Source organism: Shewanella sp. SM69 (assembly GCF_025653985.1).
GTDB classification, from domain to species: Bacteria; Pseudomonadota; Gammaproteobacteria; order Enterobacterales; family Shewanellaceae; genus Shewanella; species Shewanella oncorhynchi.
Map to the genome: position 1 here is coordinate 1 of NZ_JAKKRV010000022.1, position 57,671 is coordinate 57,671.

52 protein-coding genes (1 of these 52 running past the window's edge) are annotated in these 57,671 nt (G+C 45.7%); 12 read left to right on the top strand and 40 right to left on the bottom strand.

Translation table 11 applies throughout. The features are described 5' to 3' along the window. Positions 1 to 885 precede the first annotated feature (885 nt). Positions 886 to 5,439, bottom strand: coding sequence for a biotin carboxylase N-terminal domain-containing protein (locus L5M37_RS21290; RefSeq protein ID WP_105251502.1), 4,554 nt, complete (start codon positions 5,437 to 5,439; stop codon positions 886 to 888). A gap of 121 nt (positions 5,440 to 5,560) precedes the next feature. Here L5M37_RS21290 and L5M37_RS21295 point away from each other — a divergent pair, with 121 nt between their 5' ends. After that, on the top strand, positions 5,561 to 6,472 hold the full coding sequence (locus L5M37_RS21295; protein ID WP_105251501.1) for a LysR family transcriptional regulator: 912 nt from the start codon (positions 5,561 to 5,563) through the stop codon (positions 6,470 to 6,472). Positions 6,473 to 6,636: 164 nt separating this feature from the next. On the opposite strand, the gene blaOXA is transcribed toward L5M37_RS21295, so the two are convergent. Then, entirely contained in the window at positions 6,637 to 7,461 is an 825-nt protein-coding gene (blaOXA, locus tag L5M37_RS21300; protein WP_263174437.1) for a class D beta-lactamase, read from the bottom strand. A gap of 330 nt (positions 7,462 to 7,791) precedes the next feature. Here blaOXA and L5M37_RS21305 point away from each other — a divergent pair, with 330 nt between their 5' ends. The 10 genes from L5M37_RS21305 to L5M37_RS21350 all read left to right on the top strand — a co-directional run bounded on the left by L5M37_RS21305 (position 7,792) and on the right by L5M37_RS21350 (position 19,246). Then, positions 7,792 to 8,946, top strand: a complete 1,155-nt coding sequence (locus tag L5M37_RS21305; RefSeq protein ID WP_263174438.1) for a hypothetical protein — start codon at positions 7,792 to 7,794, stop codon at positions 8,944 to 8,946. Positions 8,947 to 9,114: 168 nt separating this feature from the next. Beyond that, complete coding sequence (locus L5M37_RS21310) at positions 9,115 to 9,774, top strand: SprT family zinc-dependent metalloprotease (protein WP_263174439.1); 660 nt, start codon at positions 9,115 to 9,117, stop codon at positions 9,772 to 9,774. Positions 9,775 to 9,903: 129 nt separating this feature from the next. Beyond that, positions 9,904 to 10,680 carry an endonuclease EndA gene (gene endA, locus L5M37_RS21315; RefSeq protein ID WP_411569075.1) on the top strand — a complete coding sequence of 259 codons (777 nt, stop codon included), beginning with the start codon at positions 9,904 to 9,906 and terminating at the stop codon, positions 10,678 to 10,680. An 8-nt stretch (positions 10,681 to 10,688) separates the two neighbouring features. Further along, positions 10,689 to 11,420 (top strand): 16S rRNA (uracil(1498)-N(3))-methyltransferase, encoded by a 732-nt coding sequence (gene rsmE, locus L5M37_RS21320; RefSeq protein ID WP_263174440.1) that lies wholly within the window; start codon positions 10,689 to 10,691, stop codon positions 11,418 to 11,420. A gap of 93 nt (positions 11,421 to 11,513) precedes the next feature. Continuing rightward, positions 11,514 to 12,467 carry a glutathione synthase gene (gene gshB / locus L5M37_RS21325; RefSeq protein ID WP_168826802.1) on the top strand — a complete coding sequence of 318 codons (954 nt, stop codon included), beginning with the start codon at positions 11,514 to 11,516 and terminating at the stop codon, positions 12,465 to 12,467. Positions 12,468 to 12,541: 74 nt separating this feature from the next. Further along, positions 12,542 to 13,864, top strand: a complete 1,323-nt coding sequence (locus tag L5M37_RS21330; protein WP_028759459.1) for an alkaline phosphatase — start codon at positions 12,542 to 12,544, stop codon at positions 13,862 to 13,864. Between the two features lie 185 nt (positions 13,865 to 14,049). Beyond that, a complete protein-coding gene (locus tag L5M37_RS21335) occupies positions 14,050 to 15,093 on the top strand; it encodes a methyltransferase (RefSeq protein WP_263201788.1) in 1,044 nt (347 codons plus the stop codon). Between the two features lie 479 nt (positions 15,094 to 15,572). Continuing rightward, entirely contained in the window at positions 15,573 to 17,261 is a 1,689-nt protein-coding gene (locus L5M37_RS21340; RefSeq protein ID WP_263201789.1) for a DUF342 domain-containing protein, read from the top strand. Positions 17,262 to 17,494: 233 nt separating this feature from the next. After that, on the top strand, positions 17,495 to 17,872 hold the full coding sequence (locus tag L5M37_RS21345; protein ID WP_028759298.1) for a DUF4144 family protein: 378 nt from the start codon (positions 17,495 to 17,497) through the stop codon (positions 17,870 to 17,872). A gap of 231 nt (positions 17,873 to 18,103) precedes the next feature. Continuing rightward, positions 18,104 to 19,246 (top strand): site-2 protease family protein, encoded by a 1,143-nt coding sequence (locus tag L5M37_RS21350; protein ID WP_263201790.1) that lies wholly within the window; start codon positions 18,104 to 18,106, stop codon positions 19,244 to 19,246. Positions 19,247 to 19,361: 115 nt separating this feature from the next. On the opposite strand, the gene L5M37_RS21355 is transcribed toward L5M37_RS21350, so the two are convergent. From L5M37_RS21355 to L5M37_RS21540, 38 genes are all read right to left on the bottom strand, one after another. After that, positions 19,362 to 20,825, bottom strand: coding sequence for an efflux transporter outer membrane subunit (locus tag L5M37_RS21355; protein WP_263201791.1), 1,464 nt, complete (start codon positions 20,823 to 20,825; stop codon positions 19,362 to 19,364). Positions 20,826 to 20,832: 7 nt separating this feature from the next. Further along, complete coding sequence (locus L5M37_RS21360; protein ID WP_263201792.1) at positions 20,833 to 22,866, bottom strand: MacB family efflux pump subunit; 2,034 nt, start codon at positions 22,864 to 22,866, stop codon at positions 20,833 to 20,835. Positions 22,867 to 22,868: 2 nt separating this feature from the next. Continuing rightward, positions 22,869 to 24,101 carry an efflux RND transporter periplasmic adaptor subunit gene (locus L5M37_RS21365; protein ID WP_263201793.1) on the bottom strand — a complete coding sequence of 411 codons (1,233 nt, stop codon included), beginning with the start codon at positions 24,099 to 24,101 and terminating at the stop codon, positions 22,869 to 22,871. A 544-nt stretch (positions 24,102 to 24,645) separates the two neighbouring features. Next, a complete protein-coding gene (locus tag L5M37_RS21370; RefSeq protein ID WP_131525061.1) occupies positions 24,646 to 25,695 on the bottom strand; it encodes an EscU/YscU/HrcU family type III secretion system export apparatus switch protein in 1,050 nt (349 codons plus the stop codon). A 21-nt stretch (positions 25,696 to 25,716) separates the two neighbouring features. Continuing rightward, complete coding sequence (gene sctT, locus L5M37_RS21375) at positions 25,717 to 26,517, bottom strand: type III secretion system export apparatus subunit SctT (RefSeq protein ID WP_263201794.1); 801 nt, start codon at positions 26,515 to 26,517, stop codon at positions 25,717 to 25,719. 2 nt (positions 26,518 to 26,519) lie between these two features. Beyond that, a complete protein-coding gene (sctS, locus tag L5M37_RS21380; RefSeq protein ID WP_012197161.1) occupies positions 26,520 to 26,789 on the bottom strand; it encodes a type III secretion system export apparatus subunit SctS in 270 nt (89 codons plus the stop codon). After that, on the bottom strand, positions 26,786 to 27,436 hold the full coding sequence (sctR, locus tag L5M37_RS21385; protein WP_012197160.1) for a type III secretion system export apparatus subunit SctR: 651 nt from the start codon (positions 27,434 to 27,436) through the stop codon (positions 26,786 to 26,788). The genes sctS and sctR overlap by 4 nt, the downstream gene beginning before the upstream one ends. Positions 27,437 to 27,555: 119 nt before the next feature. After that, entirely contained in the window at positions 27,556 to 28,476 is a 921-nt protein-coding gene (locus L5M37_RS21390) for a hypothetical protein (RefSeq protein ID WP_263201795.1), read from the bottom strand. A 4-nt stretch (positions 28,477 to 28,480) separates the two neighbouring features. Continuing rightward, positions 28,481 to 28,927 carry a hypothetical protein gene (locus L5M37_RS21395; protein WP_263201796.1) on the bottom strand — a complete coding sequence of 149 codons (447 nt, stop codon included), beginning with the start codon at positions 28,925 to 28,927 and terminating at the stop codon, positions 28,481 to 28,483. After that, positions 28,920 to 29,321: a hypothetical protein gene (locus L5M37_RS21400; RefSeq protein ID WP_263201797.1), complete on the bottom strand. Its 402-nt coding sequence runs from the start codon at positions 29,319 to 29,321 to the stop codon at positions 28,920 to 28,922. The genes L5M37_RS21395 and L5M37_RS21400 overlap by 8 nt, the downstream gene beginning before the upstream one ends. 16 nt (positions 29,322 to 29,337) lie before the next feature. Beyond that, positions 29,338 to 30,669 (bottom strand): EscN/YscN/HrcN family type III secretion system ATPase, encoded by a 1,332-nt coding sequence (locus tag L5M37_RS21405; RefSeq protein WP_263201798.1) that lies wholly within the window; start codon positions 30,667 to 30,669, stop codon positions 29,338 to 29,340. A gap of 12 nt (positions 30,670 to 30,681) precedes the next feature. Then, positions 30,682 to 32,742 carry an EscV/YscV/HrcV family type III secretion system export apparatus protein gene (locus tag L5M37_RS21410; RefSeq protein ID WP_308736807.1) on the bottom strand — a complete coding sequence of 687 codons (2,061 nt, stop codon included), beginning with the start codon at positions 32,740 to 32,742 and terminating at the stop codon, positions 30,682 to 30,684. Further along, positions 32,739 to 33,098: a type III secretion apparatus gene (locus L5M37_RS21415; protein ID WP_263201799.1), complete on the bottom strand. Its 360-nt coding sequence runs from the start codon at positions 33,096 to 33,098 to the stop codon at positions 32,739 to 32,741. Before L5M37_RS21415 ends, L5M37_RS21410 begins: the two co-directional genes overlap by 4 nt. A gap of 118 nt (positions 33,099 to 33,216) precedes the next feature. Beyond that, positions 33,217 to 37,260, bottom strand: a complete 4,044-nt coding sequence (locus L5M37_RS21420; RefSeq protein ID WP_263201800.1) for a type III secretion system effector BopA family protein — start codon at positions 37,258 to 37,260, stop codon at positions 33,217 to 33,219. Position 37,261: 1 nt separating this feature from the next. Beyond that, on the bottom strand, positions 37,262 to 37,699 hold the full coding sequence (gene sicP / locus L5M37_RS21425) for a chaperone SicP (protein ID WP_219252139.1): 438 nt from the start codon (positions 37,697 to 37,699) through the stop codon (positions 37,262 to 37,264). Positions 37,700 to 37,994: 295 nt separating this feature from the next. After that, positions 37,995 to 39,023: a TyeA family type III secretion system gatekeeper subunit gene (locus L5M37_RS21430; RefSeq protein ID WP_028761714.1), complete on the bottom strand. Its 1,029-nt coding sequence runs from the start codon at positions 39,021 to 39,023 to the stop codon at positions 37,995 to 37,997. Between the two features lie 10 nt (positions 39,024 to 39,033). After that, a complete protein-coding gene (locus tag L5M37_RS21435; protein ID WP_012197150.1) occupies positions 39,034 to 39,687 on the bottom strand; it encodes a type III secretion protein in 654 nt (217 codons plus the stop codon). Beyond that, positions 39,684 to 40,364: a type III secretion system domain-containing protein gene (locus L5M37_RS21440; protein ID WP_263201801.1), complete on the bottom strand. Its 681-nt coding sequence runs from the start codon at positions 40,362 to 40,364 to the stop codon at positions 39,684 to 39,686. Before L5M37_RS21440 ends, L5M37_RS21435 begins: the two co-directional genes overlap by 4 nt. Before the next feature lie 29 nt (positions 40,365 to 40,393). Next, entirely contained in the window at positions 40,394 to 41,113 is a 720-nt protein-coding gene (gene sctJ, locus L5M37_RS21445) for a type III secretion system inner membrane ring lipoprotein SctJ (RefSeq protein WP_012197148.1), read from the bottom strand. After that, on the bottom strand, positions 41,110 to 41,451 hold the full coding sequence (gene sctI / locus L5M37_RS21450) for a type III secretion system inner rod subunit SctI (RefSeq protein ID WP_131525054.1): 342 nt from the start codon (positions 41,449 to 41,451) through the stop codon (positions 41,110 to 41,112). Before sctI ends, sctJ begins: the two co-directional genes overlap by 4 nt. After that, positions 41,438 to 41,752: an EscG/YscG/SsaH family type III secretion system needle protein co-chaperone gene (locus tag L5M37_RS21455; RefSeq protein WP_012197146.1), complete on the bottom strand. Its 315-nt coding sequence runs from the start codon at positions 41,750 to 41,752 to the stop codon at positions 41,438 to 41,440. Before L5M37_RS21455 ends, sctI begins: the two co-directional genes overlap by 14 nt. Before the next feature lie 25 nt (positions 41,753 to 41,777). Next, positions 41,778 to 41,993: a type III secretion system needle filament subunit SctF gene (gene sctF, locus L5M37_RS21460; protein ID WP_012197145.1), complete on the bottom strand. Its 216-nt coding sequence runs from the start codon at positions 41,991 to 41,993 to the stop codon at positions 41,778 to 41,780. A 9-nt stretch (positions 41,994 to 42,002) separates the two neighbouring features. Further along, entirely contained in the window at positions 42,003 to 42,701 is a 699-nt protein-coding gene (locus tag L5M37_RS21465; protein WP_012197144.1) for a helix-turn-helix domain-containing protein, read from the bottom strand. 214 nt (positions 42,702 to 42,915) lie between these two features. Further along, positions 42,916 to 43,617 carry a hypothetical protein gene (locus L5M37_RS21470; protein ID WP_263201802.1) on the bottom strand — a complete coding sequence of 234 codons (702 nt, stop codon included), beginning with the start codon at positions 43,615 to 43,617 and terminating at the stop codon, positions 42,916 to 42,918. Positions 43,618 to 43,656: 39 nt separating this feature from the next. Next, positions 43,657 to 44,784, bottom strand: a complete 1,128-nt coding sequence (locus L5M37_RS21475; RefSeq protein WP_263201803.1) for a hypothetical protein — start codon at positions 44,782 to 44,784, stop codon at positions 43,657 to 43,659. 47 nt (positions 44,785 to 44,831) lie between these two features. Continuing rightward, positions 44,832 to 45,311 (bottom strand): SycD/LcrH family type III secretion system chaperone, encoded by a 480-nt coding sequence (locus L5M37_RS21480; protein WP_263201804.1) that lies wholly within the window; start codon positions 45,309 to 45,311, stop codon positions 44,832 to 44,834. Between the two features lie 207 nt (positions 45,312 to 45,518). After that, positions 45,519 to 47,144, bottom strand: a complete 1,626-nt coding sequence (locus L5M37_RS21485) for a hypothetical protein (RefSeq protein ID WP_263201805.1) — start codon at positions 47,142 to 47,144, stop codon at positions 45,519 to 45,521. Positions 47,145 to 47,192: 48 nt separating this feature from the next. Then, positions 47,193 to 47,576, bottom strand: a complete 384-nt coding sequence (locus L5M37_RS21490) for a secretion protein (protein ID WP_173246826.1) — start codon at positions 47,574 to 47,576, stop codon at positions 47,193 to 47,195. 63 nt (positions 47,577 to 47,639) lie between these two features. Next, complete coding sequence (locus tag L5M37_RS21495; RefSeq protein WP_028759295.1) at positions 47,640 to 48,242, bottom strand: pathogenicity island effector protein; 603 nt, start codon at positions 48,240 to 48,242, stop codon at positions 47,640 to 47,642. A 12-nt stretch (positions 48,243 to 48,254) separates the two neighbouring features. After that, positions 48,255 to 49,709 (bottom strand): type III secretion system translocon protein, encoded by a 1,455-nt coding sequence (locus tag L5M37_RS21500; protein WP_168826763.1) that lies wholly within the window; start codon positions 49,707 to 49,709, stop codon positions 48,255 to 48,257. Continuing rightward, a complete protein-coding gene (locus L5M37_RS21505) occupies positions 49,699 to 50,169 on the bottom strand; it encodes a SycD/LcrH family type III secretion system chaperone (RefSeq protein ID WP_028759293.1) in 471 nt (156 codons plus the stop codon). Before L5M37_RS21505 ends, L5M37_RS21500 begins: the two co-directional genes overlap by 11 nt. Positions 50,170 to 50,179: 10 nt before the next feature. After that, positions 50,180 to 50,980, bottom strand: a complete 801-nt coding sequence (locus L5M37_RS21510; protein WP_263201806.1) for a secretion protein EspA — start codon at positions 50,978 to 50,980, stop codon at positions 50,180 to 50,182. 37 nt (positions 50,981 to 51,017) lie between these two features. Continuing rightward, on the bottom strand, positions 51,018 to 51,593 hold the full coding sequence (locus tag L5M37_RS21515; RefSeq protein WP_006081435.1) for a secretion protein EspA: 576 nt from the start codon (positions 51,591 to 51,593) through the stop codon (positions 51,018 to 51,020). Between the two features lie 47 nt (positions 51,594 to 51,640). After that, the gene (locus L5M37_RS21520) at positions 51,641 to 52,009 is read right to left on the bottom strand and encodes a hypothetical protein (RefSeq protein ID WP_168826759.1); all 369 of its coding nucleotides are present in this window, start codon (positions 52,007 to 52,009) and stop codon (positions 51,641 to 51,643) included. Between the two features lie 104 nt (positions 52,010 to 52,113). After that, positions 52,114 to 52,305, bottom strand: a complete 192-nt coding sequence (locus tag L5M37_RS21525; protein ID WP_131525043.1) for a hypothetical protein — start codon at positions 52,303 to 52,305, stop codon at positions 52,114 to 52,116. An 8-nt stretch (positions 52,306 to 52,313) separates the two neighbouring features. After that, complete coding sequence (gene sctD / locus L5M37_RS21530) at positions 52,314 to 53,519, bottom strand: type III secretion system inner membrane ring subunit SctD (protein WP_168826756.1); 1,206 nt, start codon at positions 53,517 to 53,519, stop codon at positions 52,314 to 52,316. Between the two features lies 1 nt (position 53,520). Further along, a complete protein-coding gene (locus L5M37_RS21535; protein WP_131525041.1) occupies positions 53,521 to 54,996 on the bottom strand; it encodes an EscC/YscC/HrcC family type III secretion system outer membrane ring protein in 1,476 nt (491 codons plus the stop codon). Then, positions 54,993 to 55,382 (bottom strand): hypothetical protein, encoded by a 390-nt coding sequence (locus L5M37_RS21540; protein ID WP_247651579.1) that lies wholly within the window; start codon positions 55,380 to 55,382, stop codon positions 54,993 to 54,995. Before L5M37_RS21540 ends, L5M37_RS21535 begins: the two co-directional genes overlap by 4 nt. A gap of 254 nt (positions 55,383 to 55,636) precedes the next feature. On the opposite strand from L5M37_RS21540, the gene L5M37_RS21545 reads away from it, so the two are divergent. Then, a protein-coding gene (locus L5M37_RS21545; protein WP_263201807.1) for a two component system sensor kinase crosses the window boundary here: on the top strand, positions 55,637 to 57,671 show its 5' portion. Its footprint extends 740 nt past the window's final position; only the first 2,035 of its 2,775 coding nucleotides appear in the window; its start codon is at positions 55,637 to 55,639; its stop codon lies off the right edge, out of view.

Below are 57,671 nucleotides of genomic sequence, written 5' to 3' on the forward strand. Positions count from 1 at the left end.
ACATATTACTATGAACACTCATTGTACATATTACTATGAACACTCATTGTTACATTGATTTAAATTTTTGACTGCCAACCCGAAGGCTAAGCAGTTTCGATTAACTCAACACCTGTGAGTGTCCACACAGATTTCTTGTTTTATCTTGTTAAAGAGCAACTCAATATTCGTAAGAGAACTTGAGTACCACACTGAGCGTCGAACGCTTCCAGTTGGCTAGGGCTGCGTATTCTACGCATTTCCCGTTTCGCGTCAAGGAGTTTTTGCAAACTTTCTCAACACTCATCAATCAGTAAACTCATCGATGAACCGTCACATCAGGCTGCTTAACGCTGTCTGCCGTGTCAGTGGATGCGCATTATAGGCAGCAGGAGATTTTGCGCAACCCCTATTTTAAGGAAATTTGCAGTTAATTCTAATTATCTAATCTAGCCACACCATACCCACCACTTACCCCCAAAGTTATCCACACCCTGCTCATTTTAGACTCAGTTTCAACTTAAAATGAGGTTTGATGAACCTCTATTACTACGAATAAAGCACGGAGATTCCGTTGATTCTCGAGGCCAGAGGTGGGCTCTTGATGCTACTTGTTCTGATAAATGGGCGAACGACAGATTAAAGAAACTCTTTGCCGACTTAATCAGAGATACAGGTCGTATTGCACAAAGCTGAGATTGGCCACTTGTTAGTTATGAGCTTATCTATTAAAGCTAAGTTGATTTGTCAAAAACGTCATGCACATTAAGAGTGGCATGTTCGCTTACCTATATTTAATGACAGGAAATTTAGTGACAGAAAATTTAGTGGCCATAATTTAGAAGCAAAAAAATACCCGCCAATGGCGGGTATTTTCTCATTCAGCTATGGCGTTAAACGCTGAGCTTATTCTTCAACAGGCGAGACCACGAACAGTAAGTCGCCTTGAGACACTTGCTGACCATTGCTGTTCAGGATGCGCTCGATACGATACTTCTTATCTTCAGGGTACAGAATCGCACTCTGACGGTTAAAGCCGGCTAAGGTCACTTGCGAGAACATCTTCATCGCTTCTGTTAGTGCTAGTGTTTGATCGACTGTGACTATGTCACCTTCTTTCACGAAGTCCGCTTCACCCGGTGCAGAAGAGGTATAGAAGATACCTGCACCTTGGGCTAACACTTTCAGTTCGTTACTTTCGCCAACACGCAGTGACTCAGTATCTACTTCCACAGTTTCAGCGGCAGCTTCCATTTCTGCGATCAACGCAGGAATATCGAGCTCAGCCATTAAGCGTGGCAGATAGTTAGTGTCGTAAACACCTTCGTTGAAGGTACCATCTTTCAAGATCAGCTTGAGTAACGGAATGTTAGTCGCGATGCCTTTCAGCACTACACTGTCTAAGTATTCGTACAGTTTGGCAATCACATCTTCACGGTTTTCACCGCGCATGATGATTTGCGCAATCAAGCTATCGTAGTATGGCGATACTTCTTTACCTGGCGCAGCAATCGAAATGATTTCCACATCTGGATGATCTGGGAAGACACACTCAGTGATCTTGCCTGGATTTGGAATCAGTTGCAGTATGCCATGGCTATCGAGCGCCGCTTTCTCAGCCGTCACACGTACTTCCATCGCATAACCAATTTCTTTCGGTTCTAACGCTGCAATTGAACGGCCAGCAGCAATATCAAACTGCGCGCTAACGATATCAATACCTGAAGTCGCTTCCGTAACTGGATGCTCAACCTGCAGACGCGTGTTCATTTCCATGAAGTAGACTTCGTTTGCATCTAAGTTATAGATGAACTCAACGGTACCTGCGCCCATGTAATCGGTCGCGTCGCCTAAGGCACGGGTATAAGCCAGCACTTGTCGCTTCAGCTCGTCCGGCAGCATAGTTGAGCCAGATTCTTCGACCACTTTTTGGTTGTTACGTTGAACCGAACAGTCACGCAAACCTAATACTTTCGCGTTGCCGAACTTATCACGCAGTAACTGCACTTCGATGTGACGCAGTGATGTCACATATTTCTCTAAGTACAAGTCACCGTTACCAAAGGCTGCAGCCGCTTCGGTTGCAGTTTTTTGGAATAAACCAATCATGTCTTCAGGACGTTTTACAACCTGAATACCTTTACCGCCACCACCTTGTACCGCTTTAAGCAATACTGGATAGCCGATTTCGCTCGCCACGTTTACGGCTTGTTCAGCATTGGTCAGAATACCGTGCGAACCAGGCACAACAGGTACATTTTGCGCTTGCGATGTCTTAATTGCGTTCGACTTGTTACCCATAGTCGTCATTGAATGCACGCTAGGACCGACGAAGTTAACACCGTTATTCACACACAATGCAGCAAACTGCGGGCTTTCTGATAGGAAACCAATACCAGGATGCAATGCATCAACCTGTTCATATTCGGCCACTTTCAGCACAGAGTATGCGTTCAAGTAACTTTCATCCGATGTGTTACCACCGAGACAAACTAACTTATCGGTCTCTTTGAGCATGTCCGCTGGCACTGACGTCATATCAGGATCCGACGCCACTAATACCACATTGATATTATTGTCATGCGCCTTACGAATAAGTTTTACAGCTGTACAACCACGGGCGTGAACCAATACTTTGTTAATAGGCTTCATTAACTTACGTGGATCGTTCTGCACGATCACTTCTTCTTCAACAGTAGCTTCAACCACTAAGGTCGACAGTGCATTGATGATCACATCGTTAATTTTTGCCGAAGGCATTGGCATCAGAGGATCGATACCTGCTAACTGAGAGTCTAAATTGTCGCTGAATGGGTTATGGACTAAGCCCGCCATTGCGCCAGGTACTTTTGACAAGTAGTTAGACAGCGTTGCCGTTGATGGTAAGTAAGCTGGCACCACCATTTGACCTGCGAACGGCATGTTAGTACCAGACAGATAGTAAGTTTGCACCAATGGGTGAGTCACAAAACTCGCCTGCGCACCACCAGTACAGTCACCAAAACCAAACATCAGTACTGGCAATTCGTTATCACGAATAAAGCGCGTGATACGATCGTTCACCACAGCCATAGAGAATAGCGCCGCGGCGCCTTCTTTAGTCTGCATACCGCCTGAACTGATAAAGCACACAACGGGTAATTTACGCTTAGCACACTCGATTAATAGTGCAGAGAATTTCTCAGCACTGGCCATATCGAATGCACCTGCCTGGAATGCGGTGTTAGACACAGCCACACCCACACGCACTTTTTGACCTTTTTCTTTAAAGTCAGCAATACCTGTGATCAAACCACATGGGCGAATGCCTTTATCTAATGCGTCTTCAATCGATAAACGGAAGCCAGGGAAGTTGAGCAAGTTAGCCGACATCTTGTCGCCGTTGATCTCTTCGAAATGGGTAAAGAACTGCTTCACCACATTTTCCCAAGTCATGTTGCCTTTACGTTTTTCGTCACGCAGCACTTTTTGGATTAATAGATCCTGATAACCCATGGTCAAGCGGTTCCAGAAGTCCTTACGACGACCGATACGCACAGGGTTGATCGCGCCAGTGTACTTGCTGGTATCGCTTTCACTATCGAAATACTCAGGCAGTAAACGCTCGAAGAAGTAAGTCAGTACCACGAATAGACTGTCGTTAAGTTGTGGGAAACCCACACTCTTCCACTGCTCTACTCGCACCAACAAATCGGCGCGGTTCGATTGACCCATAAAATACTTGAGCCACTTATAGAACTTAGCTTTGTCGTTCGAGGTATCTTGCGTCGACAATGCATGGTCAATTGACTTGTGCAACAGGTTGTTCACTGAGTTACGTGACAAACTCTTCGACATCATGGCTTCTTTAGCGATTGACGCTAAGCTGCCCACAACGTTGTCATACAAGGCATTGAAGATCAGAATGTTATGGCATTGCCAAATAAAGTCTTCACGCAGTTCTTCATTTACCACCACATCCAGCACAGTCAGCTGATTCAGCTCAGGCCATTTAGCTTGAGTCACAGACTTTGGCAAACTTTCTAAGTGCTGAATCAGCCCTTTAAAGTTGTTAGCCGCATTGCTCTTCCAGCGGTGATACAAAGACCAGCTGATGTTGAATAACAACGCCTTACGTGCTTTTTTATAGTTCTCTTTTGGCTCACCCAAAATCAAACGTGTCAGCATGTTACGCTCGGTAGAAACTTCGTCACGTTTAGCGACAAAGTTAGTCCACAATTTATTCAAATCTTCGTCATAAACTAGCTTATCAGGGTTAGACAACCAAGCTTGGAACACACGGTCTTGTTCCTGTTGAATACGTGCCAACAGATCACCTTCTGGCACGCTAGCGCGTGACAGACGACCATATTGCTCTTGAGAAATAGAATGGATACGGCTACGTAGCGTTAAATAACGCAAATAGCGATAGGCGCTACCGAACAAGTTATGGTGACTGGTCGGGCTCGTTGCCACAGCCAATTCTGCATTCAGTTCCAAAGCCATCAAGTTTTTAGATGGATTAAGGAAACGAGTTAAACTGCGATCATAATGCTCACGTAAATCTTTAGATTCACGCACAAAATTCATCGCTGCACGCTCAACCGCTTCTACGCTGCTAATAATAGCGCGGCGCAGATTGTGCTGACGCTCGTCGCGATCGCCCGGTGAAAAGTCGATGATACCGTCGATACAACCTGAGGTATAAAGCTCTTCTGGTGATACACCCACAGATTTCGCACATTCTTGCCAAGATAAGTTGTACTTACGGGCAATACTTTGCAGACCTTGTGGCTGGATCGTGTTGAAAATACCGTCACGCAACGACAACAGAATGTTCGCAGCCGCTAATGGAATTGCGCCACCAGAATAACCAGCACCAATTACGATACCGACTGTCGGTACGTCAACGTTGGCACTTTCTGCGATGGCTTTAGAAATTGAATGCGCTTGGTTTTGGCTGTTAGCGATTTCGCCAGCATCCGCCCCTGGGGTATCAATTAAATAGATAATAGGCATAGACAATTCGGCGAAATGACGAATTGCTTTACAAGCGGCGTAATGATGCTCAGGCATCCAAGCACCGTTAGCTGTAGTGCGTTCTTGGGCAATAAAGCCAATACGACGAGTGCGTGAACCAAAGTTCAGCTCGACCTCAGCACTGTAAAAAGAGCCCAAGTGAGTTTCCGTAATCAAACGACCTTTAAGATCGGCAATAATACGTTTTGCACCAGGACGACCTTTATCTTGGGTCGGCTGGATCACTTTAGCAACGTAACCGTCGACATCTAAAGATGCCAAGTCTTTTAAGTTTGCTTGAATAGCATCCTCATTTAAAAGACCTTTAATTTCTTCCGATAAACTCTGTTTACTGTGCTTAGGAAACAGAGAAAAATCTTTTGCCAAATGCTCGGCCTGTAAAAAAAGCGGATCGGGCGTTTGGGCTTGAGTCATGTGTTTGGGCTGATTATTGCTGGTCATCAAAAGATCCTCTGCTTAGCCTCTGAAAATTTTTAGCCAATAAATATAACTTTGTTATCCCGTCAAATGCCATTAAACTGCATAGGACGCTTTGTTCCAAATATGAGACAGTGGGAATAACATGCCAGATTTAAACGGTATGATGCTATTTGCAGCCGTAGTTAGAGCGAAGGGATTCTCCCAAGCTGCACGTGAAACCGGCCACCCAAAATCCACCATAAGTCGCAAAATCGCGCAGCTAGAAGAACAACTTGGCGTGCGATTACTACAGCGCGACACCCGTAATTTGAGTTTGACCCAAATCGGGGCACTCTTTTATCAACACTGTGATTCGATTCGCAATGAGGTAGAAGCGGCCAAGGCAGTTATCGAGAATACTCACGATGATGTGTCAGGATCATTACGCATTGCAATCCCAGTGTCATTTAGCCAAGAACTTATCGCTAACCTCTGTAGCGGATTTATGCGTTTATATCCCAATGTTGAATTGGATGTCCAGTTTACCGACAACGATATTGGTTTAGTCGGTGAAGGATATGACATAGCCATCAAATATGGCCCACTTCAATCGTCGGACTTAGTCGCAAGATTACTGTTTGAACGCCAGCCAATTTTAGTGGCAAGCCCTGCATACTTAAAACTCAAAGGCACACCCGCGACTCCAAAGGAACTCAGCCTGCACAGTGGGATTTTATTGGGGACTTCTCGCTCAGCACCAATTTGGCCATTGGGTAAAGGTTCGCGTAAAACCATGGCGAACTTTCAGCGTAAAGTGAGGGTCAACAGCCCGATAATGGTGAAGCAATTAGCCATAGATGATTTTGGCATCGCCATGTTATCCAATTCAGCCTGTAAGACTGAACTTGCTAATGGACAGCTAGTACCGATTTTACAGGAGTGGCCGATTGAACCTTTTAAGGTTTATGGGGTTTATTCGAGCCGACGCCAACTGGCCACCAACATCAGTGTCTTCTTAGACTTCTTTGTAAAACGCTTCAGCAGCCAAGAAAGCCTGCAATCCCTAATGGGTTAACGTTTCCCGTCGCATCAAGGAAGCCTGTTTCAAGAAAGCCCAATAAAAAAGCCTAGATCTGAGTCTAGGCTTTCAGTATCACGATTGATGTCAGCTAAGTAGGCAGCGTCATACGCAATTCTCGCAAGGTTTGGATACGCTATGCTTACGCTACCTAGCATGGGCTAAGGAATAACGCGTTCCCGTTTTAAGATTTCCTTAGTAATGGCTTGACGCAATGGTAAACCTGCGGCGTCGGGAATATCCATATTCATCGCAAAAAACCATACATTATCATCGAGTTCAACCCAACCTACCCACCAGCCAATGCTTGGCTCCGCTCTGACTGCATAACCGGTTTTCGCACGGATAATATAGTCAGAATTCGCTTCAGTCAGCATGGCTTGCTTAACAATACGTAAACTGCGCTCAGAAGCGTGTATCTTGTTGTGATAAAGCTTACGTAGGAAATCGATTTGCTCCGTAGCAGAAATTCGTATGCCACCATCTAACCAAAAGCTATCCAAATTTCCCGAAATATCCTCATTACCATAATCAAACGAGGCGATCATCTTCGACATACGCGCCTCACCAATTTGGCGAGCAAACTCTTGGTAGACAGGCACAACCGAATACTTCATTGCAGTAATAAGGTTATGATCACGATTCCAAGTTGCGATATCTCGACTTTTACCATCCCACTTAAAGACTTGATGCTCATCCTTCACCACGCCAAGCTCTAGCGCGATCAAACTGTTAGGAATTTTAAACGTCGATGCAGGTAAAAAACCTTGATTGGCACGTTTAAGATTATTAGTGAATCCCTGTTGCTTGTTTTCATTCCATAACACCACTACGCCTTTAGTTTGGTGCTGAGTAAAACTGGCATCCCAACTGCGGGTTTCTTGCCACTCCTTAGCTATAGTAGATGCAAAAGTCGGCGCCACTAAGCTTGACGACACTAAAATAGACGACATCACCAGCACAGCCGATATGGTGAACAAACGCATAAAGTCTCCTTGTAGAAAAACAAACAATCCAATGAACTAAAAAAGTGATTAAGGCTATCACTTAGGGTTTTGGCAAGCCCTAGCAAACTGCTGACCAATTGTGGCAAAAAAGAGGCAAACTAGACCCTATTGCACTGTTGCAGATGGATTAATGCTAGCGCCACATGATTTGTGATAGAAGATATTGACATAAGATGACGAAGATCACTGAGCTTAACTTTATTACCCTCAGCTTGTAGTGCATACTTTTTGGCATAAGAGCCTATCCGTACGAAAAAAATAATCATTATTTCCAATGAATAACGTCTAATCACTACAGGGAAGCCAAACATGTTAAAGCCAGTGTTAACACTCATCCTCACCACCAGCTTAATGACTACAGCCAGTGCCGTGCAGTTATTTGGTGATCTTGAAGTTTCCCGCCTACCAACAGCCGAAAAAACCATAGGCGACGTAGTCACTCGCTATCAAGCACTTGACGATGGTCTGGCTCAACTGAGCTCAAAGAAAAACGAAGTTGACGCCACCCAATTAGCTGCGCGCCAAGGACACAGATTATGGCAACAAGCTGTCCGCGATGTACAGTCAGGGCATTTTGACGACCGACCTTTATACTGGGCTCGCCTTGCCATGCTTAATAGTCTAAAAACCACCAGCGCCAACTTTAAAATGGCCGATTGGCAACAAGACATATTAATGAGTGCGGTTGAAAAAGCCTCACGGGGTTTTAGCGATATTCAATATGGTGATGATGTCCAAATCAAAATATTTCTCACGGGTTTCGATCCTTTCTTCCTCGACAAAGATATCACCCAGAGTAATCCTTCAGGTTTAGTCGCCCTCGCCTTGGATGGTTTTCGCTTTGAAATTAATGGTAAAACGGCACAAATCGAAACCGCTATGGTGCCAGTACGTTTTGCAGATTTTGACCAAGGGCTTATCGAGTCGCTATTGAGCCCGATTTATCGCGATCCCAAAACCCAATTTGTGTTCACCGTTAGCATGGGCCGAACTGATTTTGATATCGAACGCTTCCCAGGGCGAAATCGCAGTGCAGCGGCGCCCGATAACCAAAACGTACTCACTGGCGGCACTAAAACCGCACCGGTTGCCCCAAAGCTTAATGGTAAAGATTTTATCGGCCCCGAATTTGTGGAATTTTCACTGCCTGTTTCGGCTATGCAAGTCAAAGATGGTCAGTGGAAAGTCAATGATAACCATACTGTCACTACCCTTGCCCGCGGCGAATTTAGTGCAACATCATTAAACGAACTGCAAAACGAAACGTCAGTCGAAGGTTCAGGCGGCGGTTATCTCTCTAATGAAATCTCCTATCGCGCCATAGTCTTGCAGCAAAAGTTTAATAGCCATGCCAAGGTCGGCCACATTCACACACCAAGAGTCAAAGGCTATGACGCAGATACTGAGCAAGCCATAGTCGAACAAGTACGCACTATGGTGATGCAGGCGGCAGCGAGTTTATAGCCAAGTCACACTGGCTGAAACTGGCTGAAACTGGCTGAAACTGGCATTGTCAGATAGCGTTCGCTATGATGCTAACGCTTCTGATGTGAACGCTTAGGCAGGCTTAATCACCGATAAGTTTTAAGCACTCAATTTTATCTTTAACCGACGAGATCCAACGCTAACCCTATGCTGAAACCCGCTGACTTACTCAATGCCTTACGCCGTCGCAGCAGTGAAGCACTTGCCCCGCTGACAAAATCGACGTACGCAGCCTTAGGCCAAAGCCAAGATAAGTCGCAGGTGATAACGAGTCCACCATTACAAAATCCGGCTCAAGCACATATTTTCACCGGTTCATCACGTCCACTCTCGACACTACAAATTCAAGTACTAGAGCGAATTGAAGCCTGTTATCAAGAGGCCGAGATATCGCTTAAGCGCACTTTTCCACGCCCAGTCACTCAATTTAGTCTAAGGGGTAAGAGTGCGGGTACGGCTCATCTGCAACAGAATCGCTTGCGATTCAATCCTGTATTGCTACGCGAAAACAGCGAGGCATTTCTGACTGAGGTCGTCCCCCACGAAATTTGTCATTTGCTGTGTTTTCAGCTTTTTGGCAAAACCAAGCCCCACGGTAAAGAATGGCAATCTTTGATGTTAACGGTATTTAAGGTCAATCCGAGTACCACACATAGCTTTAATACCACTTCAGTTACGAGTCGCGATGTTGAGTATCGCTGCGCCTGTGGACCGATTCGACTGAGTATTCGCCGCCATAACAAGGTGTTGCGTGGTGAAAGTCGTTATATTTGTAAACGCTGTAAGACCCATTTAACTGCGATCTAGCGACTTTCAGCAAACAAAACCCCCACCTAAGTACGGCTCAATTTGCATAAACAGCGATATTTCCCTTACCATCACGCCATAAAAGATGAGCCAAAGGCTCGCGTAGTGTTTGTTATTTTGGGATAAATTTTGAACAAAGCTCCTTTAACCGTTAATTCACGGCGACTTTTGTTGTGCCTAATCACTTGGGCGGCGACCTTATCTGTGCCCGCAAGTGCCTCAGTGTCACATCCCAGCAGTTTCAGCCAAGCGAAAACCAAGTCACAGGCGCTCTACGCAGGCAGTCGCCAAGGTACTCTGCCCGCAGTCAGCTTTTACTGTGGCTGTGAAATTCAGATCAAAGGCAAATCGTGGAAACCCGATCTCGCCAGCTGTGGTTATCAAGTCCGTAAACAGGAAACCCGTGCCAACCGTATCGAGTGGGAACACATAGTCCCCGCCTGGGAATTTGGCCATCAACTCCAATGCTGGCAAAAGGGCGGCCGTAAAAACTGTGCCGATAACAGTAATGAATTTAATAAGATGGAATCGGACATGCATAATTTGGTACCCGCAATTGGTGAGGTCAATGGCGATCGCAGCAACTTCCGATTTAGCCAATGGAACGGTAAGGCCGACCAATATGGCCAATGTGCTATGGTAGTCGACTTTAAGAATCGTCAAGCACAACCTCCCGCAAATACCCGCGGTAAGATAGCCAGAACCTACCTCTATATGCAGCAGACCTATGGTCTTAAAATCGCCTCAAGCCAATTAAAATTATTTAAGGCATGGGATAAAACCTATCCAGTTGATACTATTGAGTGCAAACGTGATAACGCCATAGCGCAAACCCAAGGTAACCATAACCCCTTTGTGCAGAATGCCTGTAATGCGCCACCACAGCGTCAACAATTAGCCGAATAAGGTCGACAATGAGAGTCCCAAGAATTTATCAACCTCAGCCATTAGCCATCAATCAACAGTTGAACTTAGACGAAGATGGCGCGGCCCATATCGGCAAGGTGCTACGCATGGGCAACGGCGAACATATCAGTCTATTTAATGGCGATGGCAATGATTATCTTGCTGAAATTGTCGATGCAGGTAAGAAGCATGTCACAGTAAAACTGCTCTCATGTGAGGCCAATTTATCTGAGTCACCACTTAACTTGCACTTAGGCCAAGTGATTTCCCGCGGCGATAGAATGGAGTTCACCATTCAAAAATCGGTCGAGCTTGGCGTGAATACGATTACGCCGCTGTTTTCAGATCGCTGCGGTGTGAAACTCAACGGTGAACGCCTAGAGAAAAAAATTCAGCAATGGCAGAAGATCGTCGTGAGCGCCTGTGAGCAATCGGGACGCAGCCAAGTGCCCGTGGTTCGCCCAGCGATGGACTTACACGATTGGTGCACTGAACCTACCTCAGCGCTTAAACTCAATTTGCATCCACGTGCCGCACACGGTATCAATGGCTTAGATTTGGCCCATACCCGCGTGCGACTATTAATTGGCCCAGAAGGCGGTTTGTCGGCGGAAGAAATCGCCATGACAGAAACCTATCAGTTTACCGATGTGTTGCTTGGCCCCAGAGTGCTACGCACCGAAACCGCCTCGCTCACCGCCATTACGGCACTGCAACTCAGATTTGGTGATTTAGGCTAGACCGTCCACAGCAGCACACAGCGGTGGTATGGCACCCCATTATCCAATAAATGCTTTTTTGCCTGCAAACGGCGACAAATAAGGAACAGATTAATGATAAAACTCGGCATAGTGATGGACCCCATCAGTGAGATCAACATTAAGAAAGACTCCAGTTTTGCCATGTTAATGGCCGCGCAGGAAAGAGGTTATCAGCTGTTTTATATGGAAATGGCCGATCTTGCCATGGTCAACGGTGTGGCTATGGCCAATATGCGTCCGTTAACTGTTTTCAATGATGCGAGCAAATGGTTTGAACTCGGCGAAGCTACAGACACGCCGATGAGCGAACTCGACGTGATCTTAATGCGTAAGGACCCGCCATTCGATACTGAGTTTATCTACGCAACTTACATGCTTGAACGCGCCGAAGAACAAGGCGTGTTGATCGTTAACAAGCCGCAAAGCTTACGTGATGCTAACGAGAAACTGTTTACCGCATGGTTTAGCGAATTCACGCCAGAAACGATCGTGACCCGTGATGCCAAACGTATCCGCGCTTTCCACCAAGCGAAGGGCGATATTATTCTTAAGCCACTTGATGGTATGGGCGGCACCTCGATTTTCCGCGTGAAGCAGGACGACCCAAACCTTGGGGTCATCATAGAAACCTTGACCAGCTATGGCCAACAATATGCCATGGCGCAAGCCTTTATCCCTGAGATAACCAAAGGTGATAAACGCATTTTAGTGGTCGATGGTGAGCCTGTACCCTACGCCTTGGCGCGTATCCCAATGAAAGGCGAAACCCGTGGTAACTTAGCGGCAGGCGGAAGCGGTGTAGCTCAACCTTTATCCGACAGCGATTGGGCAATTGCCCGCGCCATTGGTCCAGAACTTAAAAAACGTGGACTGATTTTTGTCGGCCTCGATGTCATTGGTGACAAGCTGACTGAGATCAACGTAACCAGTCCAACTTGTATCCGTGAGATCCAAGCAGCATTTGATGTCGACATCACCGGCATGTTAATGGATGCTATTGAAGCACGCATTAACACCAAAGCATAAAAATTTACCAACGAGTTTGTTGATTTAAGGCGCTTTGACATCACAAGCGCCTAGCCACTTTCTAGGGATGTGATATGAGTTTCACCAAAGCGCCATTCTTGTTACTCGGCATAGGTTTATTACTATCGACTCCGACTTGGGCCAACATAGAAACAGGTCCAACGAAAGCACCGTCGCGTCCCAAAAATATTGTCATCATGATAGGTGATGGTATGGGACCGTCTTACACTAGCGCTTACCGTTACTACAAAGATAATCCTGACACAGAGGAAGTCGAACAAACCGTATTCGACCGTTTACTTGTAGGTATGGCGAGCACTTATCCCGCCAGTGTCAGTGGTTATGTTACCGACTCAGCCGCGGCAGCAACAGCGCTCGCCACTGGCGTTAAATCTTACAATGGGGCGATTTCGGTCGATACCCAAAAGCAACCGCTGCCGACCATACTCGAAAAAGCCAAATCCCTTGGCCTTAGCACAGGTGTGGCTGTCACATCCCAGATAAACCACGCCACGCCTGCAGCCTTTTTAGCCCACAACGAGAGCCGTAAAAACTACGACGCTTTAGCACTCAGCTATCTAGAAACCAACGCCGATGTATTCTTAGGCGGTGGTCAAAAATACTTTACCCCTGAACTATTAGCACAATTTAAAGCCAAGGGTTATCAACATATTACTCGTTTTGAAGATCTCGCCAGCATCACCCAACCTAAAGTGCTGGGACTGTTTGCCGAAGTCCAATTACCTTGGGCAATTGATGAAAAAGATGCGAAAAAACTCAGCACTTTAACCCAAAAAGCGCTCAGTTTACTGTCGCAGAATGACCAAGGTTTTGTACTGTTAGTCGAAGGAAGCCTCATCGACTGGGCGGGTCACAATAACGACATAGCTACAGCCATGGGTGAAATGGATGAATTCTCCAATGCCATTGAAGTGGTTGAGCAATTCGTGCGTGAACATCCCGATACCCTGATGGTGATCACCGCCGACCATAACACCGGCGGCCTATCGATTGGCGTCGATGGAAAGTACAACTGGAACCCTGAAATCCTACGCAACATTTCAGCCAGTACCGACACATTAGCCTTGGCCGCCATCAGCGGTGAACAATGGCAGGCCGATCTTGCCCGCGGTTTAGGTTTTGAGCTCAACGAAGAAGAAATCGCAAAATTAACGGTCGCCAGAATGCAGGGATTAGAAACCATCGCGGTTGCAATTCGCCATGTTATTGATAAGCGAACTGATACAGGTTGGACAACCGACGGTCACACAGGCACAGACGTACAAGTGTTTGCCGCAGGTCCCGCATCTGAGCTGTTTAACGGCCATCAAGACAATACTGATATCGCCAATAAGATTTTCAGCTTATTGCCAAAACCGAAGAAACCTAAGAGCTAAGCGTTAATCGATTCCGTTCATTAAAGGCAATCACATAAGGCAACCGCATAATGCAGTTGCCTTTTTTATTGGTTTTTTTTTATTAGGGATTTTATTAGGTCTTAGCGCAGGGATTCGATGCAAACTGGCTCAGGCGTGAATAACGGGTATAATGCCCACACTTAAGTTTATAGGTGCCTGTAACTGTGTTAACCAATCCATCGCAAGTCATTATTCGTAATCAAGACAGCCTAAGCCAACATAAGGTGCTAGTGCTCAATCATGAAGCCGATCTTCTGCCAAAAGCCCTGCTCGATGTCGCGGCATCGGTCGATGCACTCGCCTTGGATTACCACCATTACTTGCACTTAGCGCCGCACGCCAACTCAAAGCTGCGTTGCTATTTCGGCCACGAACTGCCACATCAAGACCCAATTAAACCTGAAAAGTACGATACGGTTATTGTTTATTTCCCCAAGGCCAAACCCTTAGCACCTTATTTGTTTAACCTCGCCGCCAATCATCTTGTGCCTAACGGCCAACTGTTGGTCGTTGGGGAAAACAAAGGCGGGATTAAGTCTTTAGTTAAACTCTTGCCTGAGTATTTTGCGACGGGGATGAAACTCGATAACGCCCGCCACTGCCTGCTGTTTGGTAGTAATTTAGAGGGCTGCGCCCCGGCAATGAAACTTAGCGACTGGGTCAGTCAGTATCAACTCACAACGCCGCAAGGCGAGATCAGTATCTGTAATTTAGTCGGGGTATTTAGCGAAAAACGGTTAGATCTCGGCACTGAATTATTATTGTCACACCTACCAACACTCTCGGGCCGAGTGCTCGATTTTGGTTGCGGCGCTGGCGTGATCACCGCCGCTCTACTAAAAGCACAACCGAGCCTATCCCTAGAATGTGTTGATATTAATGCCATGGCGTTAGCTTCTTGTGAACTCACCCTGGCGGCCAATGGCATGACAGCCAAAGTGTATCCATCCGATGGGCTCGCGCAAACCACAGGAAAATTTAACGGCATTATCTCTAATCCGCCGTTTCATGATGGCCTCGCCAGCACCACCAGCATAGCGCAGAACTTTGTCACCGATAGCGCTAAGCAATTACAACATAATGGTATTTGGCAAATAGTCGCCAATCGCCACCTGCCCTATTCCGATATTATCGCCGCCGAATTTGGCCAATTGAAAGTGGTTGCCGATAACAACAAGTACAAGTTGTATTACTTCCAGCACAAATAGATGTTTGATTAATAACGCGCAGATGCTTTCGCTGAAGCGCGTTATTGGCAACCCAGCCACTCACTCTTATCCCAATCCCTGTTTGTTTTTAGATAAAACCTCCCTTTCATCGTGTTACAAAATTCAATATTGTGATCTGCCGCATGCCAGCGATTCTGACAATTCCTCACTTATAGTCACTCAACAGCCGTCCCTAACATAGGGATTCGATTTAAAACATCAAAATAATGGTTAAACCCAAAATCAATATAAGTTGTGGTTTATTCAGTAATTTTTGTTATAAAACCAGAGATAACACTGATTATAAGACTCAATTTTTTATAAAAAACTATTTTAAAATTCACTCATAGACCATTAACAACAAAATGACAACATTTGCTGATTTTGCAGCCAAAAAGGCTTCTTTACCCTAAGTTTCTACTGTTATACTCAAAACAGCTTCTTAACAAGAATAAAACGCAATTACTAGGAATGCCCCTATGCTGGCCCCTGAACTCATAGAGCTAAACAGCGATAAGACAAAAGCTGAATTGCGCCTGATCCCTAATGTCCATGGTCCAGTCACCCATGAAGACATAATGCGCCTGTTGTCTTTACCTGAATTCGCCGCCCTGTTTCCGCTAGAACCAGCCATTACTAAAACCGTCGCTAAAATCAACTCTCTTTGTAATCAAGACGATGGAAAATTTGAGCTCTATACTACTTTGGCCGAACGTCGCGATGGCAGCATAGCTATCGAGATTAGTCCCGATAAAATGCAAGCCAGTCTTAAACTTACCGCAGCATGGGGTGGTAAACAGATAGATTTGCCAGAGATCCTCACTCACCTCAAAAAAAACAACGTCTGCATGGGGCTAAGCAAACTTAAAATTCAGGCTCTACTAAAACAACTCAGTACACTCAAGCCTGGGGAAGTCTGCCAAAGTGAAATAGCCCAAGGCAAAGCCCCTGTTAATGGACTCAATGCGGTATTAGAACGCAAAGTATTCCTTGCGCGGGAGCGCTTGCTTCAGCCACAAGAGCGCGAAGATGGCAGTGTCGATATGCGCAATTTAGGCGCAATGATCGTTGTTAAAGCCAATGATCTCTTGATGGTTAAACATTTAGCCACCGAAGGCACTCCAGGCTACAACATCAAGGGCGAAGTCCTTAAACAAAAACCAGGTAAGGATGCAGTGCTTCAAGCAGGTACAGGCACAGCTTTTCATCCCAAAGATCCCAATAAGCTGATCGCCACAGTGCCGGGGCAACCCGTCGAAACCCGTACAGGTATGAATGTCGATGATGTACTGCAACTTAAAGATGTCGACATCAGTACAGGCCATGTCACCTTCAAGGGCAGTATTTTAATCACAGGTGATGTCCACGAGGGCATGATAGTTAAAAGCTCAGGCGATATTACCGTGATGGGGTTTGTAGACTCCGCCACCCTTGAAGCAGAAGGCGATGTCACTGTGAGTAAAGGCATCATTGGCCGCCAGATTAAAGCCAATGAATACTCTACCAATATCTATTCTCAAGGGCAGATCAGCGCCCAATTTGTACAATATTCTCAATTAGTTGCCAAAGGTAATATCTTAGTCACTAAACAGTTGCTGCACAGCAATACCAAAACCGCCGGCAGTTTAACGGTCAGCGATCCTAGCGGTCGTCGTGGTGATCTGGTTGGCGGAGTTGCACACGCTGAAAAAGGCATCACGGCAGTTGTCATAGGTGCAACGGCAGGGACTAAAACTGACGTTTACTGCGCAATGGGACAGGCTGAACTCAAGCAAGATCTCAAGCTACTCGATGAGAGCGTTAAAGCTATGGTCGTCGCCAGTTTAGATATCGAGGCTCGCCTCAATAAACTGCCCCCCAAGTCAGAATGGCAAGCTGACGCGGTTATGATTGAGCAAATCAAGATGATGCTTGATGAGAAGAATCGCATCATGGACGAACGTACCCGTGAAGAGCTTGAATTCGATACCTTTAAACAAGAAGTCGAAGGCTACTACGAAAAATACCGTATTGAAGTGCTTAAACACGTATTCCTTAACGTTGAGCTGCATATAGGTCCAGCAAATCACCGTACGGCACGTGAACACGGCACTTGTTGTATTGCCAATGTTAATCAAGAGATTAACTTTGACTATAACGCCAAGGCAAAAGCTGTACCGAGCACATAAGGTTCACTAGGGTTCTTAACGCCAGTGCTGAGGCGATTTTCGCTCGGTAGCCAAACCTCTGAACTCGTTCTGGCCTCTATCTATCTTCTCCAAGCGTGGCATACTGCTCACAGATAAACGCACGCAGCAGTATGCCAAGTCACCTTCTTGCAAAATCCTAATCCTTGTCTACTGCCGCCGATTGATCTCAGAGAATACCTCAGAGCCCATTTTAAACTTCCTAAGGATCTGAAATGACTAGCGTTAAGATGTCGAGTATTGAATGGCCAGCGATTGTAAAACTGACTCAAAATGACGAATTACTTTACCTAGAACATCAAAGAGATTGGCTCGAACTGGCCTGTCTCTATCAGCATCACTTCATCGAAACCGATCAATTATTAGACTCCAAAGGGCAGCGATACCTTATCAGTGCCTGTCCACAAAAAATCCATGAAGATCCTGTTGGCGAATTACCTCGATTACTGCGCCAAAAACAGGATTTGCCACTCAATGAATTTATCAAATGGGTTCAAAATCATGCCCAAGCACTAGGACAATGTTGTGTCGCTAAACTGGCTTTCACGACAATTGCCCAAGGCATCGAAATTGTTCGTACCCTCGATGAATAAACAGCAAGCACATGATAAGCCATAATAAATGGCTATCAATAACTCAGTTAATCAATAAAAAACAATATGACCTTAAAAGCTAATATCCTCATAATCAATTCACAGGCATAATTTGCCGCGGTGTAACAGCGCTAAGCCAGACGGTAAAGCGCTTAAGATGCACTCCAAAATAACCGTTTTCTGCGTCGACTCAAGAGATGACGTTTAAGTTGGCACTAAATATACAAACAGATGGAACCGAAATTGGAACTACTTAAGATTGACTGCTTAGGCAAACAACTGCGCTTAGAAGGCTCGCTCGCGGGCTGGCAACAACTCTACTGGGACAACACCTTAGTCTCACAAAAAGAAGCTTCCGTCGATAATGGCGGCCTCAAAGTCCATGTCTTTGAGCTCACCCACCACAGCAGCCCATTGGTGACAGAAAATGGTGAGCAAGCCATCGCCATGACAGAAGCTAAAATCCAAGTTCGCCTCGAAACCGATCTCGTTTGGCAGCCTTTCCGCCTCGATTACTGCTTGCTGATGGATGACAAGATTATCGACCAAGGGCGACGGACAGAGAAAGATATCGAACGCCAAACACCAGAAACGCCCATCGTTAAGCAGCAAAAAATCAGCATGATAGGACTCGCCTCCCTCGGCTTTAAGCTGTTAAAAAGCGCTAAAGTCATAAAGGTAGTGTTAGCGGGCGCCAGTGTTGCCGCTTATTCTTGGCTATTCTCCTTCCAATTCGCCCTCGCACTTATCGCCTGTTTGGTATTTCACGAATATGGCCATATTCGCGCAATGAAATATTTTGGGATGAAAACCAAAGGAATTTACCTTATTCCCTTTATGGGCGGACTCGCGCTCTCCGATGAAAAAATTAATACGCGTTGGCAAGATGTGGTGATTTCTATCATGGGACCGACCTTTGGGCTCTTGATGTCCATCGCTTCCTTGATTGCTTACCACGCAACGGGCAATGTGTTTTTTGCTGGCCTTGCCGCCTTTAATGCGCTGCTTAACCTATTTAATTTATTGCCTATTTTGCCACTCGATGGCGGCCATATTTTAAAGAGCATCAGTTTTTCGATGAACAGCATCATGGGGCTGGTCGCCTGCGCCGCCGGTGCCGCTTTTGGTGTGTATATCAGCTACACCTTAGGCTTAGCCCTATTGGGCTTCTTACTGTTGATTGGCAGCTTAGAAATCATTTTCGAGTGGCGAACTCGTCATCAAAGCCATCTGCTGCCATTAGACAGATACGGGCAAATCTTCTCGGTTATTTGGTATTTACTCACGGTTGGCGCCTTAGTCGGCATCATCTGGCACTTAGCCGGAACGGGCGATGATATGCTCAGCCTGCCGTTGCAAATATTACGCAGCTAATGTGGCTTAACGGCTAAACACAAATTAAAAAGCTCACCCTGAGCAATATAAAAAACCGCTATTAGTAGCGGTTTTTTATTTTTCTGTCGCACTGTGATGCTTTTACAACAATGCGCTATTCCTTTGCCAAAGGCGGAGCGATATCGCTGCCGCCAAGGGCTTGATAAAGCGTTGCTTGGGCGGTGAGTTGGTTATAGCGATTCTCGAGTAAAGCCGCCTCGGCGCTGCGACGATTCTCTTGGGCATCAATCCAATTCTGAATACCGATAGCGCCATTGCGGTACTGGCTCTCATAAATGGCTTCAACGGCTGCCGCTGCACTGAATTGCTGTGCCAACTTCTCCCCTTGATAACGATATTGCTGCTTAGCCGAAATCGCGTTATCGACATCTTCAAAGGCGGAATAAAGCGTCTTGCGATAATTCACCACTGCAGTTTGATAATCGATATCGGCAATGTCATTATTGATTTGCATTTGATTCCACTGCAAAAAGGGCAAGACTAGCCCTGCGCCTAAACTGCCAACGGGATTACGTAACAACTCTTTTAACTCAGAGGTCGACTCCCCAACACCGCCGGTTAAACTCAGGCTTGGAAAATAACTCGCATAGGTCGCATCTTTACTCGCCAAGGCGGAGCGCAGTTGATACAAGGAGGCCTTCACATCTGGGCGTCTCACTAATAAATCTGCGGGTACACCCACGCTAACGTCCGGCACTGCTACGTCGGGGAGTTGCTTAATCTCAACCCAAGTTCCCCCTGAGGCTAAACTCTGCGCAGGAACAGCTGCAGGTGCCTGATTCAGTAATATCACGAGGGCATTTTTAGCCACAGTTAATTGCTGAATAAGCTGGCTATGGGCAGCCTCTTGTCCCGCCATACTGCGCTGAGCTTCAAGCACATTCACTTGCGTCACGGCCCCAGAATCATACTGCCTTTGGGTTAATGCCAGCGTTTGCTGACTGTACTCGATACTCTTTTGGCTTAAATCAATCCGTTGATTTAAATAACCTATCTGCCAATACAAGGATGCGGTGGTCGCCACTAGGCTTTGGGTGGTACTTTCTCTATCTTCGGCGCTCGCCAGCGCAGCCCATTGAGCTTGGTCGATATTGGCCGACACTTTGCCCCACAAGTCCACCTCATAACTCACGGACAATTTCGCTTGATAACTCTTAGTCGCATCGCCACCCTCAAATGGCTGATTACGGGAAGCGTCAAGGTTTGCCGATAACTGTGGGTATAGATCATCCCGCGTTAGCCCTGCCTGCAAGCGTGCTTTACGCAGCGTTAAGGTCGCTAGGGTTAAGTCATTGTTAGTGCTCAATACTTGGCTGACCAGCTTATCGAGCTCGGGCTGATGAAACTGCTGCCACCAAGGATCAACTCTCACTTGCTCATTCACTGTGGTGTTTTGCCACTGTTCGGGAATAGCCAGTGCGGGCGGTTCAAAGTCTGAACGCATAACACTGCCACAACCACTCAACAGGGCTATGCACAGAGCTGGTCCCAAAGCCGTACAAACAGCAATAGCGCAGCTACGAGGCGAAAATGGTTGATTAAATAGTTTAGTATTCATGGTGTTATTATTCTCTGGCTAGTGCCTCAACGGGATCTAACTGCGCCGCATTGCGGGCGGGTAAGAAACCAAATAGCACACCAATTAAGGTCGAGCAGGCAAAGGCAGCAACGATGGAGGTGGTGGAATAAATCATTTGGAAACTGCCCCCCGTTTGAGCAAACACCACGCCAATTAAGTAGGACAAGGCGATGCCTAAGGTGCCACCACACAAACACACTAAAATGGCTTCGATAAGGAACTGGCGCAAAATATCGTTCTGGCGCGCACCCACGGCCATACGAACACCGATTTCACGGGTTCGCTCAGTCACAGACACTAACATAATATTCATCACCCCAATTCCGCCAACGACAAGGGAAATCACCGCGATAGCCGAGATCAGTAAGGTCATGGTTGCCGTGGTTTTTTCAATGTTCTGCCTAATGGTATCGGTATTAATGGTGAAGAAATCTTGCGTGCCGTGGCGCATTTTAAGCAGCGCGATAATGCCCTGCTCCGCCGCGTTACTCGGCACAGTTTCATCGAGTCGAACGGTAATACCATCCAAATAATTTTTACCCACCATACGGCCAGAAACTGTGGTGTAAGGCACCCATACATTAAGCGCATCGCTGTTACCAAAAGCACTTTCTTTGGGTTGAGTCACACCTATGATACGTACGGGTAAATCTCCAAGGAAAATCACTTGCCCTATCGCCGAGTTATTGTCGGCAGCGCTGTTAGGGAAAAGCTCCTTACGGGTGTTGTCATCAATCACCGCATCTTGGGCGAGCGATGCGACACTGGCATCATCCCAAAATTGGCCCTGCGCTAACTCGTACCCTCTTACACGGAAAAACTCAGGTCCCACACCATTCACCGATGCCGATACCGCTTTATTACCAAAACGAACCGTTGCAGTAGAGCCAATGCTTGGCGTCACGCTATCAACATAGGGCAGATTTTTAAGGGCATTGGCGTCCGTTGCGGTTAAGGTGCGCACCCGCGCCGAGCGTCGATCGCCAAAACCTGAACCGGGGCGAATATCAATCGTGTTGGTTCCCATCGAACTGATACTTTTGAGGATGGCCTGCTGCGAGCCTTCACCTAAGGCCACCACAGAAACCACAGAGGCGATACCGATAATAATCCCGAGCATAGTCAAGAAGGTACGTAACCTGTGGGTCGACATCGCCACCAGCGCCATTTTAAGCGCTTCGACATATCTGTCCCACGAAGCCACCCGCGCACGCGAGCTGTCTTTTGCTGCCACTGCACCGCTAGGATTTTGTGGCGCCATATTTTGTAACGTTGAGCTTTGCGACGTCGAAGTTTGTGACGTCGAGCTTTGTGGCTTAGCCGTTTGTTTATCCTGACTGCGCTCATCGCTGATGATCACGCCGTCTTTGATTTCGATAATGCGGTCGGCATATTGGGCCACGTGCATATCATGGGTCACGATAATGATGGTATGACCGTCGCTGTGAAGCTCCTGCAACAACTGCATCATTTCTTCGCCGCTGTGACTATCCAGCGCACCCGTCGGCTCATCGGCAAGGATCACATCGCCGCCATTCATCAAAGCGCGCGCCACACTGACCCGCTGCTGCTGTCCGCCACTGAGCTGATTGGGTTTATGGTCAAGCCTGTCGCCAAGGCCTAAACGCGTTAACAAATGCTCGGCTCTGTCTTTACGAACCGTGCGTTCTTTACCCGCATACACAGCAGGCACTTCGACGTTGCCTATGGCGGTCAAATCGCCCAGTAAATGATAACGCTGAAAGATAAAACCAAAGTGCTCGCGGCGCAGCTGTGCTAACTCATCAACGTCCATAGTCGAGGTATCTTGGCCGTTGATAAAATACGCGCCCTTTGACGGCTTATCTAAACAACCAAGAATGTTCATTAGGGTCGATTTACCCGAGCCAGAAGCACCAACTATCGCCACCATCTCGCCACGGCCAATCGACAAGTTCACATCTTTCAGCACAGTGAGTTGCTGCTCACCCGCCTGAAAAGTGCGATAACAACCTGAAATTTCAAGTAATGCCGTTGTCACTGTTAAAACCTCACGCTAGGTGGGCGACGTAATTTACTGCTGCCGTCATCGGAAGACGGCATGCCAAGCACAACCTGATCGCCTTCCTTCAAACCCGCGGTGATTTCAGCATTGATTTTGTTGTTAATCCCCACAGTGACATCCACATATTGCACTTGGTTATCAACTAATACAGGCACTTGATATTGCGGGCCGCTGCGGGCTTTACGCTCGACAGGCTTAGCCTCTGGCGCCGCGGATTTCTCCCTCGGCTTTATACGCAATATCTGCGCAGGCACTAATAGCGCATCATCGGCCTTAGCTAACACTATAGACACCTGCGCCGTCATGCCGATACGCAAGGTGCGGTCAAGGTTTTCTACATCAAACAGACCATGGTAATAAATGGCGTCTGAGTCGCTAGAGCTCATATTGCTATCGTCGCCATCCATCGAAATCGGCCCAGGTTCAATCGCCCTCAAAACGCCGCGGTAGGGATGATTCGGTTTTCCAAGGACAGTGAAATACACGGCTTGACCCGGATGGACATTGACAACATCGGCTTCGGAAATCTGCGCTTTAACTGTCATGGTATCCAGCTGCGCCATTTCAACTATGGTCGGTGTTGTTTGATTAGCGTTAACGGTTTGCCCCACTTCCACCGCGGAATACACCACAGTGCCATCCATCGGCGCGGTAATTTTGGTATAACCTAAATCGATTCTGGCACTGTCGACGTTAATCTCAGCCTGTTGTTTTTGCGCTTCTAATTGCTCAAGCTCGGCTTGATAAACCGTTAGATTAGCATCGGCCACTTCATAATCGGCACGAGAACTGGCCTTATCGGCAAGCATTTGCTGCTGGCGGCTAAATTCCAATTTAGCTTGGCGGATCTGCGCCTGTTTAGCACGGAACTGAGCATTGATACTCTTGAGTGATGCGAGGGCATCCTTCAAATTATTCTGCTGCGCTAGGCTATCAATCTGAGCAATCAAATCGCCTTTCTTTACTTCATCACCCAGTGCCAGCGGCAAACTTAAGATTTGCCCCGATACCTGTGCGCCCACACTCACCAGTTTGGATGCCTGCAACATGCCATTGGCAAGTACTGAGTTTTCGATATCGCCACGGCGCACCGCTTCAGTTACATAGGTAGGTGCCGTTTCAGGCTTATGCCACATAAAATAAGCACCGCCACTAAGGAGTATTAAGCCGCTTAACGCGAGCAGCAATTTACGCTTTGAGGATTTTTTCATCGGTATTGTCGTGTCCATCAATGCTAAAGACAGCAAGCATTCATCTTGCTAAGGAACTGAAATTGTTCCAACAGTATATAGAGTTAGCCAAAGACAGTAGACGAAGGAAGTGTCGTTAACAGGTAAAGATTTGCAAATATCTGTGTAGAAATTGACAAGGAAAGCACGATTGAGTGGTGCTTAGACTGCCATGCCAATTTAGTGCGTTATCAAATCGTCAGGTGATAAATTGTTGGGGTCTACATTCTATGACTGTGCCACTTGTGGTAGTTCAGCCATTCAAACGAATCTAGATACAGACTTCATTTGATTCTGTTTCAAGAAAAAAATCAACGTCGTGGAGCTTCACCCCACACTTGCAGTGTGCTATCTCTCAGCGGCGTGCGTAAACCTAACTTAGTGCAAATTCAGAGTAATATTTTGGTAAAATTGATTACTTCAAACAATATTATGCGCGGCTACTTATTTGAATTTCATAGATTCATTATGGGATTCGTAAGAGACAATTATCATCAAGGATTCTATTTGATTACAGTAAGACCTGTTACTCCATATTATCATAGGATATTGTCATCACTAGACGTAAAAGCTCTGCTACGGGTTCAAATAGGCTCTCTGGAATCACATCTCCTGCCTCAACGTGTTTAAATAAGGCGCGGGCCAATGGAATGTTCTCGACAATTGGCACCCCAGCTTTCTCAGCTAATGCCACTATGTGTAAGGCCATGTGATCTTCGGCTTTTTCAAGCACTTTAGGCAACGGTGTCTCACCTTCACTATAATACAAACACACGGCAATGTGGGTTGGATTACGCACAACCACTGTGGCTTTGCGAACGTTACTGGCAAGACTACCAGACGCCACTTCTCGCTGGGTTTCGCGGCGTTTTTGTTTCATTTCGGGGTTTCCTTCAGAATCTTTGTATTCTTGTTTGGTATCATCTTTGGACATTTTGAGTTCTTTCATTAGGCTATATCGTTGAAATGCATAATCAGCGATCCCAAATATTAAGTAACATCCTAAAAAGCTGCCCCAGAGCCAAGTGATCATGGTCGAAATCACACTGATACCGCAGGCTTCTCCGCATAAAGGCAAGTATTGAAAGGCGTTAACGTAACGATGGAGCAGATAGTAAAACACTAAACTCAGCACTGTGACTTTAACGAGATTTTTAGCGAGCTCAAACAGACTTTTCAGTGAAATAAGTTGCTTAGCATTATTCATGACATTGAGTTTATCCATGCTCGGCATTATAGACTCAGCCGCCCAAACGGGACCTGTTTGGACTAAGTTCCCCACCACTATGGTAAACACGAGTACTAATGTCAGCCCACCTAAAAAACGTAATGCCAGCATGGCGAAGGTACCAACGATTTGCTCGGCCGCAGTTTCAAGGGGAAGATTGATGGCGTGAATGGTTAAGTCGATTAACGCCATAATCGCTTGGACGAGTGCAGGCCCTTCGTAGAGAAAGTAACCGAGAATGATCGCCATCTGTAACCCTGTGACAATTTCAGCACTTTTAATGACCTGGCCGCGATTTCTCGCTTCTCGTAAACGTTTTTCTGTGGGTTTTTCTGTTTTCTCGGCCATAAGTCATATCCACCAGGGGCACTAGTGCCCTGCTAAGAGTCCAAACAAAATATCTACGTGCTGCTCTACCCCAGAAATGATCTGCAGGTAATGGGACAAAGCAAACTGTAAGCTGTAGATCAATAACAGTAAGACCAAAGCGCTTTTAATGGGCATAGACAAAAAGAAGACGTTTAACTGCTGCGCCGAGCGGTTTACTAGCCCTAAGGCTACGTCGACTAAGATCATAATCACCATGGCGGGCATGGCAAAACTGAGACATAGTTGGCACATCAATTGCCACTCATAGGCTATAAACACCATCAAGGGCTGGCTTAGCGTTAAATTAAATCCTGGGGGTAATTGTTGATATGACTGATAAAGTGCAGTTAGCAGAAAATTAAAACCACCCGAGACTAAAAACAGCACAGTAAGAACTTGAGTAAACAGCATGCCATAAATCGATGATTGCAGTCCCATCAATGGGTTAAGTACAGTCGACATGGATGCCCCCCGCATTGTGTCAATTACAAATCCCGCCATATCTATGGCCCAAAAGGGAATGGCGGCACAGAAACCGAGTAACATGCCTACAATAATTTCTTTGCCAAATAGGCTGATGAGCATCCAAGTGTCGGCCTGCTGCAGTATCGGCTGCATTTCATCCATTGCCAGCACAGTAGGTAAAGCAAACATTAAAATCAGACTATTACGGATTAATGCGCTCCCCATTGCCCCCCCTTTAAATAAGGGTAATAGCAGCATCATGCCTAAAGGGCGCATCATACAGAGTGCCAACACCGGAAGCTGTGCTGTTAATAGGTTGGGTAGCTGAGTTGTCATCACTACCCCCCCATTTGGCTAATTTGATCGAAAGCCATGCTGGCGTAATTCAACAGTGAACTACCCATCCAGTGATAACAGACCACAAGTGTCACGCACACGGCGATGAGTTTGATCAGAAACTGCAATGTTTGATCTTGGATTTGGGTTAGGGCTTGAATAAGGCTAACCAAAACTCCGACAACTGAGGCCACGATAACAACAGGTAGCGACAGCAGTAACACCATCCACAGTAGTTCAGAGGTGAAATGTACTATGATAGTTTCACTCATGAGAATGACATCATTAGTTGACTGATCAGTTTTTCCCATCCACCCATCAAGATAAAAATCAACAATTTGAACGGTAGGGCTATCGTCATGGGGGACACCATCATCATGCCCATTGCCAGTAAAATATTGGAGACGATAAGGTCAATTGCGACAAAGGGAAGATAAATGAGTAAACCTATCTTAAATGCCTCTATGAGCTGACTCATAGTAAAGGCTGGCACCATCACTAACAGTGAGTCTTTGGTCAGCACTTGCTGGTATTTTTCGGGCCAGACCTTATGGCCAATATTGGCGAAAAATTCAATCTGAGTATTGCTGGTATTTTTTTCGAGAAATGCGCGGTAGGGTGCTATGGCTTCAGTGTTGATTTGCTCAAATACATTGGGTGCATCGAACACTATAGGGGTGGCTTTTAGATTGTCATTGATTGCCATCCCCACGGGTGCCATGGTGAACAGAGTAAGAATTAATGCGAGGCCGTAAATTGCCATATTGGGTGGGATCTGCTGGATCCCTAAGGCGTTACGTAACATAGAGAACACAATTGCCAATTTCAAGAATGAAGTGCCCATCACGGCGAACAGCGGCAGCAGTGACAAGCAAAACAACATAATGATCAATTGGATTGGATGGTCGAGTAAGGTCATGGAAACCTCCTTTGTGGCTAGGGTTCCATCATGGCGCGCTTTGTGATTGACCTGTATCAGGTGAAGACCTTAGCTAACTAAAAACCGCTGACATATCCGTAAAAGCAACACAATTCCCCTTATACTAGAGCCTCGATTTGTGCGAGTAATCCCGACTCTCCACGCAGGAGATGAATACTTGCCAGAGTTTGGTACAGCTCTTGACCGTACTGATGACTGAACCGTCCTAAACGCACTTGATTATTCAGCGTAACCTCCAGCGTTAACTTGTCACCCGTCATCATAGCGCCGAGCTTAGCCAGAGGCAGACTCACTCGACCAATATTGGCGATCAAAGGGGGCTGAATAGCGTCCATCTTAGGCAATAAAGACACAATTTCGAGTTGTGCTTGAGGACCATCAATAGGGGTGATGAACTTGATCTTAGCCAACGGTCCATCCGCCCATAACAGCGCTTCCCCCTGCTCGATTTGCACATCACCATCGAGCCATAACCCCCCGCCTATTTCGGGTAAGTCAGGTGTAGGCGTTATTTGGGGCACAAAACCGGCCACTAAACTCAAACTAACATCCACCGTTTTACCTGAGAATGTTGACCATGACTCAACTTGGCTCTGCCAGTCCTCTTGCGGCCAATCAACTAAGACACAAGCCAATTGACCGGCACTCTCCACGTCGCCTTGTTCCAATTGCGTAGTTTGAAGCGTTAGCACGGGATAAATATCTGGCACCAATCCAAATGGCTTAGGGACTTCTTCAAGGCAATCGACCAACCATTCACCCGCTACATCAAATGCTGCCGCACTAACACAGGGCAATAAATCACAAGCAATCTCAGCCGAGGAAGTTACACCAGTCACTGCGGTTACCCACAGTTGCCAATCCTGTTTAGAACACCACAGACCCGATCCTGATGGAGCATTGCGTCTTTGCCAGAATACTCCATCGCCCCCGATACGCGTCAGTTCGATTTGGCAAGCTTGCTGTGCTAGGCCACGGCCTATGACTTGGCTAGCATTGATCAGTTTATTGATGTTCATTCATCTACCTCGTCACTGCTGTGTTGGTTGGCATAAGATCTAAATGAATAGCAAAGCGTCGCCCTTGTAGTTGCTCGTTGAGTTGAGGTAAGAGTCTTGCGAGCAATTCCGATTGACGCGCTGTCTTAGGAAACAACTGCAATTGAATTCCTCGTGGTTGGTAACAGGCTTGGATTACTAATCCCATCATAGGGCCATTGAGCAAGCGATAGCATAGTTGCTCACCTTGCCGGATTACTTCGGCCGCTCCTTGTCGGTACACACCACCATCGCGGCTGAGTAGTGCCTTAGCGGTAAGCCGATCTTTGGTAGATATAGTATTGTCATCTTCCTGTTGACCGCAGAAATAACGGTTAAACAAGCGACGCATTTCTGGATCTGACTCTTGCCTGGCTTCGACACTGGGGAAAGATATTTTCGATGTTCGCACTATCGCCATAGGATTATTCATCGACAACCTCCTGCAGTTTTTGTTGGGATTTAACTAACTGAAGAATCGCCTGCTGCATATACACCATAGTGGACTCCAACTGCTCTTTTTCTATTACCAACATCTCAGCAGTTTCGGCTAATGTCCTTTCTTTTTGGTATTCTTTCATTAAGGTCAATTTAAAAGTGATTAGCTCAGTTGGAGTTAATATTTGTTCTGGCATCTGCTGCAGACGCAGCCGATTAGTTTGCGCTTGCCGCTCGAGATTGATGAGGATTTGCCTGTCAAGTAGCTCCCTGAGTTTTTGCCTATGTAAGGCTAGCTCTCGGCGCAATTTAGCTTCTTTGTCACTACGAATTGCGAGTAATCGCTGTAATAATTGCTCGTCTTTCGCTGTAAGTTGGGATGGGTTCATTACTGAGTTCCTCCCATTAATGGCTTAAAAGCAATAATTTCAATTTTTGTAGTGTCTCTTCATAGGGACTGAATTCATTGACTGATTGACACAAAAACTGCTGAATATCCTGATGGCGAGCCACTGCTTCATCGGTTTCTTGATCTTCACCTTGCACGTATTCACCCACTCGGATGAGTAATTGAACCTCTTGATACAATGCCAGTAACTGGCGCATCTTGGCGGCATGAAACCGCTGCTCAGGGCTAACAATCTGATCCATTACCCTGCTGACACTGGCATTGATATCAATTGCAGGGTAATGGCCCGCTCCCGCGAGTCGACGTGATAGCACTATGTGTCCATCAAGTAAGGAACGAACTTCATCGGCGATAGGTTCATTCATATCATCCCCTTCAACCAGTACGGTATATATGCCAGTGATACTACCTTTGGCAGCGGGGCCAGCTCGTTCGACTAAGGCCGATAAATTGACAAAGACACTTGGAGGATAACCGCTAGACACTGGGCTCTCGCCAGCCGCCAACGCAATTTCCCTCGCACTGCGGGCAAATCGGGTCAGTGAATCCACCATCAACAGCACATTCTTACCTTGATCGCGAAAGTACTCAGCAATAGTCGTTGCCGTTAGTGTGGCTTTCATTCGCTCAAGCGGAGGACGATCCGATGTAGCAACCACCATCACAGTGCGTGCTCTTGCCTCTGGCGTGAGGTTATATTCGATAAACTCACGGACTTCACGACCACGCTCGCCGACTAAGGTTAGTACAATCACATCCGCTTGGCAGTGCGCGGCGATCATGCCAAGTAAGGTACTCTTTCCCCCTCCTGCTGCGGCAAAAATACCAATCCTTTGGCCGATGCCACAGGCGAGGGCGCTGTCAATAGCGCGGATCCCCATGGGCATGACAGTATCAATAAGTTGTCGTGATAATGGATTAGGTGCAGAACCTTGGTTAGGCCTTAATGACGTTGCAGTCAGTCCATAGCCATCCATAGGAGCACCAAGGCCATCGACCACTCGACCAAGCAAGCCTTGACCTAAGGGGACTTGATGCCCATGGCCTAAGGTTTCAACTAATTCTCCACTGCATAGTCCCGCCGTAACGTCGAAGGGCGATAACAGGGCTTCATCGCCTTTTACCGCAACGACTTCGGCGCTGAGGCGATTACCAATGAGACAAAGCTCTCCTTGATGCGCACCGGGCAAAGTTGCACGCACGAGTGTGGCCCCCACTTCTTGAACTTTGCCGAAATAGCGAACCGATGGAACAGGCAACAGACTCTGAGTGGCGAATAAACTAGGTTCGAGTTGTGCATAAAGTGTTTCTTTACTGGGTAATTTCATCTATCGCCTCCATTAGCTCGCCAGTGCGGCATCGAGTACCTCACCCACTAAGTCCACTTGGCCTATGACTTTTATTTCTGCATCGTCGCCTAATTCCTGAAACGACAAAACGGGTGTGCTAAATAACTCGCGTTCTACGATTTTTCGCAGGTAACGGCGCACATCGAGCGAAGTCAACAGTACACAGGTTTGTTCCGGTGGCAGTTGTTCTTGAATGCAGGTTAATATTTGCTGAGTTTGTGCCATGTCCAAGGCCGAATAAGAGCCAGCAGTCGATTGTCGTATCGATTCACGGATCACATTTTCAATTCCTTCTCCGACCATGAGCACAGCGATCCAACCTTGTGGGGTAGCAAACTTGCGGCGAATATGACGGCGAAGCGCAATCCGTACATACTCAGTTAACATGATGATGTCTTTCTCCTTTGGCACCCATTCAACTAAGGTTTCAAAAATAGTTCGTAAATCGCGCACCGAAATCCCCTCTTCAACTAAGCGTTGTAGGATCTCGGCGACCTTTCCTACTGACAAGAGGCGTTGAAGTTCCTTGACGAGCTCACCGTAGCGAGCCTCCATAGCATCCATTAAATACCGGGTTTCTTGTACACCAATAAACTCCCCTGCATAGCGGTCGATCACTTTACCCATCACATAAGCGGGAATTTGCTCATCACGACAAACAGCTAAACCTTGGGCTTCCGCCTGTTCAAGCGCATTACCTTTGATCCAATGCAATCTTTGATTACTAAAAGGGATGGACTCGACACGGCATGGAATCGTTGCGATGGAGTCAATCAAAAGGGCTTCCTGTGGTACTAGCTGCAATTGCAATACAGATTCTTGGTACAAGAGCACATCACAACAACCTAGGCTACCTTTCTTCGCTATTTGTAATTGGATTTCCGGTAATGGCACGCCCAATTGTTCAAACCATTGCCAACGCAGTTTTTGCAGTGCCTCTTTAACCCCATGGATAGGCACATCGGCTCCAAGATATAAAATCAGTGGTACAGCCCCTGGTGCCATATTGTCGACATTGGCCGTGTCACTTTTGCCAGCGTCAGTGAAATGGCTCTCCTCTCCTTGAGCACTTGCTCGTTTTTGCTGACGCTTCAACCACAATGAAGCCCCTAAAACGACCGAACCGAGTGTGCCGAAGACTAAAATTGGGAAGCCAGGGATTAAAGCAAAGATGAACATGACTATCCCGGCCATTTGCAATGATGCGGGTTGACGTCCTACTTGCATCACTAATTCGTTGGCTAAATTCTGTCTCTGCTCTCCAGGAACTCGGGTCACAATTAAGCCTGCAGTGACTGAAATCAGCAACGAAGGTATTTGGGCTATCAAACCATCCCCGACAGACAAGACTGCATAGGTATTTAATGCTTCGGCAGCCGACATATTGTGCTGCATGACACCGACAGCGATACCACCAATGATATTAGTTAAAATGACAATAATACTGGCTATGGCATCGCCTTTTACAAACTTCATCGCGCCGTCCATCGCGCCATAAAGCTGACTTTCTTTCTGAACTTGTGCCCGTTGACGCTTTGCCTCTTTAGCGTCAATGATGCCAGCACGCATGTCGCCATCGATACTCATTTGCTTACCAGGCATACCATCGAGGGAAAAACGTGCACTCACTTCCGCCACCCGTTCAGACCCCTTAGTGATAACGATAAACTGCACTATGGTGATGATGGCAAAGATAATAATTCCGACCGCTAAGTTGCCGCCGACCACGAAGTTACCGAAGGTGTATACAATATCTCCAGCATCATGCTGCAGCAAAATTAAACGACTGGTACTGATAGTAAGTGCCAGACGATATAAGGTTGTGATCAATAGTAGGGATGGAAATACTGAGAACTCTAAAGGGTCACGGATGTATATGGCGATCATCAATAACACTATCGACAAGCCAAGGTTTAAGGCAATTAATACGTCGATCAAAGGTGTCGGTAGAGGCAAGATCATCATAAATACAGCTACCATTAACATGGCACTTAAGATGATATCGTGACGCCCTGCGGCTTTACTTAACCAACGACTGATGAGGTTCATCATTGACCTCCTATGAGCATACGATTTAGGAATTTTTGTTGCTGCTGGTACAAGTGATACCAATCATGACCCTGGTGTGTCGATGGACAGAGGCAACTGATCATTAAACGGTTTTTGACGATGAACAATCGCTGAACTCTGCCCGCAAAAGCTTCTGGATGCCAACGTGATAAATAAGGTTTGAGATCACGTGCGGGAGTGTTAAGCAACCAAGTCGTCATCAATAATCGTCCTTGATGGCACTCGAGTAACACTCCGTGTGGAGGCCAATGGCATTCAATGCGTTCCTCAAGCTTCACAGGCCAGCGATTCACTAACCGAAAAAATTGTTCGAGGTTGCGCATTAGTAGTAAATCCATATCGCTTCTCCAGCATTAACTCTCGGTCTTATCATCTCCCAGACAATAAAAAGCGGGTATCAGGTGAACACCTGAATACCCGCAAGTACTAAGTCAACAGCGATTCAACCACTATGGATTATCGAGAAGAGTTCTCCATCAATAAGGCCGCATCGATTTCTTCCATACATTGCTGTAATTGTGCTGGTACTATGTCAAGTTCAGCAACCCATTTCATAGCCCGCTCGACTGTTTTCTCCCTGTCTATTGCTTGATTAATTTCTATTTCGTGACTTTTATCATTGGCATATTGTTGCATGCTCTGAACAAAGATCGCCTGCTGCGCATCACTATTGAGGCCGACTAATTGCGGCAGTAAATGTGCTTTTAGCGCGGCTTGGTGTTGTTCAAGCCCCAATACATCCGCCATCGATTTGGGGATTTCTGGGGTGCCTGATACGCTGTGGGCAATTGTCTTAATTATTGAAGTTTGAGATACGGGAGTATGACCCAATTGCGCGAACGCTTGCTCAATTCGTTTTTCTGTCATTTCAGCCTCGGCCGCGCGGGCAGTATCGGCCATGCCTAAAAAATTAGCCCCTTGCAATGTCGACACCACAGCCTTGGAAAAATAGGCGCCTGCCATTAATCCTCCCAGTCCAAGCCCCACAGCTGCCACTATTCCAACGCCACCAGTCCCTAAGGTAAACAATGCCGCCGCGATCGCTCCCGCCGATACCACAGAGGCAACCACAAGTGTCGTCACCACAGCAAAGACTTTGGCTCCCGTTGAAGCATGTTTCCACCAATTAACGATATCTGTGAGTGCACGCTTAACTGCACCGACTTTACCGACTTCAAAACAATCACGGGAGACTGTACCAACATCTTGCAGGGCCTGCCGCTGTAGCATATAGCCAGCGATGGCCTCACCACGAGCACTAAGCCCGCCTTCTGCCTGCATGCCTTTAATTAAAGCATTCACCATAACTTCACTGCTACGATACGCACGCATGTTATTGGCAAGCTGACGTTCTGACCAAGTTTGCAGGACGCCGCCAACTAAGCCGACGACAGGTGTAGCCATCCCTGCGCCAGGAAACATCATCCCAAATACACCGCTTACTAAAGGCCCACCTATGCCTGTATTAGCAGCCCCTTTCGCCCCACCCGCAATATACGGCGCTAACTGTGCCATGTGTAATAACGCAATCATTTGCGGTGTCATAGCGAAATTCGTTTTATCCGGCAGCTCTTCTCTCTTACCTTGCAGAATATCGTGCACTTGGTTTTGTACCGTCCCGGTTTGCCACACTGTGGTGACAGTGTTAACCAGTTCCATTCCAAAGGTCCCTGGGTTGGCCAAAATAATATTGTAGGCTTGAGTTAAATTGCCTGCGAGCTCACGTGCCTCGATCGGATGTGCCATCGACCAATTATGCAGGTCGCCCAGTGCAGCCATCATGTTTTGAGGCGAGGTTAAAACTGACACATTTGCTACGCTAGCTTTCGAGTCTTTAACACTTGATGCTAAAGCGAGATAAGCCTCCGCGACACTGCTCATGTTATTTTTGGCCAACTGTCTAGATAAAATAAGTTCTTCTAAACTTGGACGATATTGGGAAGACCAATTGCCGACAAACTTTTGCACTAACCAACTTTGCCATGCATGCCCACTCGCCATCCCCCCCTGATCTGGATAGCCGCCATTATTTTTTGCTGCAATTGTGGCCTTTTTCAGCTGTAACAAACCATGTTGGTAGGCATCATCGAGATCTTCAATAGAGCGATTGACTTCGGCTAACTGGCGAGTCACAGTGTGAAAAGCTCGCAGTTCAGGGGAACTTGCCTCAGGTTCGGCTAAAGTGAGTACTAGCCCTTCACCATATAACTGCTGTAAATGTGCGGTCAATTTTTCCAGTTTAGCCGATAAAAGATGCTGCTCTTGAGTTAAGGCGCGCACTTTTTCATTATTAGTTTGTAATTCAGGAAGATGGCTAAGAAAATAACTTAAATTGACCTCGGCACGTTCAGCATTTGTTTCCCTCCTAACTTGCGCGAGTTGCTGGGTTAACGCCGACAATTTAGCGACATTATTTCCCGCTATCACTAGCACATCTTGTGCACTCTGCAGTCGATTGAGTCGCTCAACTAAAGTTCGGGTCGCATCTTGATCCGCACTAATTTGCACTAGCTCTTGGGTTAGCTGATTGCGCACCGTCTCAGAGGGAACAGCCGACAGCAACTCGGTCACGGCTCGGTGATAATCATTACACAAGGCAAGACGTTCGGTCAGAAAACTGTGATAACGAGCTTGATCTTGCTCAATCTGTGAGACTAGTTGCAGGTTGTTAACATCATCAAACAACGAAATATCTTGCGAATTATTTGGGCTAAAGCTGATGGAGCTCACTCCCTCGAACCAATTAAGATGATGCTGAGTTTGTAGAACTTGCTGCGCTAAACTTGCCACTTGAGGTGGTAAAGTATAGCTATCTAGCTCATTTCTTAGTGTCTGCTCAAGGTCGAGATCATCAAAGTTAACAGGCTCATCGAACTGTAAACGACTGCCTTTCTCGACATATTCTTGTCCGCCAAGATACAGTAATGTTGCGGTGAGATCTTCGAAATGAACCTCTTCCCCAGAAGGGTTGATAGCCTTATACAATATAGTACTGAGTTGGGTTCCAGCCTGTTTCACTGCAGCTAAATGATCTTCGATTTTCACTTGCTTGCCGACAGCGATTAGCGCTTGTTCGCTAAGATTACTGGCCCGAGTAAGGCAATCGGCCAGTAAGGTTTGTGCTTGCTCTAGCTGGATTAGATGTTGCTCGGCTTCGGCCTGTTGCGCTTCAAATGGAGTCTTAAATGACGAACTCATGGCTAGAGGTTCTTGTATGGGGTTTAGCACAAACTGGTTAATAAGTAATACTAAGCTTTTGATCTCTGGCATTATTTTTTTTTGCCCTGAGACTTCGCTGATGTTCTCCTCATTGAGCATAGAAACTAAGCTTGCCGCTATATATTCAACTCTCTCTGTCTGACTGAGTTCATTTTGCATTAAAGGGGAAAACAGTTGATAACTACTCACTAAAGTATCCGCTGTCAGTTTGTTTTGTAGTGAATAGGGAAGCTGGGCATGAAACTCAGATAAGGCTAGGCGCATCGGGGTCGATGCTAATAAGGCTTGCTCAAATGTCTGCATTGCCGTAGTTAACACATCATATTGCGATAATCCCAGATTGACTTCGGCCAGTAGCGGCGACAGAACACTGCTCTGCTCCACCGACAAATTAGCTTTCAATTCAGCGACTAGGGTTAAAGCCTGCTTAATTTGCACTAGCCCAAATTTGACATGATCACGCATTGCAGTCAGTTCATCGCTGCTAATCAAGGGATCTCGGCTCTGATTTAAGTTCTGTATACATGTCGCTAGCTGAGTGTCGCTAAGTACTTGATTATAATTTTTAATAGCTTGTTGTAAGGTTTTAATGGGTTCAGGTTCTGAATACACCCAAGACGCCAGCCAAGTTTGAGTGGTCGGCATAGTTAATTTTTGAGGTACTGGTGTAGTTAACAACTGCTTAAGGCATTGATTCTGCGTGTGTAAAATATCCTGTGGCGTAATAAGCTGTTGGCTTAAAATATGGAAAGCCGTTCCCCTGATGTTTGTATCGACGGATATAGGTTCTGCTGAAGGTTTAAGCACTGATGGGCTGAGCGTTTGCTTCTCCGACGATTTAGACTCAATCCCGCTCAGGGAAGGCAAAGCAAGAACTTTAAGCGTATCTTCATTAGTCTCGCATATGTTTAAAGGAGGGAGCGGCATAAATGCTTCACACCGTTCGGTGAGTTGCTCGATCGTACGCCGAGTTAATGGAGTATGACCGGACAAATCGACAGCATCTACCATATCCAGTGCAATATCATGACCAAATCTTACCGCCAATGCCTGCAAGAACACACCCAACACTTGCTTATTATCGAGTGACAAGCCATTGACATAATCTTGGACCGCTTGGGTATTTTTGAGTAAAGGAATATGGCTCAGCATGCTAAGTAATTTTTCTTTAAAGCCTTCTTTGGCAACTATAATCGTCGGTATACCCTCCGGGGTATCGACTAAGGAAAGACGGCCGTCAAGCTTAGCCGCATGACTAAATGCACTGATATCTAAGGCCATATTATTGTCCCCCCGCACTAAGATTTATGGTATTTATTGATGAGGTTGTCCCAGTCATTTCGGTTTCAACATGGCTCTGCAGAGCTTGATACGTGTCGACTAAGTCACCGAGAAATTCGCTGAGCAGGGGGGAACTGGCTGGCATAGGAACAAATGTTAAATATAACAAAGCATCGGACTGAGGCTCATAGCAGATGCAGCCCTTACCTTGTTCGGCAAGTTTGAGATTCAATTGCAAACAAGCTTGCCAATAGTGGTTTTCAGTCAGCTGCGGCTTCTGAGCGAGCATGCAATAAAAGGTCCATTGCGCATCGCCGTAACGTATAGAGATCATTAATTTTTGATCTAGCATTAGCAGACATTGTCCATTAGCATCAAACACTAATGGTAAGCCGAGTGCTTGGCCGAGCTGAGCTAATAATTGGTCATGTACATTCATCTAGCGTCCCCCTCAATTGGTGAAAGTGTGACCTTGATGAAAGTTTGTCCTGAGTCAGGAAGAATGAATATCAGGTGTACACCTGAGACTAGTCGAGTTCTAACTTAAATACCTGTTGTATTACGGGCCAATATCGAGTCTTATGCGGCAAAAAAAAATCTCGCAGGTCAATCAAGCAACCATGCGTCAGCGACTGGACTGTATAGGTATTGCATATGGTCTGAATGTAGATCTTTCCTGTAATATCATCATAGTTGCCTGAGTTCTGCGTTACGCTAACATTAACAGATGCTCATTATTCCTGATCACACCAGTCATCAAGTAAGCCCAACATGGCCTCTTCAATATGTTCTTTCTGTTCTGGATCGCGAAAACATGCCAGAGGAATAATACTCAGCAGTTCCCGCCAGCGCCGCAGAAATCCCAATCGTCTTGCTGGCATTAAAGGTAATAGTCGTATTTGTTCATCTATCCATTGGGGATACACCCAAGCTTGTTCTGTCAGTTGTAACGTGACTTTTAACACTTGTTCACCATCAAGCTGAGTCGCACGGGCGAGCATATAGCAATGTTCCTCTATCGTAAGAAAAATAAGCAATCGACGTAAGTCATCTACCGCTGCTGCTATCTTGACCATGTTTCTCCCGCTGTGCTGATCGCTCAGAGGTTCAGATAGTGCTCTAAGCAACACACGGATCCGCTTACGGCGGTCAGGAAGATGCTGAAGTAATTCAAACCATTTGGCTAGGCCGGCATCGCCTCGAACCGCTTGTTGATAAAGTTGTTGCAAGGCTTGCAGACCAGCATGATCGAGTGCAACGCCTTCAAGGGCGGCAAATAATGCTATTTCAGCTCCTTCTTGCGAGAGTAATTCTGTCAGTAATTTGCGTAGCTTATTATGGGCGGATTGACCTAATTTTCCTGACATGACTAGCGCCATCATTAATAGCATCATGTTACCGCTGTCTAAACCCAATTGTTTAAGTTGCGAGAGGATCTCATCACCATCGCCTAAGCTCGCAAACTGTTCGGCCAGTTTATTGACTGTGCTTGCTTGCGTGTCTCCTAGTTGTTGCAGTAACTGCTCGAGTGCTGTAAATCGGGGATCTGTTGGCTCTTTACCTGAGGTTAACTTTTTCAAATGGCTGCTTAATCCGAGACTTAATCCTTCCATGGTCTCTTCCAATGCTTCAGAACGCACTTCCGCTAATTCTGCGGCCGCCATGTCTGTTACATTGTTTGCCGGAAACACTTGTCCATGGGTTTCGTTAACACTCGCTGTGTTATGAAAATCCACTGCGTTGGCACCATCGATACGCACCATAATAAGCTCCTTAGCCAACGCCCTTTAATGGTTCGGGGACAAACGCCGCCAGTAATTGCTGTAAGTGTTCATTAAGATCAATTTTAGCTGTCATAGTCGAAGAACTTAATTCGGCCTGTCCAGAGACTAACTCCGCTGATACTTGCACTGTCATACGGCCATCGAATGCCTTGGCTAGCGCGGCAAAATCATCATTTGAAACCAGCAGTGTTAAGGCACCTTGCCCTACTCGTTCACAGACTTGATCGGATAACCGTTTGATTAGAAATGCAGACAACTCATGTTCTTGCATCCAAGTCGTCAGCACTTTTTTAATTTGCTCGGCAATATTGGCATGTAATTTATCGGTAAGCGATTGAATTAACTGGGCTTCGTTATAATGCCAGCTAATGGCCTCATCGATGGCCACAGCTTTAGCTTGCTGTTGCCACTGTGCGCTAAGCGCTTGGGCATCCTGTTGTGCTTGCTCTAGTATCTGCTCACTACGAGTTTGCGCGGCATCGCGTTGACGGCGGGCTTTTTTGAGTGCTTTGGCAATTCGCGTACGAACTAAGTGTTCCATATCCGCTAACTCACTCGCCCGATGTAACGCTGTGGCGCTGATCAAATGATGCCCTTCACGACGGAGCTCGCAAGGGCGTACCTCAATTAAAAATGGGTTCATAGTAGTCGCTCCAATCTCATTAACCAGCGAGGAATATCTAAGGAAATAGGTGCTAGAGAGTCCGCTTTACATGGCAATGTTGCTTGCACAGGTAAGGTCAAGGCTAATGCCCGCCAGAACGGTTTGTTTCCCCATAATTGTCCTATCAGAGTAATAGCGCAGGCCTGGGCTACGCCAACTAACTCTGCCGCAGTCACTTCGTCTCGATAGGCATATGTTGTAAGTTGGGGCCTCTGGGGCCACAAATTCCAAATTTGTTGAATTTGTGCTTGGCTTAACTCTTGATGCAAGGCATCACGATATTCACGTAATGACACATAATCAGGGCGGTTGAGGAGAAAGAGCCCCAACGCCGTCACTATGGCACTGAGTTTATGCCGGCAGGCTAACAGGTTAGCCTCGAGCTCATTAAATTCCTTTGGTAAATCTTGACCTGCCAAACCATAACGGGAAACCACAACTGCTTCGATTCGCAGCGCTAATCGGGTACCCGCTTGATACTGTGCCTGCCAAAGAGTTAATTGTAATTCTTGCCACCAGCTCGGATGCATAGTCGCAACAGGTTGCCAAACGAGACGATTGAAGGCCAATAATGCTGGTGATACAACTCGATTTAACTTGTTTTGGCCAGTAGCTTCGACCCGTATTAGTGGTTGATTAGGGGTCAAGTCCTCCATAGTTCCTCCAGAAACAACAATTATTATGGTTACTTACGTCTCATCCACCACATACCGCCTATGCTGAGTAGCATTATTCCAGATAAGCTGATCACTAATGGTAACTTGTACGCTTCGACCTGGGCTAAAAATTGAGATGAACTACTGCTAGTCGGCTGGGTAATTGCTTGATAGCGATAACTCGCAGCTTGCAAAAAGACACTGATATTGTCGTAACTCAGTCCTGGAACGGCATTCTGCACTAAGCTCTTAATCTGATTTTCCGTATTTGTTAAGTTAGCCTGAGGTGAATATTTAATGTATACGGAGGCCGACTTAGTCAGTGCAATCTGACGCCCTGAGTCGGGTGCAGGTTCAGCAATAGACACCCTAGCGCTAATCACCCCATCCATACTCGACAAGGTACGCTCAAGTTGTTGCTCTTTTAGATAACCCATTTTCGCTTCCTCTTGGGCGGGTGAAGTCACTAACTGACCCGAAGGGAACAAATCCTCGATATTGGCATAATGAGGTTTAGGAAAGCCATTTTGCCTCAGTAATTCAACGGCATTGATAAATTGATCTTTATCTATTTTTAAGGACACATTACCTGATTTTTGATCCGCTTCAGCACTGGCATCTATGTGATTAAGCATCAACAGGGCGACCATTTGATTCGCTTCATCTTGTGGAAGATCTCGATAGAGATCGACTTTGCATCCAGTCAATGCGAAGACGAGCAACAATATTGACCATTTAAAATGTTTCATTGCATATTCACCAATTTGTTTATGGATTGGGAGACGGCGCCCGCAGTCTTTGCCGCCAGATCGACCTCAACTATGGCTTTACCCATCAAGAGCTGTCCGCCTAACATGGCCTCTGGAGAGGGTGAGTGGCCGACTCCGTGACTTTCAGCACTCTGTATCACACCTTGTAATGAACCCGAAGCCTGTGGCTGAGTTGCTATGTTCACCGCCTGACTTATATCCGATCCCCCTAATTGCATTAATTGTGAAAACTGGCTTGCTAAGTTAGGGTCTGCTTCTGTGGTTTTGCTGGCTTGCTGGGTGACTTTAGCAAGCTGACTTAGGCTATGAATTTCCATTGGAACCTCCACGTAACATCTGTGAAATAATTTCACTCCGCCCAGCTGTTGGGCCTGAACCTGAAAATAAAAATCTTAATCCTTGGGCAGCTTCAGTCTGACAAGAAGCTAATTCCCTTAATGCTTTAGTATTTTCATTTAAACCAAAGTAAATAAGGCTGGCACAAATATGTCTGTCTTCATCATCGCTAATCAGTTGAGGAAAAATGGCTAGCAAAGCATAGGCTTGCGATGTTAGACCATGGTTTGAGGCGGCAATGGCAGCCTCTACTAACAGTTGTTTATCGGCACTGGTTAACATAATTTATCCTTGCAATCGAAGGGGGTTAAATCTTAGAAATGATCCCTTGGATCATGTCTTTAATCGCTTTTATCATGGCACTCTCATAGCCGACAAAGTTAGAGTATTGCTGCATGGCAAATTGGGCTTTGATCATCTTGTCGGGATCGGTCAAATCGCCTGCAGACATCTTGGCCTGTACCTCTTGAGCTGAGCGCGTCGATAGCTGAGACAATTGATTAACTATGGCACTTAAGTCCATGGGACCTCCTTATACAAAGGTTGCACGCAGTACGGTTGGGCTGCATAAATAACGTTTCTTAAACGATTCGGTAAAATGTGCGTGATTACTAAAACCACTATCTAAGGCAATATCGGCGACTTTTTTCTCTGTCACTATCAGTTGCTGACGGGCATAACTTAAGCGCCGTTCTAACAACCATTGCTTTGCCGATACACCATAGTTTTTATAAAACAAGAAATTGAGTCGGCGTACTTCAATGCCTAAATTTTCGGCAAAGCGTGTGACTGGCCAAGGTTGCATAAAATTGCCCTCAAGATAGCTCAGCATCTTGTCGTTATGGGCTAAGAAATAACGCATTAAACCGGAAAAGTAACGGTTATCCATGCCAAGACAGTACATAAAAATAAACTTAATCAATAAATTATGATTACCTTTCAACTGTTCAATGACATTGCTTAACTCATCAAATACAGGGAGTATTTTTGTTGATTCAGGTTGAAATCGATTCATCTCAGCACTCGGGCCAATCAGATCGGCAATTTCGTGAAATAATGCGTGTAGCTCACCTGGATAACAAAAGATGCTCATCCAATTGTCACGACTCAAAGCAGAAGCTGTTGCCTCCTCAGTGGTTACAACTAACTGATTACTGCCGACCGCTAGATTTTCACCCTGATAGTGGATTTTCCCTGGCTGTCGAAACAAAATTATTTGTATTGCACTCATATGGATTAACCCTTACTGCAAACTATGATTCATTGTGAAACGCGAGCGGATAGGTTGACATCAGGTGTTAACCTGAGATCTGAATTCGCTTAAATGCAGCTGCGTCAACAACGACTTATGAGAAACTAACCCGTGGGATAAGAATCGAAGGAACGACTGAAAAAGAAAACGATTGATACACTAGCCAGCATCCTTGCTGACGGTCCGTAATGACTCAGACTAAGCCACTGCGTAATGCATTAAGATCTTGACCCCGTTGAACTTGTTTATGAATTAGCAGGAGGTCATACACTTTATGGTCAATTTGTGCAGAACTAAAACTATGGCCCTCTTTTCCGTATAACCCCTTTTTTTCAATATGTTTATCGACGACCCGATTCATTTTCTCGGTCAAACAATGGAGTGTTTTTAAGACTAACCTATCTCTAACTGCGGTCATTATTGCGGGATCTACGTGTTCTACTCGATCGAGATGTACTCTATCGACTAGGACCCTTGCAGCGCTCTCAAGGACACTCTTGCCTGCACTGTGTCTATCGATTTCGAGCATAGTAGCGATATCAGCCAGTACCTGTTTGTTCACCTTAGGACTCGCAAGATAACTGCCATGCTGGATCAATTTGTCTAACTTTAGGGCTGCATAGCATAAGATGTGCTGCTTAGCGGCATCTTGCTTATCAGCTTGCGTTCCCAGGGCATTAAACGCAGATTTACATGCTTTTGCCACCACAGTATCCCCGTCTCTGCTAAGCCATAGTGCATCAGATAATTGCGTAATGTGTTGGTCTTTAATCGCTTGTCTTTGAGTTATCGCTTGATCTGGCGATAACCGAATTGCTTGCCTTGCGTTCTCTGAGGGAGAAAAACGGCCTAACCCAGTCGCTATGCTAGCGTTAAAGGCGTTACTGCTTAACATATTGTCTCCTCGCTATATTGTTTAAGGACTGTTATTGATTTAGCTAAAGCTATTATTTCTAGCTCTCGCAGGCTGTAATTCTGCCAATTGCTGCTGTAGCATTTGTAGCTGCTGCATCACGCCTGATAGTTGAACGTTGGATTTATCGAAGCGTGACTGTAGTTGCTCAAATTGATTTTGACTCTGCAGTAGCAATCCCTCTTTCTCTGCAAGTTGTTGCTGTAATGTTTGATTAGTTCCTCTGAATCGCTCACTCTGTTTCATACGGATTTCGGCATCAAATTGCGCCGTTTTTTCATTGGCTTGGCTCTCTTTCAGTGCTAACTGCACCTCACTGAGTTTCATATTACCTTGCTGTGTAAGGGCAGAGGCTTGTAACTGACGCAGTTGGTATGCTTTTACGCTAGACACTTCTGCTTCGAATGATTTATTTTGAGAAGTACCTTTTAACTTATCCAGTACCTTGGTCGAGGTATGGTTCACTAAACCGATAACCCCTTCTACGACAGGTTCGGCGCTTCTACGGGCCATATTCACCATATTAACTGTGCCAGCAATATGCGCGGGAAGAGAGGGAGGAGATACCACCGCACTCCATAAAGTGCCTACTGCTAGCGTAACTCTTGAGCTAATGGAAACGGCTTTGCCCCACCACTGTGCTCTATCATCATTTACCCCCATCTTGCTTAACAAGAGATTTAGCGCATTAGCAATGGAATCACTGCCCATGGCGAGTCCTTCTCCTCCAGCCGCTTTACTACGCCAGTCAGCAAAAGCACAACCCGCGTCGGCGACCGCTAAGGTAAAAGCAACGCCAGAGGCTATCAATAAGGGAACCCCTGCCCCCCCCGTGAGTATTGTGGCAGCGATAGACACGCCAAGCGCAATACCAGCAAAAGCCACCGAAGTGAGCTTACTAAAAAAGCCGGACTTGGCCAGATCTACCCCCACTTTTTTAGCCTCATCGGCAGCCACTTTAGCTTCATCCCGAGTCAGTTGTGCCTTGGATTGAATATCAGTGACCTTACCGTCGACTTCAGAGCTCAGGGGCACTTGTTTGGGATCAAAGCTGCCTAATTGTGTTTTTAACAAGGCGCGGGCCGAACTGACTAAATCTAAACTACTTAAAGTCGGGGATGATAAAGGAACATGTGTTAACTCATTCATAATAAACCTCTTTCAATAATATAAATGAAGATTGCAAATCCTATTGTCTATTGATTATTGAGAGCACTAAGCAATTGCTGTGCTTGCTCCCCCACAAAATGGTGCTCTGGCTTACTGTAGCTCTGTGAGATGGCCATCTGTAACGCTTCGATTGCCGAGGCGTCATCATCTAAGCTCAGAAAGCACTGCGCAATGCGAAAACTCGCGTCGGGAGAGCAAGCATCCATCACGAGTGCATAACCATAGAAGGTCAAGGCATGCTGGTATTCACCTAGCCAATGTAGGCAAGACCCCAGTCCAAGATGAAAACGTCTATCCCAAGGCTGATGCATGACCAAATAGGTAAAATCGACAATCGCTGCTGCGGGTAAGCCTGCCTGATATTTACTCGTACCTGATAGGTAAATTAGCTCGAGATCTTGACTCGTTAAGCCAGCTTGCTCAGCTAAGGTCTGTTGTTCGACTAAGGCTAACTTGCAGGCTGCTTCAAGCTTTTCAAAATCTAATTCAATCTCTTTATTTATCATTTGAGGTGCCTTTAGCGGTTCAATTTAAATGCATTTACGGGGATCCACTCGACAATGCGAAAATTTATCCATTAGTATGAAAAAAAGATGATGCTCATTCGTTTTTTGCTAGGTAAATGTTCACGAATAAGTGTCTTAAATCGGATTGCTATCCTGTATCTGAATAACGAGAAAATCGTAAACTATCCGATTGAATGCCTTATCTACTTAAAATTTCGGCAAGTCTCCTGTGGTATGGAGTGTGATAGGTGCTAGGTCTCGGCCCTGAGCATTATATTGGCTATCTAACGCGGTGCGATCCTCAGGGTGCTGAAGATCATAGCTTTTACCATTTTGTCCATCGACCAAAAAACATTTACCCGAATCGAAGTGAAAAAAATTCATGGCATGGGAATCTTTTCCCCCACTGACAGGGACAGTGACTATGGCTCGCTTTCCTTGAGGCAAGGCGCTAAATAATAACGATGAGACAGACTGTTCAGGCGATAACCCTATCGTTTGGCTCTGAGCCGTAACTTGACTGATAACACCCGCTCTCGTGTCTATCGCTTCCCAAAACTTGAGCGGAACGACGCTATCATTTTGTCGAGCCAACATGAGTCCCATATTGACATCGACAGCCTTAGCGCATGTTATACAATTACGTAATGCAATCGCACCTGAGTTGCGTCCAACAAGGTAGTCGAACGCGTTCTGCATGCCTCCGTGAAATTTATACGGGTTAGCTTTAGTCGCGAGATAATGCAGGCCTTCATTGATATCCAACTGAAGTAATTTATAACAGTTATCACCTATGGTGGTGGTTTGGTGCTGCCCTATACCTTGGTAGAATGTAGCTTCATCGGCATAAACATCCGCTTGGGATTCGCCAAGATTAATATCCTCATCGCATAAAACAAAATCATCGAAATTGTCTAGTTGCGGTGCATCTTTGGGGGCGGGTAAACCATAAAGAGCCCCTAAATTGGTATTACCTACTTTGGCCTGATATAGCACTCGTATTAGCCCTTCATCCTCCATGCCATGAGCAGTAACGTAATTAAGTAATTCGTAACGAGATGGTGTGACGGCATAACGCAGAAAATTATCCTCACAGCTCATAAAACCTTTAGCCACCAAGTCGCCAATATTTTTATAATCATTTGAAGATAAAGCATTTTTAAGTAAACCGCCGCGAAATTCACCATTTGTTTCAGCGCGATTAGAAAAGGTCCACTGAAGATCGCCAAATTGAGCGACAAAGGTCGCAGCTTCGCTATCATTAGGGAGAATTCCAGTAAACTTTTCGCTGCTAAAGCGAGGATCTGTCAAGCTATTTCGCAAGGCTTGTTGTACAGCTTGATTGTCAGACATACATTGAATATTGCCTTCAATATACTTTTCCAGCGTGAGTGAAGAGGCCATTTTTCGTAAGTCATCACTGGCCGTTATTGTGGTTTTCACTGCGGCAACTTGATAGAAATGTGTGTCTATATCGCGGTTATCCGTTTGATAAATTGTACGGCCACCAATACTTAGCAACATCCGCCATTGCTCACCATTGTCGCCTAAAGCTAATTTAAATTTGGTTTGATGTTGATCGACCGCTAAATTACGTAATGCACAAAACCTTTGTGCCACTTGGGAAGGAGTGAGCACGCCAGGCTGGGTTACTTGCTGATATAGAGCTTGTATCGCTTCGAGTTTCACGCCACCACGAAACCAATCAAGAATTTTGTCCAGTAAGCCCATTTTCCCCGCTTCATCTAAAGTGTTGGCGGTGAGAACCCGCTCTAAGCGGCTCTCGTTAAAGTGATAGGTATGTTGCCTACCTAATGCGACTTCGACAGTCATAATCTTTACCTCTTAATTGACCATGCTCATGAACGGCTTTTGTTTGCCCTAGTACACCAACCAAGTCTCGCCATTCTGATTAACTTCCTTGGCGCCTTGTTTGAGCAATACCTCTCTCAGTGCCTGACGAGCGAGACGTTGTGCAGGCCTACCTGCATCATGGATTACCATGCCGCGGATCTGCTGAATATCCGGCAGACTTCGCCTTAAATCACGTAATTGTTCCACTAACTGTAAAACCGCACTGCTGACCCCCGAAGTATTGCCTTTACTGCAAAAGTCACAAATGGTCAGGGTGTTTTCGTCGACGCGATACACCATCGACCAATGGGGACTATCCCAACATTTTCCCCATTCAAACTGGCTGTTTTCAAAATAAGCAGGACTGACTGTCACCCCTTGACGGGCAAGATATTGACTTACACTATCCATATTGATCTCCTTAGTGTTAGGCCGGTTCGACCTAACACTTAATGATGTTGAATAGAAGCACTGCTAGTTATGTACTGCCGAGCTAATGCGGCCGTGCAATTCGACGAGCTCTTTGATCAAGGAGCGCATCTGCTCTGAAATTTGCTTTGCTTTATCATTCAGATCATTAACACCCTTGATATAGCTCTGGGCGTTACTCGCCTTAAAATCACCGATAGTGCGCTCTAGTTCAGCCTCTTTGCTTATATTGGCACCGACCACTTTGCCTGTGCCTTCAATCCCTTTGCTAAACGCCCCACTCATGTGAGTCGCAGCATCGCCAAACTTGCCCGATAACCCAACCCCTGCCATACCTATCACGCCTCCGGCGATTTCTAATACACCAGTCCAGATACTCGCTTCGCAGGCCTTATCAATGGCGGAACGTTTATCGTCCATAGAGGCAATTTGTACGTCCCAACCGAGTTGTTGCTGCTTAACGTTGTAGTCCTGTAATACGTTGCGTAATTTTTTAAACATCTCGGCCAATTTCAGCATAAGATCATTAATTTGCGAGATAGCATCCATACCGTCACTGGCACAGTTGTCATTCAGTTGATCAGTCTTGTCTGTGTTAACGGGCGCTGGAGTGTGGCCTTGGCCCGAAATAATGTTGATATCTGTCATGGTAAACCTCACTTATACTGTTGAACCTGCGATACGGGCTTGTAGTGCGCCACTCTGACTGATCGCCTTACTGGCACCGTCTAAGCTGTCGCCTTGTTTTTCAATCAGATCTTTTACAGTTTTCATTTGCTGTTCTTTAGCTTTGTCGTACCACTCGTAGCAAAACTCTAAGAAATTCTGTTTTAAAATCAGTTCTTCAATTTGCTTTTGCAGTTTGGCTTTCTCAACGGCTATGCTGCCATCGGTAATCGCTTTTCCTGCACCAGCGGTCGCACGGATCACATCTAAGGTCGTAAAAGTACATGCCTTGATTGCCGTTTTAATCACTTCATGGCTAACCTCTTTCACCACTTGCTTAGTGATTTCCTCGGCAGTGACCTGGACGCCTTTCTTAATAGCCTGTTTGCCGACTTCTTCGACAGATCGAGTCACGAGTTGCTCAATCGCCTCTTTACTGAAGGCATCCATCAGACCACTGGCAAGTTTACGTCCCCCCTGTTCAGCGGCTTCTTTTAAACCCTTGCCTAAGTTGGCCATAACCTGGTCAGTAACTTGTTCGGCAACTTGCTTACCAACTTCTTTCGCGACATTAGTGACCGCTTCGGTAGAACCTTTAGTAATACCATCAACGAGTTTAGGAGCCGCTTCCTTCATCGCCGTTTCTGTACCTTTGGCAATTGAACGTGTCGCTGAAATTGCCCGACCTGCTTGGAAGATATCCAGTGCCATGCCCACTATTTCGCAACCTAATTGCACTTTGCCTGCCACATCAATTACGCTCTGGCATTTATCTTTATCTGCCCCACATAAGATGGCGGTTTCTGCTGCGGCTTTAACCATGCCAGCAACCCCTGCAGCGAGATAGGCAGCACCTCCGGCAATTTCTAATGCGCCCCCCGCAACATCACCAACCGCACAGCGTAAGGCGCCTTCGACCAACTTAATTACACCGTAAATGGCCTCAACCGCTCCGACAATCCAGTCGAAAATGGCTCCGAAAATTCCACCCTTGTGGGCCTTATCAGCTTGCTCGATGGCTTTTGCCAGTTGCTCTTGATATTCCTTCACCTTTTTATCGCGCAGGAACTCTTGAGTATCGGTCATTATCTTGCTAGCTTTCATGGCCGAGCTTGCTGTGTCTGCGAAGGTCGAAATACTGAGATTCGCAGCCATCATGACCATGGAATCCATGGACGCTTTTTCTAATGAATTCAATGATCCCAATCCACCAACAGTGCCCGTCTTAGGATCTGGGGTAAAAAAGGGCGTTAAAATACGCTGCAATGCCCTTTGTGCATCTTTCATTGTGACTGGACCTTGATGCTGATCTTTATGCTCAGTTTGAGTGAGCGTCACAGGCATGGACCAGTCGGGCAAACTTGCTTTGCTAACAGCATGCGCCTGGGCGCTAGCATAATTGGCCGACACATTCTCAGGGCCTCTTTCTGTCACACTGTTAATTGACATGGGAATTCTCCTTAGCGAGTGTGGCTAGCCCGCGCTGTGCACTGGCGGCAATCCCTGTGCTCTCGGGGTGGCCTTCACACCAACGTAGACTGGCGTTAAAGCTTCTCTGGGCATAATCATGGTTACCTAACGCCAAGTAACTCAAACCAGCATGGTAAGCGGGTAACGGATTATCGACTTTGATCATCCCTGCCCGGCCCAAACAGAAAATGGCCTCTTCATGTTCGTGTAACTGCTGGCAGCATATTCCTAGAGAAAAGCAGTAGTCGTAATTCCATTGGTCTATGCGCATTAAGAGGTAAAAGATCCGCTTCGCCCCCTGTTGATCACGGCAAGCCATTAACTGCAACGCGTATTGGTACAACACATTCAAGTCACTTTGCTCGACGTCAGCCAACATACGCAGTGAGCCTCCCCGTTGCAGAAAGTGTTCAATTACTTCAAATTCTTCCTGTTTCATAACTGACTCCCTAACGGACATTTTGGGCGATGGATTTATTCATCTCGGCCAACATGGTCTGCATGCTATTGAGTAAACTGACGGTCACGTTATAGGTCTGCATAATTTTCTGCAGTTGCAATTGTGACTGGGAGACAAAGTCAGAGGCACGATTTGAGACCGATTCCAAAGCCGATTTCACCGCTTGCAACTTACCTTTATCTAGACCTCCAGCAGCGCCAAGGGCATTGGCAATCTGTTGCATATGTACCTTACTGATGCTTTGCCATGATTGCTGTCCGACTTCGGGAAGACCCCAGATATAATCACAACAACGCTGACCATCGACCTTGATGCCGTGTTCATCCATATAACTGATCACATCTTGCCAACTCGCCGATTGCATTCCTTCTGGTCCAGCAGCGGCAATTTTGTCTAGTAACTTTTTCAAATAAACAGCGGAGGGATCATTGTGGCTAAGATAAGCAGAGATGCTCATGCCATCAACTTCAAAGCCATTGTCACTCATATACTTAACGACATCAGCAGGCAGATTTACCGTGGCTTTATCCCCTTGCTTCGCGACTTGAGCTATCGCCTCATCGACGCGATTCGCCATGTCTTGAGCTTGGCGCGACACATTGGCCTTTTGCTGCATTTGGCCATACTTAGCATCGGCCAGTTCTGACAACAAATTCATAAACATATAAAGTACTGCAATACCTCCAGAGAGCACTGAATCTCCGCGAGACGCTATCTGAGCTTTCACCTCATCCGACGCTTGACTGTTGGTAATACTGGTACCTTGAGTTGCTACATTTGTAATTTCCACAATGATTACCTCCAACAAAAAACGATATCGCACTAAATTAACGAATGTTTTGTGCAATCGACTTGTTCATCTCCGCTAGCATGGTTTGCATACTGTTTAATAAACTGACGGTAACGTTGTAAGTCTGCATAATTTTTTGCAGCTGTAGCTGAGATTGTGAAACGAAGTCAGAGGCACGGTTAGATACAGATTCCAACGCCGCTTTCACCGCCTGTAACTTACCTTTATCTAACCCTTTACCGTCGGGGTCATTCTTGGCCAGGTACTTATCGATGGTCATACCATCTATGGTGAAACCATTGTCATGCATGTATTTCACGACATCATCAGGAAGTTTACCTACGGCTTTATCACCATCTTTGGAGACGTTTGCAATGACCTCATCAACCTGATTTGCCATATCTTGCGCTTGACGAGAAACATCAGCTTTTTGCTGCATTTGACTGTATTTGGCATCGGCTAATTCAGAAAGCAGATTCATAAACATATATAAGACTGCAATTCCCCCTGAGAGTACTGAATCACCGCGTGAAGCAATTTGATTTTTGACACTTTCAGGTTGTTGAGAGTTAATAATGCTAGTGCCTTGATTACCTACATTTGAAATATCCATAATAACACCTCATTGATTATTTAAATTAAGCATGATTTTTATTGAACTTACATATAACTTCTAACTTTTTTAACCTTGTCAATCACCTTTTCTTTAGAAGTTGAGTCAATATCATTATCAACCTCGCCAGATTCTATTTTACCTAACAAATTAAATTGTGTTTCGAGACTTTTGAAATGATGTTCCAATTCACTGACTTTATTCATAACAGTATTTTGCTGTAATTCAAATCCACCAGGGAATGCATTCTTTAACTTAATCAGCTTAGCTAATGCTTCAGGATCCCTATCAGAACGTTCAACTAGAAGATTTATTTCTTCTTGTAGCGCTTGAAATTCTTTAATATGTTCTCCAAGTGCTGCTTTACGTTGCTGAAGATCTTGCATAACTGATTTTATATCACTGAACATATCCATAACTAACTCCTTGACTTATATATTAATACTATTATGTATTGAAGATACCTAAAAACGATGGGAATAAAACAAAACTGGTCAAACCACTAGATTAAAATTTAAAGCTATTTTTTATAACGTGAAAAAAGTGTGTCTATAACTATTTCTGCCGCATTGATAGCTTCATCTAACAATGGAATTGTTCCACTATTACCAGATAAGATATTACTGCGCATTTTAGCTAGTCTATTATGGTAAGCCTCCTGTTTGTAATTATGTGATTTAATATCATCCTCAAGCTGTGTAATTCTTGACATAATGCCTCCTAAAAAATAAGTGGTACATGAATTAACTCACCGGCTCTACTGAGATCTAATCCATGAATGTTCATATACTCCACGACATAACCATTATCTAATTTGCTACCCGTTGATAACCGAACACCACTCGATAACTCTATGAATGGAGACTGAGCATTACCACCATAGGTCACCACAGAAGCATTAAATAAATGATTAAGTTCGTTTTGTACTGGAATATTTTGAAATACTAACTTCAATCCATTGGCATGCGTTGGTTCTAATCCTTGCGCAACAGTCATAATCTGTTGCTGTTGTTGTTCACTGACTTTACCTGTCATGACGATGGCATCATTGATCCGCTCTATCATGAGACCAACCAGTAAATTTTTGTTTCGCAATGCGGAGATTAACGGTTTGAGCTGACTGTCAACCTGATTGCTAACTTGCCAATTAACAAGTCCGGGCAAGTTATTCAAGCTAGACACCGCTTTATCCCAGCGCTCCCCTGACTGAATGGCGCCTGAGATAATGACATTGCTGGGCTCACTACCTAAGGTCACAAGGGCATTGGCAAATCCATTTTGGACTAAGACATCTTTGACATTACGTATCAACTGATCGCCACAAGTGGTCTGCTCTATAAATAAAATACCTTGTCCTTTGATATCACCGAGAAACTGCGCCATACGTTGTGAATCTTGGCAAAAGCCGCTCAGTGTCACCACGCCATCTTTTGACCAATGGGCTTGAACTCCGTTTAAACCGTCGGTTTGCAGCTGCTGCGATAACCATTGTGCTTGTGTCAACTCGGCGATAGGCATCTTTGCAGGAGCTAATAACACTGTCGCTAATAGCACCATAGAGAGCATTGAAACTGTCGCCAGTAACCACCACGACTTCTTTGCCTTTGTTTGAAAATGTGATGGTATTGCCTGTTGCTGTAATTCATCGGTGCAATGGCCTAAGAGGATACCCACACCAGCGAGTTCAATAACTTGCCCCAATGGCAACATATTGACTTCGCTTATAGGCTGTCCAGCTATCCAAGTCGGTACCCAAGACTGCAGCCGAACCCCCGCTTCATCGATCAATAAATCCACTTGTTCTACGTGTTCAAGTGTGGCTAACACATCACCATCGGGTCCGATGCTTAAGTTACCAAGAGGCAAAGATAGCTCTCGTCCTTGCAATGGACCGTTTAACCATAAGAGCTTGTATCCTGAAGACATATTAATCTCCTTGGTTAACGGGTTCCGCTTTAATCAGGAACAGACGCATCACGCTTTGAGTGTGGTGATCTGTGCTTCTAAACAAACCGCCCAGTAATGGTAGATCGCCTAGTAACGGGATCTTGTTCTGGGTCGTTTCATCTCTATCTTGTACGAAGCCGCCGAGTAACAGACTCTCCCCCGATTTCAGCGTCGCCTGAGTCGAGATCTCGGAGTTTTGCACTTGTGGTAATGGTTCACTACGGCTCACTGCTTGGCTCTGTTGACCATCCTGAATATTGAGATCCAACATCACAGCCTGATGACCTACTTCATCAATCAATCTTGGTGTGACTCGTAATAGAGAACCAGTGGTCACTGACTCTAATTTAGCGACTTTATCTCCTTCCAACTTAGTGTAAAATGTCACGTTTTTATCGAGTACTGCTTGCACATTGTTTAACGTAACCACAGAGGGACGTGAGAGCACTTTGGCCTTAGAGTTCTTCTCTAGTGCATTGAGGCGCATCATGAAGTTGCCAGTATTGCCTATGACAGTGGAAAAATTGTCACTGCTATCACCACTGTTGAAACTGACTGAACCACCCCCTAATTTGGCTGACGCCGACCAATCTATGCCCAACTGTTTAAAGTCAGAGGCGTCCACATCGAATATCGATACAGACACTTCAATCATGGTGGGCTTAGTATCGAGTTGTCTTATCAAAGAGCCATAAGTGGCCATATCACGGGCACTTCCACGGACTATGATGGCGTTTTGACGAGGATCAGCGGCAAAGACTGGACCGCTAATATTACTCACAGAACCCGCCACTGCATTGGCGACTTGTGTACCTTGATCCATTTCTTTTAGCACCGTGACTAATCCTGGAATACTCACAGGTTGGCTACGATATTCATAAATAGAGTCTGTGGCAGATGCGTATTTCAGTGGATAGACTTTAACCGTTTCTTGGTTTTCTGTGGTTTGTTTAGCATTGGCATCAAGTTGTGCCGTAAGTTTGGTGACACTGTTAATGCATTCGGGTACACCTGTGACTTGTAAGCCACTGATCCCTGCCATAGATTTAATGTTACAGACCCCCTTATCTAACACTCCTGCACTGCGCAGGTAATGGTCGACCTTAGTCGCGGATAAGCTAGTTAACGGTAGCACTTCACTATTAATTTCACTGGCTTTGTAAACATATAAGACTTCGTTGTTGTAGTACCAAACTAAGCCATAGCGACGGGTCAGATCTTGAATAACGGATTTAGGATCTTGTTCTTGGATTTGGCCGATATAGTTGTCGTTGACCTTGTTACTGACAATGACTGGTACGCCGTAATTGTTGGCAAAGTCTTGGATGACGGAGGCTAGCGCAGTGCCTCGACTGATCATTACAAAGGGTTCACCTTGCCATTTAATGTTTGTCAGTGGTGCAGCCTGAACTAGGCCAATCTGACAAAGTAACAGTAGACTGAGTAGTTTTTTCATACTGTCCTCCCGATAAGTGAAGCTCGATTGCTATCAACAGGTTTAAGCAGGCTCTTTTCGAGAAACCTCGCTATAGCAAGTTGCATGACAATCCCTTGAGATAAAGCTTCATCATCTTGAATTTCATCGTAATAACGCCATAACAACCAGAGTTCACCTCTAAGCTGAAGGCCACAATCTAAGGCGTGATCACTAGCGGCTAATGCGAGCGTTGCTTGTGTTAGCCAATCCACAGCAATATCGGTCGAAATCGCTAGCACTATTGCAATAGATACAGAGGTGTCAGTTTCGAGAACGAGGGCTTGTCTTTCGGCTAAGGTCCAAGTCGTGTTTCCTTCGACGTTTTGGCTAGCCAAGAAGCCACTTTCAATCAATCTCGTCAGCATTTTCACACCCTGTTTCACTTTCATGGGATCAGTATGTAAGTGTCTAAGCCTAGCGCCCATCAGGTGAACACCTTAACTACTTAAGGTAGGTAGATGAAAAATACCAAGCCTCAGTTATTCACCTGATAGCACTGGCCGTTAATGTGGTTAAGATGAGAAAATGGTTCGAATGGATTTCGAAGTTCATGCAAGAACAAGATGAATAGCGTATTTTTAACTGACAAAGGCCGAAATAAGATGAGCAGAGAACATAGATGAAGATCAAATGGAAGTTTTCCTTAGTTACTAAGCTCACTGTCTCCTTTATGTCAGTGCTCGTAGCTCTATGGCTGATGATGGAATATCTATCCTATAACAACACGTTCAGCCATACACTCGAACGCTCCTTAGTTGCCTTTAGTGAGCTCAGCGGATTACGGGCCGAGGTGAGTAATACACTTTTCACCGATGCCAGTTATGATGTGCGCCAGCTCGATAAACAGCTCAAACAGTTCGCTTCAATAGACAAAGTGAATGACCAGGAAATTGTGTCTCATTATTTTCCATTCCAAGCGAAAAGCCATGACGATACTTTGACCATGTGGGTCGCGCAAACATTTGGCAGTGCTGGGCAACACAGATATTTAGATACTTTCATCTTGAAACCTAACGAAGGTATTACGATTTATGCAGCATCCGATGCCAATGATGAATATTTTCAAATTCGTCTACGCGAGATAAAACAGCTCTCAGTACAAGCGTCGACTACAGGTTATCGTTGGGGAACACCGCTCAAGGACAAGAATTCAGAAGACTACCACTTAAGTTTCAGTTACTCGAGTGACCCACAGGATCCCCTATCCCCACAAGTCGGTTTTAGTATCAATTTAGCGTCAGCAATGTCACTAAATAATGCCTTAGGACCTGGGGACATTAGCTTTTTCATGACACCAAAGGGGGAGTTATTTTCTAAATCTACCTTAACCTTAACTCCGTCGATACTCGTTAAACTCAAAGATGAATTTAGTCATGACCACCCACATGCTAAGAACACCGCACACCCATTGGGCGATTACTATGTCATAAAAGAGCATATTCATGGGCCAGGCTGGCAGCACATCACATTAATTTCAGATGTCTATCTTAAAGATATGGCGTTAATACCTTTTTTTAAAGAGCTGCCATGCGCTCTGTTGGTCTTAGTTTTGACAGCAACTATCCTGCTGAATATATTAAAGATTAACCTTAGCAAACCTATGAGAAACTTCGTAAATATCATCAATAATGCCAGTCAGTCGACCTTCGAACACCGACTACCACAGGATCGTAATGACGAGCTGGGACAAATTGCGAAAGCCTATAATCATCTACTCGATACAGTAAAAGAAAGCTATGACGAGTTAGAGCAAAAAGTCACCCTTCGTACCAATGAATTAGCCTTGGCTAAGCAAGAAGCAGAAAAGGCCAATGAACGTAAAACCGAGCATCTAACAACTATCAGCCACGAAATTCGAACTCCATTGAATGGTATTACTGGGTCGCTCGAATTACTACGTAATACCCAACTGACACCTAAGCAAATGGATTTGCGTGATACCGCATATAATTGTGCCAATTCTTTACTCGCCATTATCAATAATTTGTTGGATTTTTCCCGTATAGAAGCCGACCAAATTGAAATGAACTTACAGTCTTACCCCATTTTGAAGTTGGCTGATGATGCAATGATCACCATCCAATCTCGGATCGTGAATAAACCCATCACCCTAAAATGCTTAGTCAATGCTAATGTCGCCGAGAAAGCACTACTGGATCCTCTGCGAGTCAGGCAAATTCTGGTTAACTTGCTCGGTAATTCGGCTAAATTTACCGAAGCTGGCCAGATTTTATTACGTATCGAAGTGGTTAAGCAGCATCTGTATTTTAGTGTGGAAGACACGGGGGGAGGGGTTGCTATTCAAGATCAGCAGCGTATTTTTGAACCTTTTGCACAAACTTGCCATCATAAATCGGGCACAGGGCTTGGTTTACCTATCTCAGCGAAACTCGCCAGCAAAATGAAAGGCAAACTCACAATGTTTAGCACTTTGGGCGAAGGTAGTACCTTTATTCTCGATTTACCCTTAGTTGATCCAACTGCGCCCCTATGTTTGCCTAATACGGTGATTGTCGCTCCTTTAGCCTTACATCCACAACTCACACTCTGGGGAGCTTGCCCCATTGAAGGGGATAATCCGGCATTAGCATCTCCTGAACTGGCTCACTTGCCGGCTCGTTTATGGCAGAGGCTCTTTGAAATTCGCCACAACC

What these genes read in the sequence shown, in the direction of transcription:
- L5M37_RS21340 (WP_263201789.1), top strand. Translation starts at nt 15,573, where the DNA reads ATGCTGGCCCCTGAACTCATAGAGCTAAACAGCGATAAGACAAAAGCT.
- L5M37_RS21310 (WP_263174439.1), top strand. Translation starts at nt 9,115, where the DNA reads ATGCTGAAACCCGCTGACTTACTCAATGCCTTACGCCGTCGCAGCAGT.
- L5M37_RS21440 (WP_263201801.1), bottom strand. Translation starts at nt 40,364, where the DNA reads ATGGAGGACTTGACCCCTAATCAACCACTAATACGGGTCGAAGCTACT.
- sctR (WP_012197160.1), bottom strand. Translation starts at nt 27,436, where the DNA reads ATGACCTTACTCGACCATCCAATCCAATTGATCATTATGTTGTTTTGC.
- L5M37_RS21515 (WP_006081435.1), bottom strand. Translation starts at nt 51,593, where the DNA reads ATGGATATTTCAAATGTAGGTAATCAAGGCACTAGCATTATTAACTCT.
- L5M37_RS21395 (WP_263201796.1), bottom strand. Translation starts at nt 28,927, where the DNA reads ATGAATAATCCTATGGCGATAGTGCGAACATCGAAAATATCTTTCCCC.
- L5M37_RS21500 (WP_168826763.1), bottom strand. Translation starts at nt 49,709, where the DNA reads ATGTCAATTAACAGTGTGACAGAAAGAGGCCCTGAGAATGTGTCGGCC.
- L5M37_RS21390 (WP_263201795.1), bottom strand. Translation starts at nt 28,476, where the DNA reads ATGAACATCAATAAACTGATCAATGCTAGCCAAGTCATAGGCCGTGGC.
- L5M37_RS21475 (WP_263201803.1), bottom strand. Translation starts at nt 44,784, where the DNA reads ATGAATGAGTTAACACATGTTCCTTTATCATCCCCGACTTTAAGTAGT.
- L5M37_RS21405 (WP_263201798.1), bottom strand. Translation starts at nt 30,669, where the DNA reads ATGAAATTACCCAGTAAAGAAACACTTTATGCACAACTCGAACCTAGT.
- L5M37_RS21365 (WP_263201793.1), bottom strand. Translation starts at nt 24,101, where the DNA reads ATGAAAAAATCCTCAAAGCGTAAATTGCTGCTCGCGTTAAGCGGCTTA.
- L5M37_RS21465 (WP_012197144.1), bottom strand. Translation starts at nt 42,701, where the DNA reads ATGAGTGCAATACAAATAATTTTGTTTCGACAGCCAGGGAAAATCCAC.
- L5M37_RS21535 (WP_131525041.1), bottom strand. Translation starts at nt 54,996, where the DNA reads ATGAAAAAACTACTCAGTCTACTGTTACTTTGTCAGATTGGCCTAGTT.
- sctD (WP_168826756.1), bottom strand. Translation starts at nt 53,519, where the DNA reads ATGTCTTCAGGATACAAGCTCTTATGGTTAAACGGTCCATTGCAAGGA.
- L5M37_RS21525 (WP_131525043.1), bottom strand. Translation starts at nt 52,305, where the DNA reads ATGTCAAGAATTACACAGCTTGAGGATGATATTAAATCACATAATTAC.
- L5M37_RS21420 (WP_263201800.1), bottom strand. Translation starts at nt 37,260, where the DNA reads ATGGCCTTAGATATCAGTGCATTTAGTCATGCGGCTAAGCTTGACGGC.
- sctI (WP_131525054.1), bottom strand. Translation starts at nt 41,451, where the DNA reads ATGGAAATTCATAGCCTAAGTCAGCTTGCTAAAGTCACCCAGCAAGCC.
- sctT (WP_263201794.1), bottom strand. Translation starts at nt 26,517, where the DNA reads ATGACAACTCAGCTACCCAACCTATTAACAGCACAGCTTCCGGTGTTG.
- L5M37_RS21495 (WP_028759295.1), bottom strand. Translation starts at nt 48,242, where the DNA reads ATGACAGATATCAACATTATTTCGGGCCAAGGCCACACTCCAGCGCCC.
- L5M37_RS21410 (WP_308736807.1), bottom strand. Translation starts at nt 32,742, where the DNA reads ATGATGAACCTCATCAGTCGTTGGTTAAGTAAAGCCGCAGGGCGTCAC.
- gshB (WP_168826802.1), top strand. Translation starts at nt 11,514, where the DNA reads ATGATAAAACTCGGCATAGTGATGGACCCCATCAGTGAGATCAACATT.
- L5M37_RS21370 (WP_131525061.1), bottom strand. Translation starts at nt 25,695, where the DNA reads ATGGCCGAGAAAACAGAAAAACCCACAGAAAAACGTTTACGAGAAGCG.
- blaOXA (WP_263174437.1), bottom strand. Translation starts at nt 7,461, where the DNA reads ATGCGTTTGTTCACCATATCGGCTGTGCTGGTGATGTCGTCTATTTTA.
- sctS (WP_012197161.1), bottom strand. Translation starts at nt 26,789, where the DNA reads ATGAGTGAAACTATCATAGTACATTTCACCTCTGAACTACTGTGGATG.
- L5M37_RS21485 (WP_263201805.1), bottom strand. Translation starts at nt 47,144, where the DNA reads ATGACTGTCGAAGTCGCATTAGGTAGGCAACATACCTATCACTTTAAC.
- L5M37_RS21435 (WP_012197150.1), bottom strand. Translation starts at nt 39,687, where the DNA reads ATGAACCCATTTTTAATTGAGGTACGCCCTTGCGAGCTCCGTCGTGAA.
- sctJ (WP_012197148.1), bottom strand. Translation starts at nt 41,113, where the DNA reads ATGAAACATTTTAAATGGTCAATATTGTTGCTCGTCTTCGCATTGACT.
- L5M37_RS21455 (WP_012197146.1), bottom strand. Translation starts at nt 41,752, where the DNA reads ATGTTAACCAGTGCCGATAAACAACTGTTAGTAGAGGCTGCCATTGCC.
- L5M37_RS21430 (WP_028761714.1), bottom strand. Translation starts at nt 39,023, where the DNA reads ATGGTGCGTATCGATGGTGCCAACGCAGTGGATTTTCATAACACAGCG.
- L5M37_RS21345 (WP_028759298.1), top strand. Translation starts at nt 17,495, where the DNA reads ATGACTAGCGTTAAGATGTCGAGTATTGAATGGCCAGCGATTGTAAAA.
- L5M37_RS21290 (WP_105251502.1), bottom strand. Translation starts at nt 5,439, where the DNA reads ATGACCAGCAATAATCAGCCCAAACACATGACTCAAGCCCAAACGCCC.
- L5M37_RS21330 (WP_028759459.1), top strand. Translation starts at nt 12,542, where the DNA reads ATGAGTTTCACCAAAGCGCCATTCTTGTTACTCGGCATAGGTTTATTA.
- L5M37_RS21490 (WP_173246826.1), bottom strand. Translation starts at nt 47,576, where the DNA reads ATGGATAGTGTAAGTCAATATCTTGCCCGTCAAGGGGTGACAGTCAGT.
- sctF (WP_012197145.1), bottom strand. Translation starts at nt 41,993, where the DNA reads ATGGACTTAAGTGCCATAGTTAATCAATTGTCTCAGCTATCGACGCGC.
- L5M37_RS21505 (WP_028759293.1), bottom strand. Translation starts at nt 50,169, where the DNA reads ATGAAACAGGAAGAATTTGAAGTAATTGAACACTTTCTGCAACGGGGA.
- rsmE (WP_263174440.1), top strand. Translation starts at nt 10,689, where the DNA reads ATGAGAGTCCCAAGAATTTATCAACCTCAGCCATTAGCCATCAATCAA.
- L5M37_RS21350 (WP_263201790.1), top strand. Translation starts at nt 18,104, where the DNA reads ATGGAACCGAAATTGGAACTACTTAAGATTGACTGCTTAGGCAAACAA.
- L5M37_RS21415 (WP_263201799.1), bottom strand. Translation starts at nt 33,098, where the DNA reads ATGGATTTACTACTAATGCGCAACCTCGAACAATTTTTTCGGTTAGTG.
- L5M37_RS21355 (WP_263201791.1), bottom strand. Translation starts at nt 20,825, where the DNA reads ATGAATACTAAACTATTTAATCAACCATTTTCGCCTCGTAGCTGCGCT.
- L5M37_RS21480 (WP_263201804.1), bottom strand. Translation starts at nt 45,311, where the DNA reads ATGATAAATAAAGAGATTGAATTAGATTTTGAAAAGCTTGAAGCAGCC.
- L5M37_RS21520 (WP_168826759.1), bottom strand. Translation starts at nt 52,009, where the DNA reads ATGGATATGTTCAGTGATATAAAATCAGTTATGCAAGATCTTCAGCAA.
- L5M37_RS21470 (WP_263201802.1), bottom strand. Translation starts at nt 43,617, where the DNA reads ATGTTAAGCAGTAACGCCTTTAACGCTAGCATAGCGACTGGGTTAGGC.
- L5M37_RS21295 (WP_105251501.1), top strand. Translation starts at nt 5,561, where the DNA reads ATGCCAGATTTAAACGGTATGATGCTATTTGCAGCCGTAGTTAGAGCG.
- L5M37_RS21305 (WP_263174438.1), top strand. Translation starts at nt 7,792, where the DNA reads ATGTTAAAGCCAGTGTTAACACTCATCCTCACCACCAGCTTAATGACT.
- sicP (WP_219252139.1), bottom strand. Translation starts at nt 37,699, where the DNA reads ATGAATGTACATGACCAATTATTAGCTCAGCTCGGCCAAGCACTCGGC.
- L5M37_RS21540 (WP_247651579.1), bottom strand. Translation starts at nt 55,382, where the DNA reads ATGCTGACGAGATTGATTGAAAGTGGCTTCTTGGCTAGCCAAAACGTC.
- L5M37_RS21400 (WP_263201797.1), bottom strand. Translation starts at nt 29,321, where the DNA reads ATGAACCCATCCCAACTTACAGCGAAAGACGAGCAATTATTACAGCGA.